General features: G+C 57.6%; 59 protein-coding genes (2 of these 59 running past the window's edge). 30 read left to right on the forward strand and 29 right to left on the reverse strand.

The window, feature by feature from the left end:
* Positions 1-322, reverse strand: the start of a protein-coding gene (locus FHT86_RS38540) for a LysR family transcriptional regulator (protein ID WP_312862620.1). 644 nt of this gene lie to the left of the window's left edge; only the first 322 of its 966 coding nucleotides appear in the window; its start codon is at positions 320-322; its stop codon lies off the left edge, out of view.
* 60 nt (positions 323-382) lie between these two features.
* Here FHT86_RS38540 and FHT86_RS33165 point away from each other — a divergent pair, with 60 nt between their 5' ends.
* Together FHT86_RS33165 and FHT86_RS33170 are read left to right on the forward strand one after the other, a co-directional pair.
* Entirely contained in the window at positions 383-1,390 is a 1,008-nt protein-coding gene (locus FHT86_RS33165; RefSeq protein WP_133711286.1) for a zinc-dependent alcohol dehydrogenase family protein, read from the forward strand.
* Positions 1,391-1,757: 367 nt separating this feature from the next.
* The gene (locus tag FHT86_RS33170) at positions 1,758-2,501 is read left to right on the forward strand and encodes an SDR family NAD(P)-dependent oxidoreductase (RefSeq protein ID WP_133711165.1); all 744 of its coding nucleotides are present in this window, start codon (positions 1,758-1,760) and stop codon (positions 2,499-2,501) included.
* 95 nt (positions 2,502-2,596) lie between these two features.
* On the opposite strand, the gene FHT86_RS33175 is transcribed toward FHT86_RS33170, so the two are convergent.
* Entirely contained in the window at positions 2,597-3,469 is an 873-nt protein-coding gene (locus FHT86_RS33175; RefSeq protein WP_166657004.1) for a LysR family transcriptional regulator, read from the reverse strand.
* Between the two features lie 97 nt (positions 3,470-3,566).
* On the opposite strand from FHT86_RS33175, the gene FHT86_RS33180 reads away from it, so the two are divergent.
* On the forward strand, positions 3,567-4,583 hold the full coding sequence (locus tag FHT86_RS33180; protein WP_133711167.1) for an NAD(P)-dependent alcohol dehydrogenase: 1,017 nt from the start codon (positions 3,567-3,569) through the stop codon (positions 4,581-4,583).
* A gap of 248 nt (positions 4,584-4,831) precedes the next feature.
* Here FHT86_RS33180 and FHT86_RS33185 read toward each other — a convergent pair whose 3' ends face one another.
* Positions 4,832-5,092 (reverse strand): hypothetical protein, encoded by a 261-nt coding sequence (locus FHT86_RS33185; protein ID WP_133711168.1) that lies wholly within the window; start codon positions 5,090-5,092, stop codon positions 4,832-4,834.
* A gap of 830 nt (positions 5,093-5,922) precedes the next feature.
* Between FHT86_RS33185 and FHT86_RS33190 the strand changes: the two genes are divergently transcribed.
* The 8 genes from FHT86_RS33190 to FHT86_RS33225 all read left to right on the forward strand — a co-directional run bounded on the left by FHT86_RS33190 (position 5,923) and on the right by FHT86_RS33225 (position 14,109).
* A complete protein-coding gene (locus FHT86_RS33190) occupies positions 5,923-6,618 on the forward strand; it encodes a FadR/GntR family transcriptional regulator (RefSeq protein WP_133711169.1) in 696 nt (231 codons plus the stop codon).
* Positions 6,615-7,781 (forward strand): PLP-dependent transferase, encoded by a 1,167-nt coding sequence (locus FHT86_RS33195; protein WP_133711170.1) that lies wholly within the window; start codon positions 6,615-6,617, stop codon positions 7,779-7,781. Before FHT86_RS33190 ends, FHT86_RS33195 begins: the two co-directional genes overlap by 4 nt.
* A gap of 42 nt (positions 7,782-7,823) precedes the next feature.
* Positions 7,824-9,083: a sugar ABC transporter substrate-binding protein gene (locus tag FHT86_RS33200; protein WP_133711171.1), complete on the forward strand. Its 1,260-nt coding sequence runs from the start codon at positions 7,824-7,826 to the stop codon at positions 9,081-9,083.
* Between the two features lie 90 nt (positions 9,084-9,173).
* On the forward strand, positions 9,174-10,109 hold the full coding sequence (locus FHT86_RS33205) for a carbohydrate ABC transporter permease (protein WP_133711172.1): 936 nt from the start codon (positions 9,174-9,176) through the stop codon (positions 10,107-10,109).
* A gap of 3 nt (positions 10,110-10,112) precedes the next feature.
* A complete protein-coding gene (locus FHT86_RS33210; RefSeq protein WP_133711173.1) occupies positions 10,113-10,943 on the forward strand; it encodes a carbohydrate ABC transporter permease in 831 nt (276 codons plus the stop codon).
* 4 nt (positions 10,944-10,947) lie between these two features.
* Entirely contained in the window at positions 10,948-12,006 is a 1,059-nt protein-coding gene (locus FHT86_RS33215; RefSeq protein ID WP_133711174.1) for an ABC transporter ATP-binding protein, read from the forward strand.
* Positions 12,007-12,083: 77 nt separating this feature from the next.
* Positions 12,084-12,500, forward strand: a complete 417-nt coding sequence (locus tag FHT86_RS33220) for a hypothetical protein (protein ID WP_133711175.1) — start codon at positions 12,084-12,086, stop codon at positions 12,498-12,500.
* Between the two features lie 235 nt (positions 12,501-12,735).
* Positions 12,736-14,109, forward strand: a complete 1,374-nt coding sequence (locus FHT86_RS33225; protein ID WP_133711176.1) for a PepSY-associated TM helix domain-containing protein — start codon at positions 12,736-12,738, stop codon at positions 14,107-14,109.
* A 103-nt stretch (positions 14,110-14,212) separates the two neighbouring features.
* On the opposite strand, the gene FHT86_RS33230 is transcribed toward FHT86_RS33225, so the two are convergent.
* The 21 genes from FHT86_RS33230 to FHT86_RS33330 form a co-directional block, all read right to left on the reverse strand.
* Positions 14,213-15,754, reverse strand: a complete 1,542-nt coding sequence (locus FHT86_RS33230; RefSeq protein ID WP_183869001.1) for a hypothetical protein — start codon at positions 15,752-15,754, stop codon at positions 14,213-14,215.
* Between the two features lie 493 nt (positions 15,755-16,247).
* Positions 16,248-16,508 (reverse strand): cell division topological specificity factor MinE, encoded by a 261-nt coding sequence (gene minE / locus FHT86_RS33235; RefSeq protein WP_133711178.1) that lies wholly within the window; start codon positions 16,506-16,508, stop codon positions 16,248-16,250.
* The gene (minD, locus tag FHT86_RS33240; protein ID WP_133711179.1) at positions 16,505-17,320 is read right to left on the reverse strand and encodes a septum site-determining protein MinD; all 816 of its coding nucleotides are present in this window, start codon (positions 17,318-17,320) and stop codon (positions 16,505-16,507) included. The genes minE and minD overlap by 4 nt, the downstream gene beginning before the upstream one ends.
* A gap of 32 nt (positions 17,321-17,352) precedes the next feature.
* On the reverse strand, positions 17,353-18,075 hold the full coding sequence (gene minC / locus FHT86_RS33245) for a septum site-determining protein MinC (protein ID WP_133711180.1): 723 nt from the start codon (positions 18,073-18,075) through the stop codon (positions 17,353-17,355).
* Between the two features lie 289 nt (positions 18,076-18,364).
* Positions 18,365-19,069 carry an EAL domain-containing protein gene (locus tag FHT86_RS33250; RefSeq protein ID WP_133711181.1) on the reverse strand — a complete coding sequence of 235 codons (705 nt, stop codon included), beginning with the start codon at positions 19,067-19,069 and terminating at the stop codon, positions 18,365-18,367.
* A 325-nt stretch (positions 19,070-19,394) separates the two neighbouring features.
* Positions 19,395-19,733 carry a slr1659 superfamily regulator gene (locus tag FHT86_RS33255; protein WP_133711182.1) on the reverse strand — a complete coding sequence of 113 codons (339 nt, stop codon included), beginning with the start codon at positions 19,731-19,733 and terminating at the stop codon, positions 19,395-19,397.
* 9 nt (positions 19,734-19,742) lie between these two features.
* Positions 19,743-20,309: a slr1658 superfamily regulator gene (locus FHT86_RS33260; protein ID WP_133711183.1), complete on the reverse strand. Its 567-nt coding sequence runs from the start codon at positions 20,307-20,309 to the stop codon at positions 19,743-19,745.
* 4 nt (positions 20,310-20,313) lie between these two features.
* Complete coding sequence (locus tag FHT86_RS33265) at positions 20,314-22,674, reverse strand: SpoIIE family protein phosphatase (protein WP_133711184.1); 2,361 nt, start codon at positions 22,672-22,674, stop codon at positions 20,314-20,316.
* On the reverse strand, positions 22,671-23,849 hold the full coding sequence (locus FHT86_RS33270; RefSeq protein ID WP_133711185.1) for a class I SAM-dependent methyltransferase: 1,179 nt from the start codon (positions 23,847-23,849) through the stop codon (positions 22,671-22,673). Before FHT86_RS33270 ends, FHT86_RS33265 begins: the two co-directional genes overlap by 4 nt.
* Positions 23,846-24,364: a ubiquinone biosynthesis methyltransferase UbiE gene (locus FHT86_RS33275; protein ID WP_246779778.1), complete on the reverse strand. Its 519-nt coding sequence runs from the start codon at positions 24,362-24,364 to the stop codon at positions 23,846-23,848. Before FHT86_RS33275 ends, FHT86_RS33270 begins: the two co-directional genes overlap by 4 nt.
* Positions 24,365-24,440: 76 nt before the next feature.
* Positions 24,441-26,111 (reverse strand): putative bifunctional diguanylate cyclase/phosphodiesterase, encoded by a 1,671-nt coding sequence (locus FHT86_RS33280; RefSeq protein ID WP_133711186.1) that lies wholly within the window; start codon positions 26,109-26,111, stop codon positions 24,441-24,443.
* A gap of 442 nt (positions 26,112-26,553) precedes the next feature.
* Positions 26,554-26,760: a KTSC domain-containing protein gene (locus tag FHT86_RS33285; RefSeq protein ID WP_133711187.1), complete on the reverse strand. Its 207-nt coding sequence runs from the start codon at positions 26,758-26,760 to the stop codon at positions 26,554-26,556.
* A gap of 246 nt (positions 26,761-27,006) precedes the next feature.
* Positions 27,007-27,645: a 3-oxo-tetronate 4-phosphate decarboxylase gene (otnC, locus tag FHT86_RS33290; protein ID WP_133711188.1), complete on the reverse strand. Its 639-nt coding sequence runs from the start codon at positions 27,643-27,645 to the stop codon at positions 27,007-27,009.
* Complete coding sequence (gene otnK / locus FHT86_RS33295) at positions 27,642-28,931, reverse strand: 3-oxo-tetronate kinase (RefSeq protein ID WP_133711189.1); 1,290 nt, start codon at positions 28,929-28,931, stop codon at positions 27,642-27,644. Before otnK ends, otnC begins: the two co-directional genes overlap by 4 nt.
* Before the next feature lie 524 nt (positions 28,932-29,455).
* Positions 29,456-30,385: an ABC transporter ATP-binding protein gene (locus FHT86_RS33300; protein ID WP_133711190.1), complete on the reverse strand. Its 930-nt coding sequence runs from the start codon at positions 30,383-30,385 to the stop codon at positions 29,456-29,458.
* A complete protein-coding gene (locus FHT86_RS33305; protein WP_133711191.1) occupies positions 30,382-31,023 on the reverse strand; it encodes an ABC transporter permease in 642 nt (213 codons plus the stop codon). Before FHT86_RS33305 ends, FHT86_RS33300 begins: the two co-directional genes overlap by 4 nt.
* A gap of 4 nt (positions 31,024-31,027) precedes the next feature.
* Positions 31,028-31,648, reverse strand: coding sequence for an ABC transporter permease (locus tag FHT86_RS33310; protein WP_246779779.1), 621 nt, complete (start codon positions 31,646-31,648; stop codon positions 31,028-31,030).
* A 37-nt stretch (positions 31,649-31,685) separates the two neighbouring features.
* Positions 31,686-32,525, reverse strand: coding sequence for a glycine betaine ABC transporter substrate-binding protein (locus FHT86_RS33315; RefSeq protein WP_246779780.1), 840 nt, complete (start codon positions 32,523-32,525; stop codon positions 31,686-31,688).
* A 149-nt stretch (positions 32,526-32,674) separates the two neighbouring features.
* Positions 32,675-33,622, reverse strand: coding sequence for a LysR family transcriptional regulator (locus FHT86_RS33320; RefSeq protein ID WP_166657005.1), 948 nt, complete (start codon positions 33,620-33,622; stop codon positions 32,675-32,677).
* A gap of 345 nt (positions 33,623-33,967) precedes the next feature.
* The gene (locus FHT86_RS33325) at positions 33,968-34,738 is read right to left on the reverse strand and encodes an SDR family oxidoreductase (RefSeq protein WP_133711194.1); all 771 of its coding nucleotides are present in this window, start codon (positions 34,736-34,738) and stop codon (positions 33,968-33,970) included.
* 62 nt (positions 34,739-34,800) lie between these two features.
* Entirely contained in the window at positions 34,801-35,661 is an 861-nt protein-coding gene (locus FHT86_RS33330; RefSeq protein WP_133711195.1) for an alpha/beta fold hydrolase, read from the reverse strand.
* 393 nt (positions 35,662-36,054) lie between these two features.
* Here FHT86_RS33330 and FHT86_RS33335 point away from each other — a divergent pair, with 393 nt between their 5' ends.
* From FHT86_RS33335 to FHT86_RS33350, 4 genes are all read left to right on the forward strand, one after another.
* On the forward strand, positions 36,055-37,683 hold the full coding sequence (locus FHT86_RS33335; RefSeq protein ID WP_312862622.1) for an MOSC and FAD-binding oxidoreductase domain-containing protein: 1,629 nt from the start codon (positions 36,055-36,057) through the stop codon (positions 37,681-37,683).
* Positions 37,684-37,810: 127 nt separating this feature from the next.
* Positions 37,811-38,461 carry a flavin reductase family protein gene (locus tag FHT86_RS33340; RefSeq protein ID WP_133711197.1) on the forward strand — a complete coding sequence of 217 codons (651 nt, stop codon included), beginning with the start codon at positions 37,811-37,813 and terminating at the stop codon, positions 38,459-38,461.
* A 350-nt stretch (positions 38,462-38,811) separates the two neighbouring features.
* Entirely contained in the window at positions 38,812-39,558 is a 747-nt protein-coding gene (locus FHT86_RS33345) for an SDR family oxidoreductase (RefSeq protein WP_133711198.1), read from the forward strand.
* A 42-nt stretch (positions 39,559-39,600) separates the two neighbouring features.
* Positions 39,601-40,635 (forward strand): RNA polymerase subunit sigma-70, encoded by a 1,035-nt coding sequence (locus FHT86_RS33350; RefSeq protein ID WP_133711199.1) that lies wholly within the window; start codon positions 39,601-39,603, stop codon positions 40,633-40,635.
* A 145-nt stretch (positions 40,636-40,780) separates the two neighbouring features.
* Here FHT86_RS33350 and FHT86_RS33355 read toward each other — a convergent pair whose 3' ends face one another.
* A complete protein-coding gene (locus tag FHT86_RS33355) occupies positions 40,781-41,401 on the reverse strand; it encodes a CGNR zinc finger domain-containing protein (protein ID WP_133711200.1) in 621 nt (206 codons plus the stop codon).
* Positions 41,402-41,600: 199 nt separating this feature from the next.
* On the opposite strand from FHT86_RS33355, the gene FHT86_RS33360 reads away from it, so the two are divergent.
* From FHT86_RS33360 to FHT86_RS33380, 5 genes are all read left to right on the forward strand, one after another.
* Entirely contained in the window at positions 41,601-42,185 is a 585-nt protein-coding gene (locus tag FHT86_RS33360; protein WP_133711201.1) for a TMEM175 family protein, read from the forward strand.
* A gap of 88 nt (positions 42,186-42,273) precedes the next feature.
* Positions 42,274-42,993 (forward strand): alpha/beta fold hydrolase, encoded by a 720-nt coding sequence (locus tag FHT86_RS33365; protein WP_133711202.1) that lies wholly within the window; start codon positions 42,274-42,276, stop codon positions 42,991-42,993.
* 124 nt (positions 42,994-43,117) lie between these two features.
* Positions 43,118-44,014, forward strand: a complete 897-nt coding sequence (locus FHT86_RS33370) for an alpha/beta fold hydrolase (protein WP_133711203.1) — start codon at positions 43,118-43,120, stop codon at positions 44,012-44,014.
* A 40-nt stretch (positions 44,015-44,054) separates the two neighbouring features.
* On the forward strand, positions 44,055-45,392 hold the full coding sequence (locus FHT86_RS33375; RefSeq protein WP_133711204.1) for an LLM class flavin-dependent oxidoreductase: 1,338 nt from the start codon (positions 44,055-44,057) through the stop codon (positions 45,390-45,392).
* Between the two features lie 302 nt (positions 45,393-45,694).
* Positions 45,695-46,261, forward strand: a complete 567-nt coding sequence (locus FHT86_RS33380) for a peroxiredoxin-like family protein (protein WP_183869003.1) — start codon at positions 45,695-45,697, stop codon at positions 46,259-46,261.
* A 35-nt stretch (positions 46,262-46,296) separates the two neighbouring features.
* Here the strand turns inward: FHT86_RS33380 and nthB are convergent, their stop codons facing one another.
* Both nthB and nthA read right to left on the reverse strand, forming a co-directional pair.
* A complete protein-coding gene (gene nthB / locus FHT86_RS33385) occupies positions 46,297-46,956 on the reverse strand; it encodes a nitrile hydratase subunit beta (RefSeq protein WP_133711206.1) in 660 nt (219 codons plus the stop codon).
* Entirely contained in the window at positions 46,953-47,585 is a 633-nt protein-coding gene (gene nthA / locus FHT86_RS33390) for a nitrile hydratase subunit alpha (RefSeq protein ID WP_133711289.1), read from the reverse strand. Before nthA ends, nthB begins: the two co-directional genes overlap by 4 nt.
* 277 nt (positions 47,586-47,862) lie before the next feature.
* Here nthA and FHT86_RS33395 point away from each other — a divergent pair, with 277 nt between their 5' ends.
* From FHT86_RS33395 to FHT86_RS33420, 6 genes are all read left to right on the forward strand, one after another.
* The gene (locus FHT86_RS33395; RefSeq protein WP_133711207.1) at positions 47,863-48,633 is read left to right on the forward strand and encodes an SDR family oxidoreductase; all 771 of its coding nucleotides are present in this window, start codon (positions 47,863-47,865) and stop codon (positions 48,631-48,633) included.
* 201 nt (positions 48,634-48,834) lie between these two features.
* Positions 48,835-49,020, forward strand: coding sequence for a hypothetical protein (locus FHT86_RS33400; protein WP_133711208.1), 186 nt, complete (start codon positions 48,835-48,837; stop codon positions 49,018-49,020).
* A gap of 721 nt (positions 49,021-49,741) precedes the next feature.
* Positions 49,742-49,894: a hypothetical protein gene (locus tag FHT86_RS33405; RefSeq protein WP_166657006.1), complete on the forward strand. Its 153-nt coding sequence runs from the start codon at positions 49,742-49,744 to the stop codon at positions 49,892-49,894.
* 41 nt (positions 49,895-49,935) lie between these two features.
* A complete protein-coding gene (gene rpsU, locus FHT86_RS33410) occupies positions 49,936-50,172 on the forward strand; it encodes a 30S ribosomal protein S21 (RefSeq protein ID WP_133711209.1) in 237 nt (78 codons plus the stop codon).
* A 65-nt stretch (positions 50,173-50,237) separates the two neighbouring features.
* Positions 50,238-50,429: a hypothetical protein gene (locus FHT86_RS33415; protein WP_133711210.1), complete on the forward strand. Its 192-nt coding sequence runs from the start codon at positions 50,238-50,240 to the stop codon at positions 50,427-50,429.
* Between the two features lie 63 nt (positions 50,430-50,492).
* Positions 50,493-50,726 carry a hypothetical protein gene (locus FHT86_RS33420; protein WP_183869005.1) on the forward strand — a complete coding sequence of 78 codons (234 nt, stop codon included), beginning with the start codon at positions 50,493-50,495 and terminating at the stop codon, positions 50,724-50,726.
* A gap of 41 nt (positions 50,727-50,767) precedes the next feature.
* Here FHT86_RS33420 and FHT86_RS33425 read toward each other — a convergent pair whose 3' ends face one another.
* Both FHT86_RS33425 and FHT86_RS33430 read right to left on the reverse strand, forming a co-directional pair.
* On the reverse strand, positions 50,768-51,262 hold the full coding sequence (locus FHT86_RS33425) for a hypothetical protein (RefSeq protein WP_246779781.1): 495 nt from the start codon (positions 51,260-51,262) through the stop codon (positions 50,768-50,770).
* A gap of 598 nt (positions 51,263-51,860) precedes the next feature.
* Positions 51,861-52,565, reverse strand: a complete 705-nt coding sequence (locus FHT86_RS33430; protein WP_133711211.1) for a transcriptional regulator NanR — start codon at positions 52,563-52,565, stop codon at positions 51,861-51,863.
* Positions 52,566-52,749: 184 nt separating this feature from the next.
* On the opposite strand from FHT86_RS33430, the gene oiaX reads away from it, so the two are divergent.
* From oiaX to FHT86_RS33450, 4 genes are all read left to right on the forward strand, one after another.
* Positions 52,750-54,009, forward strand: a complete 1,260-nt coding sequence (gene oiaX / locus FHT86_RS33435; RefSeq protein WP_133711212.1) for a 3-oxo-isoapionate-4-phosphate decarboxylase OiaX — start codon at positions 52,750-52,752, stop codon at positions 54,007-54,009.
* Positions 54,010-54,014: 5 nt separating this feature from the next.
* Positions 54,015-55,349: a four-carbon acid sugar kinase family protein gene (locus FHT86_RS33440; protein WP_133711213.1), complete on the forward strand. Its 1,335-nt coding sequence runs from the start codon at positions 54,015-54,017 to the stop codon at positions 55,347-55,349.
* A gap of 95 nt (positions 55,350-55,444) precedes the next feature.
* Entirely contained in the window at positions 55,445-56,272 is an 828-nt protein-coding gene (locus tag FHT86_RS33445) for a phosphogluconate dehydrogenase C-terminal domain-containing protein (protein WP_133711214.1), read from the forward strand.
* Positions 56,273-56,350: 78 nt separating this feature from the next.
* Positions 56,351-56,397 carry the 5' end (the start) of a D-ribose ABC transporter substrate-binding protein gene (locus FHT86_RS33450; protein ID WP_133711215.1) on the forward strand. The gene runs 895 nt beyond the window's last position, so only the first 47 of its 942 coding nucleotides appear in the window; its start codon is at positions 56,351-56,353; the stop codon falls past the right edge of the window.

Consider the following 56,397-nt stretch of genomic DNA (forward strand, 5'->3'; position numbering starts at 1 on the left):
GCTCTCCGTTTGAAAATCGTTCCGTTTCTTGGCCGGCGGTCATCAATCCCTGGAGCAAAGGTCGGATGCGCTGAAGATAGATTTCACCTGCTTCGGTCAGCGCGACACTGCGGGTGGAGCGCTCCAGAAGCCGAACGCCGAGTCTCTGCTCCAGGTTCTGGACGCGCCGGGATACGACAGTAGCGTCGCGGTGGAGCCGTCGGCCAGCTGCGTTGAAGGAGCCATCTTCGGCAACGGCGACGAAGGCAGTCAAACTTTCAATATCGGGCAGAGGAGACAATTGCTGCATAAATCGCAGATATACACTGCAATTTATCGCCATTCCACAAAATTACTGCAGCGATCACATTGCAAGCATTCAAACCTCCCGAAAGGAATGCACATGCAAGCAATTACGCTGAATGGACCTTCGCTGGATCTCCTGACCAGAGTTGAACTTCCCGATCCGCTGCCGCCAGGTCACGGTCAGGTCCTTGTACGAATGCACGCGGCCAGCCTCAATTTCATCGACCTCGCCGTCGCGTTCGGGAAATATCCCGGTATCAGCTTTCCGCTTGTGCCTATTGCCGACGGCGTTGGCGAGATAATTGCAATTGGCGACGATGTCTTAGACCTTGCAGTTGGCGACCGCGTTGCTTTGCATCCGAAGACGATCTGGTTTGCGGGACGTGGAACGATAGAGAAAGCGAACGCAACCCGCGGCGTGTCACGCCCAGGTTCCCTCATTGAAATCGCGACCGTCGATGCAGGCTCCGTTGTCAAGGTGGCGGAGCACCTATCCTGGGAAGCGGCTGCAACCGTACCGATCGCAGCGACGACCGCCTGGAACGCGCTTGTGTGCGCCGATGTCGGTCCTGGCTCGACTGTTGTTTTTCTTGGAACGGGCGGCGTTTCTATCTTTGGTCTGCAACTCGCCAAGGCAAGAGGGGCACGCGCAATTGTCACGTCTTCTTCAGACGAGAAACTCGAACTCGCCCGCAAACTGGGAGCGGATGAAACCATCAATTACAATGAATCTCCCGACTGGGACTTGCAGGTCCTCAAATTGACCAGCGGATTGGGTGCCGACCTCGTCCTGGACACTGTTGGAACGGCGACATTTACGCGCTCGCTGTCTGCAGCCCGGTATGGGGGTGTGATTTTCACAATCGGTTTCGTCACCGGGACGAACTTGCAGATCGATCTGATGCCGATCATCGTCAAGGCGCTGCGGATCCAAGGCAACAACACAGGATCAGCGGAGGATTTTGGTAAGGTCATGCAGGCCATAAAGGCTGCACGGATCGATCCCGTGGTGGCTGAGACATTCAGCGTGGGCGATGTTGCCGAAGCCTACCATGCCCAATCCAATGGGCCCGTTGGAAAACTCGCTGTCCGTCTCGATTGGTAGCTGCCGGGCACCCGAAAATGGCAGGGCTAAAGCCAGATCCGGGAGAAACACCGATCTGGCCGGTCCTTCGACACGGGCCGAGACTTTCTAGATATGCCTAGCCGCCGCTCGCGCCACAGGTTATCGAAGGCTTCATACCGAAGGCCCATGGCGCCTCCCTCGACATTCCCACGACCAGGACACCCGATGCCCAAGCGGATGTGCATCAGCATCTGAAACCGGCTTGCGCGTTTTCGGCCAGGTGTGGCCGCTCCCCAAAACCCCGCCAGACTTGTTACTCCCGCTCATTCGTCGCCAGATCCTAATCTCCGTCATGATCATCAGAGAACCACTCCTGATGGCATGGTCAGCGTAATAGGAGCACGTCTTGAATATCGAAAACAAAACGGTCTTGATCACCGGTGCCAACCGAGGCATCGGCCAGGCTCTCTTGAACGAAGTACTGCGGCGCGGCGCAAAGCGCGTTTATGCAGGATCACGCGGCGAACAGCATCATGACGATGAACGCGTCATCTTCGTCAAACTTGACATCACCGACGAGCATGACGTCCGACAGGCGGCCGAGGCCATAAAGAGCCTCGATATCCTCATCAACAACGCCGGTATCTTCATGCCTGACGATCTTAGCGATGTGGAAATCATCAATCGCCACCTGGCGGTCAACTTCTTTGGTCCGCTGAAGGTAACCCAAGCCCTTCTGCCGGCGTTGACGCGCTCCAGGGGTGCTATTGTGAACAACCTCTCTCTGTCGGCCCTGGTGCCGGTCGCGTCCACGCCAGCCTATTCGATTTCGAAAGCCGCGGCACATAATCTCATGCAGGCCTTCAGAGCGCTGCTGTCAGGCCGCGGGGTGGCGGTGCATAGCTGCTTCACGGGTCCGGTCGATACCGACATGACGCGCGGCTTCGACGTTCCGAAGTCGCCGCCCGGCCTGGTGGCAGCGGGAATACTCGACGGATTGGAAAAAGGTGAGGAAGATATCTTCCCCGACCCCTACTCGGAGCGAATTGCCGGTGGGTGGCGCGGCGGCGTCATAAAAGCGCTCGAGCAGGAATTCGCCGCTTTCGCTCCGCCAGTGCCTGCGGACGCTGGAGATTGTTGCCACCACTGACATTTCCCATTGCAAGCGAACGGCTCGGTAGTGCTTTTCGCTTGCAATTGATCGCGTATGAAGCGGCGCCCACCGGTCTTCCTCAGAGCGTGGGCCTAGCTGATAACGGGTTGCGTGCCAGTGATAAAACCGCGCGCAACGGTCGAAATCGCATCGGCGACCTTCGACATGGATCCGAGATGCGGAGAGCGCAGCATCACGACGTCCAGATGCAGATCCTGGTCGCTTATGTTGACCCTCTCGATGCCATGCGGCGACGAGCTTTCAAACAGGCGCCCGGGCATCAACCCGAGACCGAAGCCCCTGCGAACCAGCGCGAGCTGCATGCCTGCATCCTCGATTTCTGCTGCAATTGTCAGGGGTTGGCGCTGGCCGGCCAGCAACTCTGCGAGACAACGGCGGGCGTCGCAGGGTTCTGGGCTCAGTACCCACGCCCTGGTGTCAGGATCATCGGCGATGCTGGATCCGTTCGCGCCGACGACGATCAGTTTTTCGTCGCCGATATTCTCGGCTTGCGGGTAACGGGATCGCTCGGACAACAGGATGGCGGCATCGAGATGCCCCAATCGAAACTGCTCGGCAAGCTCATGGCTCCATTGCGATTTTAGCCGCATCGACACCCTGGGAAAACGTGCCGTTGCCGAGCCGAGTTCTCCGGCAAGACTGTCATGTGCTAGCCCCTTGGCCACACCAAGCCGGAACAAGCCGTTTGGTTCCGGCGCCGCTGCGACGGCCTTCATATTCTCGAAGGCAGCGAGGATATCGCGACTGCGGGCCAGCACTTCCTGTCCTGCCGGCGTCAGCACCGGTGGCTTCTGTCGGCGGTCAAGCAGCGTGATGCCGAGCGCCTGTTCAAACCGCTGGATCTGGCGGCTGACGGCGGGCTGGGTCAGCGGTAGACGTTGCGCGACCTTTTGCACCGATCCTTCATCGGCAAACAACACGAATGTCCGCATCTCGTCAAACATGTTCATTCCGCATAATTATTTTGCATATTATGAATTTGTATATCGTAGAGATCAAGTCCAGTCTCCCGGCATGGATACATCAGCCCGGAGAAATTTCATGAAAGCGATCGTCCTCAATGAGGCAGGCAACCTCGACAATCTGACACTGGAAGAGCGCCCGATGCCGCAGCCCGAGCGCCAGGAAATCTTGATCCGCGTCAAGGCAACGGCACTCAACTATCGGGATCTCGAAATTGCGCATGGACATTACCATACGGCATTCCGGCTGCCGCTCGTCCCTTTGTCGGACGGCGTCGGTGAGGTCATTGCCATCGGCGAAGACGTGACGCGTTTCAAGATCGGCGATAGGGTCTGCAGCACGTTCTGGCAGCGCTGGACTGGCGGCTCCTTCCGAATGGCCGAGCCTTCCTACCAACGCGGCGGCCCGCTCGACGGGCTTCTTTCGGAATATGCAATTCTCGATGAACAAGCAGCCGTTTTCGCACCGCGCAATCTGAGCGATATAGAAGCGTCGACCTTGCCTTGCGCCGCCGTCACCGCTTGGCAAGCCCTTGTGACCGAGGGGCACATCAGGGCCGGAGAAACCGTTCTTGTCCAGGGAACCGGGGGCGTATCGCTTTTTGCACTGCAGTTCGCCCGCGCGAGCGGCGCGCGTGTGATCGTCACCTCCAGCAGCGACGAAAAGCTGGAGCGCGCAAAGAGCCTCGGTGCGTTCGGCGGGATCAACTATCGGCGTACACCGGAATGGTCCGCCGCTGTTCTCGATATGACTGACGGGCGCGGTGTCGATCACGTCATCGAGGTCGGGGGGCCGCAGAGCTTCGAGCAGTCACTGAAGGCGGCATCCCGTCGGGGTCAGATCAACGTCATCGGTTATCTGGGCGGCTCAGAAGGTAACATCAATCCTCTCGATATCTTTCGAAAGCAAGTAGAGGTCCGCGGCATTCCCGTTGGATCGCGCGAATCGTTCGAGGCCATGAACCGTGCCATAGAAGCTCTCGACCTCAAACCGGTGATCGATCGCGTATTCGACTGGACAGACGTTGCAAACTCGATGCGCTATTTTGCAGCCGAGTCCCGCTTCGGAAAGGTCGTGCTGCAGCACGTCGGATGAAGCATACTGCGGACGATCTCGCTGAACCGCGCCCTGCACGGCGGCAGATTGGTGTCATAAGCGCCGTCAGCTACCCGCTATCCCGGATTGCGTCGTTTTCGCGCTCGCATTGGGATGGTTGCAAGGTTCCTTCGCGATTCCTGATTTGATCAGAAGGTGAGGACAGCATTGACGGGCAAGATCGCGGCGCCCTCGCGACCAACGGGCTTCGTATTGTACAACGTGAATTTGCTGGCGAACAAAGCCGCTCAATCATAAACCTCTCCGTGTCCAACTTGCAGATCCTTCACTGCGTCTACCGCGGGTCCGTCCGAGGGGTCTGGATCTTCCTCATAGGCGAGCCTCTGCTTATTCGCCGTTTCGACGATTGCATTGAGAACTTCCTTCGAACCCCATCCGGCCGCATTTGCATCCGCAACGAGTTCTCGGATGATAGCTTCCATCGCCGTCACCGCTTCGCGGGCACGGTCCATCGACGTCGTAGTGGTGAGCGGCGGAATTTTTGTCATATCATCTCCCTTCACCCAGACAGCAGCAGCGTGGGTCATTCCGTTGTACTCCTTCGCAACGTGTAGCGTCCATATTGCGTTTGGTTTGGGAGCAACGCTCGTAATGGCCAGCTTCGGAGCCGATCGCGGGAGTCTTTCAGCGGCGACAATGAAGGCCACGGCTGGCTTGATGTCCGGCAGTGGTCGTTTGCACTTGACTCTCCGCCCCAAAAAACAGAACATTTAGAGAACATTTGGGCTAAGAGAGTGCTCTCCAGGCAATGAGGCACCGCAAGGGTATAAATCTAATAGCACACAGCAGCACGGACCTTTGTGACGCAACCTTGCACACATTGCCGCAGTGGTTCACGTTGACAGGAGAATGCGCGAAATGCGGTCACGCGAGACCACTGGATCGCCATAATATTTCCAGGAAGCACGGAAAGCATCTTTCGCTTATCATACTGGCCGCATGTCTACAGTGCACTCGGTGCTCAAATAAAGGCGACAATCGCATCCTTATAGGAACGATCCCAAGAGATTAGCCGGGTGATGCTACCCACCCCGCGGTCTCAGTTCACCAGGGTTAGAAGAGCGCAGCAAGCGGACCAGCAGGCGGGGTTTCGCTTAAAAGGCGACAAACTTCCAATCTCAGCCCTTGGCTTGCCAGCACCGTTTTCAACTTTCTGCTTGCCAGAATGCCGGTTGGAAGAGGCTAACGGACATTTGGAAATTTCGCGTGCAACTGGGAAGATCCTACTGCGCCTCCTATGAGAAAAAAAGCTGATGACTGAGAAAAAGGATTGACCTGATGGCAGATGTCAGACCAATTTGCGCTCATGGCAAAAGCAATGCTTACACCTCTCCCGTCGATCGACCGGACGCAGCAAGTTATCGACGCGCTGTCCGATTTCATCGAGTCCTCCAAGCTCCAGGCGGGCGACCGGCTGCCGACCGAGCGTGAATTGGGGGCTGCCCTCTCAGTGGGGCGCTCGACAATCCGGGAAGTGATCACGCATTTCCAGGCCTTGGGCGTGATGGAAACCCGCAAGGGCAGCGGCACCTATCTGCTGAAGCCGGTTTCCAAGGCGACGATCCATATGCCGTTGTCGCTCGACACGGCGCATCTGCGCGATGCGTTGCTGCAGACCCTTGAGGTTCGGCGCGGCATCGAATGCGAGGCCGGAATGGTCGCAGCCAAGAAGCGCACCGCTAAGGATATCGCGATCATCGAGGAGAAGCTCGACGAGATGGAACGCGTCCACATCGCAAAGGGCACTTCCGGTCCGGAGGACCTTGCGTTTCATCTTGCCGTCTACGACGCTACCCATAATCCATTGTTCAAGCAGCTTCTCGAACAGATGCGCGGAACCTTCGAGCGCTTCTGGACCCATCCCTTCGACCGACAGGACTTTGCCCGGCGGTCCTTCCCCTATCACCGCACGCTATTCAACGCGATCGTCGCCCAGGATTCCGAGGCGGCACGCGCCGAAACATTGAAAATTCTCGACGTCGTCGAGGAAGACATCAAGGAAATGTCCAAATGACTGACGGGCTAGAGCCGTTCGATCTTGCTTCTCTCATCACGGCCCATGACGACGGCAATTTTGCCGAGGCCGTGGTGCCACCGATTTTCCAGACATCGCTTTTCACCTTTTCCAATTACGACGACATGATCGCCTCCTATCGCGGCGAGAAGGTACGGCCGATCTATACGCGCGGCCTCAACCCAACCGTGCGCATGTTCGAGGAAATGCTGGCGAAGCTCGAAGGTGCAGAGGATGCACTCGGCTTTGCGAGCGGCATGGCAGCGATCTCGTCTGCCGTATTGAGCTTCGTCGAGCCGGGTGATCGGATCGTCGCGGTCAAGCACGTCTATCCGGATGCCTTCCGCCTCTTCGGCACGATCCTGAAGCGCATGAAGGTCGAGGTAACCTATGTGGATGGCCGCGACGAGGAAGCCGTTGCCAAGGCGCTTCCGGGCGCCAAGGTGCTTTATCTGGAAAGCCCGACAAGCTGGGTGATGGAAGCCCACGACGTTGGCGCGCTCGCCGCGCTCGCCAAGCGACATGGTGTCGTTTCGATGATCGACAACAGTTGGGCCAGCCCCTATTTCCAACGGCCGTTGACGCTCGGCGTCGATCTCGTCATCCACTCCGCCTCCAAATATCTTGGCGGCCATAGCGATGTCGTTGCTGGCGTGGTCGCCGGCTCAAAACAGATGATTGCGCGCCTGAAGGCCGAGGCATACCCTTATCTCGGTGGTAAGCTTTCGCCGTTCGACGCCTGGCTTTTGATCCGCGGCCTTCGCACGCTGCCGATCCGCATGAGGGCGCATGAGGCGGCCGCAATGACGATCGCCAAGCGGCTGCAGGATCTCGACGTCGTTGAACAGGTCTGCCACCCGGGCCTTGCCAACCGTTTGCCCGCTGGCCTCAACGGCACGTCGGGCCTGTTTTCATTTATCTTCCGCGAAGGCGTCGATATCAGAGCCTTCGCTGACCACCTCAAGCTCTTCAAACTTGGAGTGAGCTGGGGTGGGCACGAAAGCCTGATCGTACCGGGCGAGGTCGTGCTGCAGCAGAAGGCACAGCCGAATTCCGCGCATACCTTTGGTATTCACCCGCGGTCCGTACGTCTCCATGTCGGTCTCGAAGGAACCGAGGCGTTGTGGAGAGATATCGAGGAAGCGATCGCCGCTGCCTCATAAAACCTTCAACCCGAGAGAAACACCTAAAAGGGGGAACTGAGCATGAAAACACTGATCACGGCAGCACTCTTCGCCACGATGATGGCGGGCACGGCTTTCGCCGATACCACGCTGAAACTCGTCGAAGTCATCACCAGCCCGGAACGCACCGAGACGCTCAAGTCGATCGTCGGCAAGTTCGAGGCGGCCAATCCGGGCACGAAGGTCGACATCATCTCCCTGCCCTGGAACGAAGCCTTCCAGAAGTTCGCGACCATGGTCTCGGCCGGCGACACGCCGGACGTGATGGAAATGCCCGATACCTGGCTGTCGCTCTATGGCAATAACGGCATGCTGGAGAGCCTTGAGCCCTATCTCGCCAAGTGGGAGCATACGAGCGAGCTGACGCCGAGAGCCCTCGAACTCGGCCGCGACGTGAAGAATACGGCCTATATGCTGCCTTATGGCTTCTATCTGCGCGCCATGTTCTACAACAAGAAGCTTCTGCAGCAGGCCGGCGTGAGCGAGCCGCCGAAGACGATGGACGATTTCGTCAAGGCATCCGAGGCGGTCTCCAAGCTGCCCGGCAAATACGGCTACTGCATGCGCGGCGGCCCCGGCGGCCTGAACGGCTGGATGATCTTCGCGGCCTCCATGGCCGGCGACAACAAATATTTCAAGGACGACGGCACTTCGACGATGAACAGCCCTGGCTGGGCCAAGGGCATCGAATGGATGGTCGATCTCTACAAGAAGGGATATGCCCCGAAGGACAGCGTCAATTGGGGCTTCAATGAAGTCGTCGCCGGCTTCTATTCCGGCACATGCGCTTTCCTCGACCAGGATCCGGATGCCTTGATCGCCATCGCCGAACGCATGAACAAGGACGATTTCGGCGTCATTCCGTTGCCGAAGGGTCCGGACGGCAAGTCCTTCCCGACGATCGGTTATGCCGGCTGGTCGATGTTCTCAACGAGCCAGAACAAGGATCTGTCCTGGAAGCTGATCGCTACCCTTGAAGGCAAGGAAGGCAATCTCGAATGGAACAAGAAGATCGGCGCCTTGCCGGCCTATACTTCGGCTGAGAAGGATCCCTTCTATGCCGGCGACCAGTTCAAGGGCTGGTTCGAGGAGCTGGCCGACAAGAACACGGTTCCGACCGTTATGCCGACCTATCTCGAGGAGTTTGCCTTCTTCAAGGATTCGCTCGCCATCAAGACGTCGCAACAGGCGCTGCTTGGCGATATCTCGGCGAAGGATCTCGCCGATCAATGGGCCGATTACCTGACCAAGGCGCAGCAGAAATTCCTCGCCAAGAAATAAGTTCGTCCCCCGGCGGCGGAGCAATCCGCCGCCGCTTTTTCGCACATGAAACAGACGGCGTCCGAACGCCGCGAACGGGAACATTGGCCGATGACCATGACCGCCGACATGCTCGACAGGCGTCACGACCGTAGGCCGTGGCTGAAGCGCCTTGCCGACGCCTCGGAGCCTTATCTCTACAGCGCCCCTGCGCTCATCCTTATTATCGCCGTCATGCTGGTGCCGCTGGTGATCGGTATTTCCTATGCGTTTCGAGATATCCAGCTGCTCAACCCGTTTTCCGGCGGCTTTATTGGCCTCGAACATTTTCGCGATCTTTCAAAGGACGCCGCCTTCTACGGCGCGCTGAAGAACACGCTCTGGTGGACCGGTGCCTCGGTCGTTTTGCAATTCATCTTTGGGCTGATCCTTGCTCTGCTGCTGGACAAGCCGTTTTGGGGCAGAGGGATCGTGCAGGCGTTGGTGTTTCTGCCTTGGGCTGTTCCGTCCTTCCTTGCTGGCCTCAACTGGGCATGGCTCTTCAATCCTGTGATCGGTCCCATCCCGCACTGGCTCTTCGCTCTCGGCCTGATGAAGGAGCCCGACAACATCCTGTCCGACCCGCAATATGCGATGTGGGGACCGATCGTCGCCAATGTCTGGTGGGGCATTCCCTTCTTTGCGATCACGCTGCTGGCAGCACTTCAGGCAATCCCGCGCGACCTCTATGAGGCGGCTTCGATCGACGGGGCCGGCTGGTTCCAGCGCTTCCGTTCGATCACGCTTCCCTTTCTCGCTCCGACAATCGCCATCACCGTATTGCTGCGGACGGTCTGGATCTCGAACTTCGCCGATTTGATCGTCGTCATGACGGGTGGCGGGCCGGCCGACCGTACTCAAATCGTCGCAAGCTACATCTTCACACAGGCATTCAAGCGGCTGGATTTCGGCTATGCCTCGGCCATCGCACTCGTCCTGCTCGTGTTGCTGCTTGCCTATTCCATGCTGATCATCCTGCTGCGGCAGACCTTGCTGAACAAGGATTGAGCCATGAGACGATCCATCATCCCAACCGTCGCGCATCGCCTGGCAATCCTTTGCTACGTGGTTTTTGCACTCTTCCCGCTCTTCTGGCTGCTGAAGGTTTCGGTCACGCCGAACGACCTGCTCTATACGGAAGGCGTGCGCATGTGGCCGTCGCGCACCACATGGGAGCATTACGCTTTCGTGCTGCAACACAGCGACTTTCCGACATTCTTTGAAAACAGCCTGATCGTCTCGGCATCGACGGCGATCGCAGTGACCGTTTGCGCATCTCTTTCCGGCTACGCGCTTTCGCGCTTCACCTTCCGTGCCAAATACTGGATCGTGGCTCTGATGCTGCTGACGCAGATGTTTCCGCTGGTCATGCTGGTTGCGCCGATCTTCAAGATCCTGTCGCCGCTGCATCTGACAAACAGCCTGACCGGGCTCGTCATCGTCTACACGGCTTTCAACGTGCCCTTTGCCACCTTCCTGATGCAATCCTTCTTCGATGGCATCCCGAAGGACCTGGAAGAAGCGGCGATGATCGACGGCGCGACGCAGTTCACGGCGTTCCGGCAGATCATCCTGCCGCTGACGCTGCCCGGCATCGCCGCGACGCTCGGTTTCGTCTTCACGGCCGCCTGGAGCGAGCTGCTGTTCGCCCTGATGCTCATCAACGGCAATCAGGCGGCGACCTTCCCGGTCGGCCTTCTCACCTTCGTTTCGAAATTCTCCGTGGATTTCGGGCAGATGATGGCCGCTGGCGTCATGGCGCTCATTCCGGCCGGTCTCTTCTTCCTGCTCATCCAGCGTTATCTCGTGCAGGGCCTGACGGCCGGCGCGGTCAAGGGTTAGTCAAATGGCATCGATCGATATCCAGAACGTCAAGAAAGCCTATGGCCACGTGCAGGTGCTGCACGACATCGACCTCAGGATTAAGGATGGCGAATTCGTCGTCCTCGTCGGCCCCTCCGGCTGCGGCAAGTCAACGCTGCTCCGCATGATTGCCGGTCTCGAAGACATCAGTGGCGGCGAGATCCGCATTGCGGACAACCGTGTCAACGAGCTGCATCCGAAGGACCGCGACATCGCCATGGTATTCCAGTCCTATGCGCTCTATCCGCATATGAACGTCGCAGGCAATATGAGCTACAGCCTCAAGCTTCGGAAGATGGCGAAGGACAAGATTGTAAGTGCCGTCGCGGCCGCAGCGTCGAAGCTCGGGCTCGACCCGCTCCTCGAGCGTCGCCCAAAGGCGCTTTCTGGCGGCCAGCGTCAGCGGGTCGCCATGGGCCGCGCCATCGTGCGCCAGCCGAAGGCCTTCCTCTTCGACGAGCCGCTATCGAACCTCGATGCGCGCCTGCGCGAACAGATGCGGGCCGAAATCAAAAAACTGCATGGTGACTTGAAGGCGACCTCGATCTACGTGACCCACGACCAGATCGAGGCGATGACGCTGGCGGATCGGATTGTTGCCATGCATGGCGGGGTGGTCCAGCAGGTCGGCAGCCCGCTTGAACTTTACGATCGCCCTGCCAATCTCTTCGTTGCCGGCTTCATCGGCTCGCCGGGAATGAATTTCCTGGACGCAACTTGCGAGGCCGGCGGTATGACGCTGAAGGACGGAACGATCGTCCCGCTCTCTGCATCGCCGAACCTGCCGGCCGGCGCCAAAGTGACACTCGGAATCCGGCCCGAGCACGTGGTTCTATCAACGGACGGCTCCGGCATCAGCGCTGACGCAGAGCTAATCGAGCCGACCGGTTTCGGCATCATTCTCCACCTTTCGCTCCACGGCTTGCCGTTCAAGGTCTTTACGCTCAATCGCGACGTGCTGAAGGCAGGACCCAAAGTAAACGTGATATTCCCGCCACAACATATGCATGTCTTCGACAGCGAGGGAAATCGAGCGGGATAGCAACGTCTCGGATGGCTGCAAAATGCCGCATTGAGCTTGTCCGCCCAACGTCGTAGGAGCTCCTTCTGCCAGGGGGAATGGGGAAGACGGTGGGGAAGAAGCACTTCGGGACAACGCAGTGGATGGTGCGCATCATATGCGCCCTCGCGCTGCTGTTTGTCGGCTTCGCCCATCAACCGCCGATTTCCAATGCCGATGAGCTCGGCCCTGCGGAGCTGGCGCAATACCAGCTCCCTGACGGGACCCTGCCGGTTCTGTGCGTCACCTACAAGGGGCCTGACGGCAAGGAACATAGCAAGTCGCATGCACCCGGATGCGAGGCATGCCGGATCGCTTCGGCGGCCCTGCTTCCCATGCCGCTGACGGAAATCTGCGAGCATCTCGCCTTTATCGGCCAGAATGTCCTCGCCCCCAAAACCGAAGCCTTCCATCGCCAGCTCTATCCGCCGAACACCGGCCCTCGCGCTCCTCCCATCCTCCAGATCACTGCCTGAGCCTGCGTCGGGGCGAAAGCCGTGATGCTTGTCGTCAACGGCGGCCGGACCATGCACGAGAGCTGATCGTGCCGGCTGCGGGCGGACTGCCTTTATGCTGGACATCGCGACGCGAAACGGGCTGCCTCGGCATCTCTGTCGCGTGTGCACATCCGCATGAGGCTGCGACCGGAATAGTTGCCCCTCCCGCAGACATGATTTCCCGCGCCGCCAGCCGATCTCCAGAGGATTCTCCATGTCTGCTTTCACTGCCGCCGAGCCTGCGGCCGCCACCTCCCACAACATGTCGCTCTACCGGGCGATCTGGCGCTGGCATTTCTTCGCCGGCCTGCTCGTCATCCCCTTCATGCTCAACCTGGCGATCACCGGTTCGCTCTATCTGTTCAAGGATCAGATCGCCGATACCTTCTACGCCCAACGCAATATCGTCGCCGACACCGGATCGATGCTGACGCCGCAGCAGATCGTCGACGCCGCGGCTGCCGCCATCCCCGGCTCCAAGCCGACATCCTATCGCGAGGCGCCATCCGGGAATCGTTCCGCGGTAGTCACCGTGTCGACGGACGGCCAGTCGACGATCGTCTATGTCAATCCGCACAACGGCGCGGTGCTCGGTTCGGTCGGCTCGAAGCAGGAATTCAGCTGGGTCGTCAAACGCATCCACAGCCTGGAATATTTCGGGGAATGGACCAATCGCATTGTCGAAATTATCGGCGGCTTCGCGCTCATGCTCGTCGTCACAGGCATCTATCTCTGGTGGCCGCGGCAGCAGACAGGCGGCGTCATCAGTGTCCGCGGCACACCGTCTCGCCGTGTCTTCTGGCGAGATCTCCATGCCGTTACCGGGGCGATTGCCGGCATCGCCATCTTCTTCCTCGCCTTCAGCGGCATGCCCTGGTCCGGCTACTGGGGCGCCAACGTCAATGCCTGGCTGACAGCTCATGATCTCGGCACGCCGGCCACGCTTTGGGACAATGTGCCGAAGTCGACGAAGGTGACGCAGAATATCGTCAGTCGGGCAGGCTGGGTTGTCGAGAACGCTCCCGTTCCGCTGTCGGACATCGCCGCTGCACGGTCGGCAAAACCGATTGGCGTGAACAAGGCCGTCGACGTTATGCACGGACTCGGCATGGTGCCGGGCTCCGACCTGGCAATCCCTTCCGATGAGACAGGTGTCTACACTGCCAGCCATTATTTCGGCGATCTCGGCGACGAACGCACCATCCATATCGACCAGTATTCCGGAAAGCCGCTCGTCGATCTCTCCTTCGACCAGTACCCCGCGCTCGGCCAAGCAATTGAATGGGGCATCAACGTCCATCAGGGCCAGGAGTGGGGCTTGTTCAACCAGCTCCTGATGCTGGCGACCTGCCTGGCGGTCGTCCTTTCCTGCGTGACGGCGGTCATCATGTGGTGGAAGCGCCGGCCGGCCGGGCGTCTTGGCGTGCCACCCATGCCGCAGCAGAAGTCCGTCTATATCGGCCTATGGCTGATCGTGATCGTCTTCGGCGCGGCCTTCCCGCTGACCGGCCTGGCCGTCGTCGCCATGCTGCTCTTCGACCAGATTGTGGTGCGCTTCGTACCGCCGCTCAGGCACTTCTTCTCGTGATGATAGTGAGCGGAGCAGATAACTCCGCTCACCACCGAAGTTTTCCTTCGAGAAAGGTATTGATCATGCTGAAACGCATTTCCGCAAACGGCTTCCGGATCGTTCACCGAGCCTTCGAACTCTGGTCGGCAGGAGCGTTGCGGCCATAGACGATAAACCGCTCATCCCTGGCAATGGGATGATATGCAGAAAGCAGCGCTGCAAAACGTGCTTGACCAAACACGTGATCGGTCCAAAGCGGCTCGTCCTGCTGGACGACGATCAGATCGTAGTTATGGCGGGCGAACTCGGCATATTTGGCGTCCAGATAAGCATCCGACTGATTCTGGTAACGCGCGGCATCCGCCGCTTCTCCCCTCGCTGCCGCCTCCTGGGCTAATACGAACGCAAGGGCGCCGAGCCAATCGCTGTTATTGGCGGACAAGAAGCGGGCCCCGACAATCCTGTCGAGCGGATGGGCTGCGGCGATGTCGCTACCGATGACGCCGAGCGTCGGCTCCCCCTTCGATGCCGCTTTAATCGCAGCGACAAAAGCTTCGGCCGGCTTCTGGGTCGGCAAAAAAGGCTGCGATGCAAACACGACGACAATTGCACAAAGAACGACGCGTCCGAGCGTTTCACGGTTGTAACGCCAGCCAGAAGACGCTGCTGTCCTGCAAAGTACAGCAGCAAAGGCGAGTGAGATCGCAGCGAAAGCATGGTAGCCCCAGCCCTTGCCCTGATAAATCAAGGGCGCGACGGCGGCGAGTGAAGCCAGTAATGTCACGGCACAAAGCGGTGTTACCGGCGCTTTGGGTGCAACCATCCGGAACAGAAGGATAATCATCAGGTAAATCGGCGCATAGCTTAGCGCGACCCTGAGCGGATCACGCGCCTTCATGTAGATATCCACCACTTGCGGAAAGAGGTCCCGCATAAATTCTGGCGTAAGCCAAAAGATGAGCGCGACATAGATGACACCGACAATGCCGATGATGCAATTCTCGGGCGCCAGAAGTAACCACAGGTTTCGTCGCCGCCAAGCCACATAAAGCGCGGGCACAATGTAAGCGACGACATAATAGGCTTTCACTAGAACAAGAATGCTGCCGCAGAGGCCGGCGCCGACGATCAGGGCGATACCCGGTTTAACACGACGTGTGGTGTTCGCCCGCAAGGCCATGATCGCCAGCAACGGCAGAAACAGCACCGTGCCCACGTGATCCCTCTCCGTGAAGGCGTTGCCGGGGAAAATCATGAAGAGCGCGACGAATAGCGGCAACAGCCGAAGCAGAGCGTGGTTTTCGGAGAAGCCCGCTCGCCGGACGATTAGTGCCGACAAACCCAGCCCTACGATCACTGCGAGGCAGGTGTAGAGATAGACGCCGATTTCCGGAGCGATCCCGGCCCATCTCGACAGTACGATCGCGGGCAGGAAAAGCCAGATCGAAAACGGCGGGTTGTTGTCGATGACATCGACGTAGAGTCGCTCTCCATCGAGCACCCGCTCCGCCTCACTAATGAGCCAGCTGGTGTCGACGATAGTTCCCCAACGCTGCTGCCATAGCGCTGCAACCACGAAGACCACGGCGCTCTGGATCAGAGCGACGCGCAGCACCGACGACGTAGTCAACCCAAAGCCAGGCGTGTCTATCGCGCTACTCATGTTCGGCTGCCCCGGTGATCGCCCTAGATAACGGCTGAGGTGTTGCCGTCAATGCACCATAACCCATGTAAAACGCACCAATCACCAAAGTTAGGACACGACTTTAGCGCGAACTTGCTAAACTTGGCGTTAAGGGCGGGCACAGTGGCAGGTATTGTCACATTGACTGTGCGGTAGCAAAATCGCGGCAGCAGCGCGACCATAAGTAAGAGTACCCGAGATGCGGTTCGACCAGATGAATTGGATGAGCCGATATCGCATGCGGGCAGCATAACCTTGGTAACCGCCCAGTGGGTCGCATCTCCGTGCACAGCTTAAGAACGAAGCTACTGCTCACTACAATCGTAACTAAACCCACTCACTCTGGGAACGCGGATGACGCCGTTATCTGATCCGCGTTCCGAGATAGGGGCTTCTCCGACGAAGTCTTACCAGCTAGCTCAATCGCTCGGTCCAAGACCGCCTGATTGAGTGCGCTTATCGAACGTCTCTTTTAAGCGGCTTGCACAACCGCGTTTAGCGGGATTTCGACGTCGATCTCCAGGGTCGAGACGTGCTCGTTGCAATCCATCTTGACCTGCACCTTGTCGCCGTCGAGCTGCACGTGTTTGGCTATCACAGCAAGGATTTCCTCCCGCAGCAGTGATACCAGATCAGACCCTACCGATGAGCGTTCGTGGGCGAGAAGCACCTGCAAGCGTTCTCGAGCCGCTGGTGCGGTTCTTTGTTTGCCGAAAAGACGAAAAATGTTCATGCCGCCCTCCGTCCGAATATCTTGCCGAGAAAGTTCCGCTTTTCTCCGGGAATTGTGATCGGTAAAACCTCACCAGCGAGCCGGCGAGCTGCATCGAAATACGCCATTGCGGGTGCACTGCGGCTATCGGCCAGCGTGACGGGCGCGCCAATATTGGAAGCGCGGAGAACATCCATGCTTTCGGGAATGATGCCGAGGAGCGGAATGGAGAGGATCTCCAGAACGTCGTCGACCTTGAGCATATCGCCCCGTTCGGCGCGGTTGGCGTCATACCGGGTCAGGAGCAGATGCTTTTCCATGCGCTCGCCGCGCTCGGCCTTGAGTGTCTTGGAGTCGAGCAGGCCGATGATGCGATCCGAATCACGTACTGAAGAGACTTCCGGATTGGTGACGACCACCGCCGTATCCGCGTGGCGCATGGCCAGGGTAGCACCGCGCTCGATCCCGGCGGGGCTGTCGCAGATGATCCAGTCGAAATGCTGCTTCAGCTCGTTTATGACGCGCTCGACACCTTCGGGCGTCAAATTGTCCTTGTCGCGGGTCTGCGATGCCGGCAGCAGAAACAGCGTCTCCAGCCGCTTGTCGCGGATCAGCGCCTGCGGAAGCTTGGCATCGCCCTGAATGACATTGACGAGATCGTAGACGACCCTTCGCTCGGCGCCCATCACAAGGTCGAGATTCCGCAGCCCGACGTCAAAATCGACGACGACGACTTTATCATTTCTCTGCGCCAGGGCCGCTCCGAGTGCGGCAGTCGAAGTCGTCTTGCCGACCCCGCCTTTGCCCGACGTGACTACGATGACTTTCCCCATCTTGCTCTCCTCTGTCCTGGCCGGCTGCCGGCTCAGATAAGTTTCTCTGCCATGATCGCGTCGCCTTCGAGCCAGAGCTGGACGGCCTGTCCACGAAGGTTAGGAGCCATGTCTTCTGCCATTTTGTAGATGCCGTCGATTGCCACCAGTTCAGCCTCAAGCTTCCGGCAGAAGATGCGCGCCGATGCGTTTCCGACCGACCCTGCCATGGCTCGGCCGCGCAAGCTGCCGTAGATATGAACCGATCCGCCGGCGATGATCTCGGCACCCGAAGCAACCGAACCGATAACGGTGACATCGCCTTCCGGGAAGATCACCGATTGACCCGAGCGTACCGGTTCCCGGATGACGATGGATTGTATTGCCGGACGAGTCTCGATCGCCGCTGGTCTGCTGCGCACTTCGACAGCCGGCTCCGCCACGGGAACCTCGAAATCGGAAACGGGTCGCCCGCCCTTGAGCGCAGGAGGCATGCCCGGCCCCAGGATTGAAGGACGTCCACCCTCGATGCCCATGATGCTCACATTGCGCCGGGCAAGTTCTCCGATCAGATCCTTCAACTGCGACCGGTCAATCGACAGATCCGTCAGGTCGAGCACGACCGGACGCCCCAAAAAGAAGCCCGCCGAACGCGCAGCGAGATCATCCAGCCTGATCAACCAATCATCGATGGGAAGATCCGGGGAAAGCATGACCGCCAGGAAAGAACGGCCTTTGATGCGGATCGAGCGAGCGTCTGTTAGCACTTTGGTCATCTATGTAAATAATTCGTTGACCATGTGTATCGCTGCTATGGTTAACAAAAAGTTAACGCGACCAAGGTGATATCCAGCATTGCATTGGCCCGCTGCCGATTTTATTGATGGAACTCAGGGGCTTGCGCCAATGATGCTCGATCGGGCCTCTATTAATGAATCCATTAAAAATTAGAACGAGCACGAGAACTCATCGCTTCCATTGCTGAGGTCATCGATACGGAAGCGCGGAAAGAGGCAAGTTGGTCGCTTGGGTCCAAAAGCCTGAGCAATCGTCTTCCGACTCAGCTCACCGACTTGGTAACGCGGCCGGTTTTCCGAACAGAAAACCTTGCATGTGAGTTGCGCCGGAAGCGCGTGCAGCCTCCAGGTGCTCCGTCTTTTCGATGCCTTCGGCAACGATGATCGGGGCAACGCAAGACGCAAATCCGACAAGATAGTGCAAGCTGCTCTGCCCCTTCTGAGACATCCGGACATTTCGCACTAGCGAAGCGTCGATCTTGATTATGTCGGCCGGGACTGTCAGCAGCCGCGCAGGCGTGGCCAAACCGGCGCCGAAGTTATCAATGGCCACCCGGCAGCCAAGCGCGCGAACGGTCCTCAGCCTCTCGATACCCTCGCCCACCAGAGGATAAGTTTCCGTTATTTCAAGAACAAGCCGCTGAGCGAGTTCTGAATGGCGCTCGATTTGGCGGAAAATCTGCTTCCAGCGGTCCGGGGCTGCCAAATTGGCGGCGGAAATGTTGCATCCGAGAACAAGACTTTGATCTTTGGCCAAATTCGACAGAATGAGGTCCAGCATACGCGCATCAAGATCGAAGGAAGCCATGGAGGATTCCAGATAGGGCGCAAAATCTCTCGCGCTGTGAACAACGCCGTGAGCATCCGAAATCCGCGCGAAGCACTCCAAATAGAGCACCTTCTCCGGAGCATCAATTTGGCTGACCTTTTGTGCGGCAAAACTCAGTCCGCGATCGGAAACAGCCTTGGACATAGTGAGAGACACCTCCAGTAATGCTGTTCTCAGTCATTGTTTCGACTGTGGGCGGGGCCGCCAAGCCATTTGTGGGAACTTCCAGACAACAGAAACGATACAACCGAACGGCGTTGTCGGGCTAATTGAATTTCATATGTTAGTAACTTATAAGTACATCGGAAGGGCTAATTGTGTCAAATCCTCAATCACTGCGAGATTTTATGCAACCCTGCTTTTACATCGAAGGCGGCACCTTGTCTTTTGCCGCAAGTAATATCCGTCGCCGAAAGGTTAGGCGATTCGGCCCGCTATGTCAGAGCCGAATGTTACAAACATTGCAAAATTAATTGAGTCGGAGGTCTAGATCGCGATAAAGCTTCTTCAAATTCGGAAGGGATTTTTGCTGCCACGAAATCTGTTTGGAACCACGCACCGTCATGCGCACGTCGGCTCGTTTGCGGGCCTCTATCGTCAGTTTCGCAAGCAGGTTTATGCCTGAAGAATTCAGAAACTGGAGCCCTGTGAGATCAAGTGTTAGCCGCTCAGGGCTTTTCTCGAGCAGATCCATAACCAACTGGAAGATCGGAGCGTAAGCATCTGATCCCGCCAAACGCATGGAACCGTCGAAGAACACGACGTATCCTTCGGTCCAAACGCGAAATGCCTCTCCTCTGATTTCCATAGTCAAAACTCAGCGATTTTGGACGGAAGGGACTGGCAAAGAAGCATAGGTCTCGAGATGCGTTCGACCGTTCGGCTGGTTCGCATCAAAAACCCACGCCAAGTCAGCGTCATAGTCACTCATCAGCGTCAGTAAGCCAAGGCCGGACTCCGTGCCGAACGTCAACGCGGCGTTCTTCTCAATTTGCCGAATGAGCAATTCCGAAGGGTCATCGGCGGTTAGCTGAGCAAGCAGATGCTGAAAACGCGTTGCATTTTCGTTGTCGATGAAATTCGAGACCTTCATCCGAAACCGTTCTCCTTCAATCGAAGCCGAAATATCAATCTCACCGGACACGCGAAACTTCACAGCGTTTTCGATAAGCTCATTGGCTACGTAGCCGATGTCATGACGCACCTGATGATAGACCTTACGCAAACTTCTGTAACGCAGAGCCGTTATTTCAGCGATAAAATCGGATGTCATCGAACAATGGGACCAACTTAGATCGAGTGGCCCATCCAGCAATCGGAGCAAAGTAGCGTCGCCTGCGCTGCTTGTTACAAGATCTTCCAGCCCAAACACGACTGTCGTCATGTTATCACCTATGTCTCATTACAACCAAGGTTATATCATCGTGAATCTTCTGCGACCCAATATAAGTCATGAGATTCTCTAGAATGCCGTTCATTACATCCTGGGCGCTACCTCCATAAAGATCGCGGGCCGATTCACAAAGCCGTTCAATTCCATACAACTCGCCCTGCCGGTTCTCGGCTTCCGTGACGCCGTCCGTGTGCAGAACGATGATGTCGCCACTTCCAAAGGTGACATCTTTGGTATCGACAAATTCGGAAATATCTGAATCGAGCCCGACAGGAAGCCCGAGGTCGCCGGTTTCGATCCGCTCCACCTCTCCACCTTGTCTCACGACAATCAGGTCCTCGTGTTGGCCGGAGAGCGTCATTCGTTCACCGTCATAGTCGAGAAAGGCAAGGGTCAAGTGTTTGTCGGTCTTCGTTCGCTCGATGTTTTTGTAAATCGTGCGGTTGAGGTCGTTCAGGAACTTTGCCGGATTGGTCTCCCCCGCCTCCTGCAATGCACGCGCCACGGACTGAACCATCAGCATGAGCACGCCGCTTTCAAGGCCATGGCCGGTAACATCCCCTATTCCGATCTTCAGCCTTTTTCCGTCTTGCAGGATATCATAGTAGTCACCGCCGACCTCATCGGCGGGGCGCATAAAGGCGGCAATCTCCAATTGCTCGATGGCGGCAAGCTCGTTCGCGCGCGGCAAGACCATGAGCTGTATCCGCTGAGCGACAGCCAGTTCGGCGCCAAGCCGAAGGTTCTCGCTCTTCAATTGCGTGTTCAGCACCGAGATTTCCTCTTTCGCCTCGGCGATTTCCTTGGTTCTTTCCTCTACAAGCGATTCGAGGTTTTCCGTGTGAAAACTTATGTCCTCGGCCATGCGGTTAAACGCAACGCCGGCCTCGCCGACCTCGTCGCGCGACGGAATATCGACCCTTACCGAATAGTCTTTTGCCTGAATGCGCCGCGCCGCGCTCGCGAGCGCGCTGATGCCGCTGGTAATCCGCTTCGAAACCGCAAACACCGCCGCGGTGACAATCATCAGCGATATCAAGATCGCAAGGATCTGATAGATAAGGATGCGGTTTGTCGCACGCGATATTTCTTCTTGCGCGGCAAAAAGAGAGGCATAGATCTCCCGCTCCGGCACGACGATTCCGAGCGACATTGCTTCCTTTTGAACCGGCCCGGAAACCCAAAGGTTCGTTGGCGCTATCTGTTTCACGACAACCAGGTAAGGGATCTTCTCTCCCTGCTCCTCAAGGGAGATATGCTGAATGACACCATCGCGATCCAAAGGTAGCGTTGCTAACGCCTTCTGAGTGCTGTTGTGGAACGAGCGGTCAAGGCCGGTCACGCCCTTGTCGCCGGTCTCGCTCGATGAGCGCAGGCCGATAATCTTTTCGCCTGCGGGATTGATGGCGACCACATTGCCATTCGACATCGTCAAGAAGCCAAAGCCGGTATTAGCAACCTTCACGCTTTCGACGATCCCGGCCAGTTGATCCAGCGTAATATCGGCTCCGGCAATGCCGGCAACCTCCCGGCGGTCGGGAGACCAGAGAGGATTGAAGAAGCTGACGATCAACTTGCCGGTAATCGCATCGGTATAGGGTGCGGTTTGCGTGATGTCGTCCGCGACAGGGCGCGTACCCGGATCACGGGCCCATTGCTGCCAGGATTCGTATAGGCCGGGAAAGAAAAAATCCCAGAAATTGGCCTCGTTGTGACCGGGATAAAGACGATCAAAGGTCTGCGCCTGATCGGTGTAAGGCACCGTCCTGAAGATCGGTCGCTCCTTGGGCCCGATATAATACATCTGCAGCTTGGAATAGCCGCTCTTCAACAAGTTCGGCGCAACGAGGTCGACAACCGTACTGGTCTCGATATCCTTTTGCACAGCGGGCAACGGCTGATGATTTTGGTCGAGCAAATAGCCCCAAACGCTGATCACGGAGGGCGAACCCGGAAGATTCTGGGCCCAATGACCTTTTGGATCGTAAGTAAGCTTGATGGCACCGGGCTCGGAACGTGCCAGCGCCTCGCCGATCGCATCGTTTCGGCTGGGATGATCTATCTGAGACTGAAGAACGCCTGCGAGCGTTTTGACATCCGAATGCACTTGATTGAGAAGCAGCCCGACACGAGCGGCCGTCGAGTCTGCGTAGGATCGGATATAATCCTGGCTCGCTCGTTCAAGGCCTTGGCCCACTTCGGAAGTGGCGTCGCGGGACAATCGCTGCACGTTCCATAGCGCCAATCCACCGCTGACGAGAAGGTCAAAAAGGACGGCGCCTCCCACTACGAGGACGAATTTCGCCCGAAACGACCGGATGCTGGGGATGACAAATCGACCAACTTTCCTGTTCATAGCGGCTTCCGCCCGGAGGCCGCCCATATAGGCCAGCCGGCATAACCTTTCGGATGAAGGGCGGCGAAGATGTGATCCTGGAAGCCCTGGCGGAAACGCTTGATGAATTCCGGCGTGTCGCCCCGGCGGACAGACATTTCGCCGGCGTAAACGTTCTCCCAGGCGGCGATGACATCCGCAAAATCTTGCGGATCACCGTCGAGGTTGCTGACCATGAAGCTTTCCATCTCGATGGCCTCGAAACCCGCCTCCAACAGGAGTCGGCGGCTTTTGGGGCCCATTTCGACATCCATGTCGAAATGACTGAACAGCGTCGCCACCTCGTTATACGTCCACTGTATGCTTGCCGCGCGTGGCTCGCCAAGGCAATGGGAATTCTTTTCGTTGGTTATGTAGACGCGTCCGCCGGGCTTGCAGATGCGGTAGAGTTCTCTGAGCAGAATGTCGGGCCGATTGAAGATTTGCAGCGAATGGCGACAGGTCACCAGATCAAACTGATTGTCTTCCAGAAGCATTTGCGATGCGTCGCCATAGGTATATTCGATATCGCGGATATCGAAATCGGCAGCGACCTTGCGTGCATATTCGAGGCTGCCCATCGAATGATCGAGCGCGACGATTCTTGCCGGCTTGAATTCCTTGTGGACCAATACGGCGAAATCACCGATCCCGCAGCAAATGTCCGCCATAGCAATGCCAGCGTGCATGCCGTGACGCGGTAGAATCTCGCGTTCATGGCGCCAGGTCATTTTCGTCTGAGTCCGCAAAATAGGAATGAAGCTCTGGTCTTCGACGAAGGTCTGGCCCGGATAAAACGCGGAATCATACGCCTCGACCGCAATCTTCGGTTCGATGGAATTCAGATGATGGAATGTTCTGGTCGCCCAGCCAACGACACTGGACGTCACGACGACAAAGCGAAGGTCTCGCCGTGACCTGCTGGCATTCACCAACAGGCGCGCCAAGGCGTGATACGCCGTCGCATTCATATGAATGAGACGTTTAACATTTATATAGAGCACGCCTTTAACTTGATTGATGCTCTTTTCGAGTAGGGCGATCGTCTCAGCGATCTCGAAAGGTGACAGCGGCCGCAGGATGCCTGAAAGCGAAAACTCCTGACTGTTTAAGTCGAACTGAGCCGAAAACAGCGGAACCGGTTCGTGCGAACTCAATTCAGTAATCCCTCCACTGGAATGTCCAAAACCACGGTAAGAGCCTGATCATCCACCTCCTGCAACGATAGCGATGCGTCATAGTTGACCGCTAAGCCAAGCAAAACGATGTCCTCCTGAGCGGAATTTTCGTCAGCGAGTGCCTCGAGGTATCTTTGCAGAGCGCCGCCACCCGAAGCGTGGGCAGTTGCATCACGGTAGAGGTGATGTTGCTCGGAAGCACAGGGAAACGTCAAAGCGATCCGCTCTAAGTTATCCCCGCGGGAAATATTGCAGTGAAGTCGCCCCGGAGCACAGCCCGAGCGAAATGAGATCTCAAAAAGCTCGTTTAGGGCGGATGAAAGAAGGTTGGCGTGCCGGACGGGATCGCTTCGGTCATGACTCACCATGCGCGCAACGTAGTTCGACAACTGATTGCAATGGAGCCAATCCGACATGAAAATTTCCATTTCCATTTCCAACTCCAGCATCGGATGAAATGGGAATGTGGTGCGGTCTGTGCTCTGCTCGCTCAAGGCCGATCCCCCTGAATTTCCAAATATTCGCGACTATCCAAGGGACTAGTTCGACTGGTCCCTCTAGTCCCACTGCTTATTTTTCCCGGCTGTGCCACCCGGTCGCATCGTTACGCTGGAGAAACTCTAGGATTGAAGACGCGGGCAGGGGTCGGCCAAGAAAATATCCCTGCAAACGATCACAGCCAGCAGCAACCAGCCAGGTGGCTTGAGCTTGATCTTCCACGCCTTCGGCAGTGACCTTCATTCCCAGCCCATGGGCCAGTGCAATGATAAAACGGACGATTGTTTGGCTTTTATCGTCGCTCGTCAGGTCCTTTATGAAATACTTGTCGATCTTGATCGAGTCGAAGGGAAAATTCTTCAAATAGCTCAAAGAAGAATATTCGGTGCCAAAGTCATCAAGCGAGATTTGAATACCGAGAACATTGAGGGTATTCAAAGTATCGAGATTATTGATCGTGCGTTCGAGCAAAACACCTTCGGTGATTTCGAGCTCAAGACGTTCGGCCGGAAGTCCGATCGTGTCCAGCGTCTGCGATACCCGGTCCGTGAAACCTCCGGTCAAGAATTCTGCAGGCGAGAGATTTACCGCCACCGTGCAGTGTGACGGCCACTTTATCGCCTGCCGACAAGCTTCTTCCAAGACCCACTGGCCGATTTCCGGCATCATTCCATCGGCCTCTGCCATTGGTATGAACGCGGAGGGTGGAATGGTACCCATGATCGGATGCTGCCATCGCAACAATGCTTCGAAGCCGATGACAGAAGCGGAAGAGTCCACCAGCGGCTGGTATTCAATAAAAAACTCCCCATGCTGAAGCGCGACACGCAGGCTTCGCCGTAGCAACTCCCTCTGTTCCAAAACCATCATCATGGCTGGCTCAAATGTTCGAGCGCGTCCTCTTCCCTCACTTTTCGCAGCATAAAGAGCGATATCGGCGGCACGCATCAGCTGGTCTTCCTCGTTGCCATCGCGCGGAGCAAGCGCTACGCCGATACTTGCGCCTGAAAACACTGCGATGCCATTCACCAGGAATGGCTTTTTGAAAGCGTTTACCAGCGAATCCGCCAGCCGCTCCGCCTCTGCCGGCTGGTCATTCTGGAGCTGAATTATGGCAAACTCATCGCCGGCCAGCCGGTATGCCGTTTCACCTGCTCCCAGAACGTTGCGAATACGCTCGGCGGTTTGCTGCAAGACGATATCACCCGCGGCATGGCCCAGAGTATCGTTGATCGGCTTGAACTCGTCGAGATCCAGCTGCATCAGCGCGACACCCCTCTGTCCGCCAGATAAGGCATCGCGTAGTCGTGTACCGAACTGTCGCCGGTTCGGTAGACCGGTCAAGGCATCGTGATTGGCTTCATGCAGCAGAAGCGCCCTGTCTGCCTCTTCGGACGACGGATCCTGCCGAATCGAGTTCCTTGTTTCAATAACCGCAAAACCATTGGCCGGTCGAAATAGAATAAGATCGGATAACCCCTCGCCTGCTCTCTGGAACTGTACATTCCGCGACCATCCAGCATTGCTCGTCTGCTCCGTGAATATATTCATACCCGGTTCCTGCAACTCCGGGTATATTCCAAACAGCGTGGCGTGAGAGGTCTTGTCGTCACCGTAGAGTGTCCTGAACCTCTCGGACGACATTATGAGGTTGAAATCACAGTCATAAAACGAAAAGAGCACTTCATGTGCGCTGCTGGCCGGCAGGGGTATATCGGACTTAAAAACGCTACTGGCTGCCATTCCGGTCTCCGTCTTATCCTGGGAACTTTCCGGCTTCGTAATCGCTTTCAATCTCCCCTCGCCCTAGGACTCAACGGGCCGATATCCCCGATGCTGACCGCACGGCAAGCATCAAATGGCTATTTCGAATATTATGTATAAATAATTTAATAAATGACGAACTCAAGCGGCTGCACCTGATCGATTCCGGGCGGCAATCCCACCATTAGCAACGCCAACTCAATGGGAATTTGCAAATTCTCATTTACATTATGCTAATGAAATTAGTGCTGTCAAACGTTCAACCTGTACTTGCGAAATGCGCCAAAGACAGGTGCTGGTTACGCATTTGCGTCGATTGACATGCTTTCGCCTTTGCTCGGCGAAATGAGCGCGCTCTTCGCGAAAATTCCCCATGGGAGAAATAGGCTACAGACGTGTAACCCACCCCAACGTCGAGCGCCTAAGCAACGCGCTCGAAGCGTGTACGGATATGTTCGATGTAGTGCTGGCCGGGGGAGGACGCCGCTACCATAGCCAAAGCAGCCTCTTCCGGAACGCCCGTAAAGAGACGTTCCTCGCCATTCCTGAAGCGAATATAAAGTCGGCCGTCGTCCGGGTGGAAAAAAACGGATTTGATAATCCGCGATGAAACCGGGAGTTCTTTCATGGTCACCTCGTCTTTGACGTGGTTGTCCCATGAAAATTACAATATCGAATGAAGTGACCTAGTTAAAAAAAAGTAGCGCCAACGCTATCAATCCTCAATATCTGATGAGAAATGAAGCCACTTGAAGCAGCGCCACACAATGGTCGGTCATGGCGATCCGGCGGTGCGTTGCGTTATCGCACTGCACTACCGCTCGCACCATTTACCGATAGCCGGCGAGAGCGATTTGTCATAGGTTTCGAGGAACTACTTGCCTTTCACGAAGGTGGCGAGCAGCTCTTCGATTTGGGCCGCGTTCAACGTGTTATGCGGAAGCTGGCGGACCATCATGATGAGTTTTGCGGTTTCTTCCAGCTCCTCGGCGGCAAAGACAGCGCCCCTGAGATCGGGACCCGCGACCACCGGCCCGTGATTGGCGAGAAGTACGGCTGTGACCTCGCCTTTCAGCGCCCGTATCATGTCGCCCATGGCTGGATCGCCTGGTCTGACATAGGGGAGAAGCTTCACTTGGCCGACGCGCATGACGACATAAGGCGTGATCGGCGCGATGCAATTATCCGGATCGACCTCGGAAAGGCATGACAAGGCCGTAGCACAGGTCGAATGCAGGTGTACAACCGCACCAGTCGCAGCACGCGTCTCATAGAAGGCTCGGTGCAGGAAGACCTCTTTCGACGGCTTGTCGCCGGAGATGTGGACACCATTGAGATCCAGTTTCGAGATCCTTGCCGGATCGAGAAATCCGAGGCAGGAATTCGTTGGAGTAATCAGGATCCCATCGTCCACGGCTACGCTGATATTGCCGGCCGATCCGACTGAATAACCGCGTTCGAACAGTGATTTCGAGAGGAGCACCAATTCCTCTCGAATTTTTGCTTCCGTCACGTAAGCCTCCCTCCCTCCGGCAGCTTGCCTTCCATGATGGCAAGAGCGCGTTCAAAAAAATCCTGCTGTCCGAAGTTGCCGGATTTCAGCGCCAGGGCGAGCGGCGCCTTGTTCGTCAGCACGGGTACACCAGGCGCAATCTCCGGCCCGATCGTCAACGCATCCAGATCAAGTGCTGAGACGACGGCGCCCGACGTCTCGCCGCCGGCGACAACCAGACGCCTGATGCCCCGACTTACAAGCTCCCGGGCAACTGCGGCAAACAGATTGTCCAGACGTCCTGCAACCGTCTCCCTGCCATAGCGGTCCTGCAGAGCCGCGACCTTCTCCGGTGTGTCGGAGGAATAGACGAGCGGTGCCCTCCCGCCGTGCGCGAGCACGAAATCGGTTACTGCATAGACATCGAGAGCACCGTCCATCACCGTTTCCACCGCGATCGGCATCACCGGATGGTATTGGGCATGATAGGCAATCTGCTGCAACGTAGCCTGTGAACAGCTGCCTGCAATGATCGCTTCCGGCCCCGCAATACCTTCAAAACCGCGACCCGCCGACCTTGCCGATCTGTCGGCGGCGAAGTTCCTTGCAAGCCCAAGGGCGATGCCCGAACCGCCGGTCAGCAACGGCACTCCAGCAGCCGCCTCGCCGATCTCCAAGAGGTCTTCATCCGAGATCGCGTCAACGACCACAAGGACCTCGCCCTGACGAGCGGCCTCGTCAAGAGCGTTGCGAATTGCGTTTCCGCCGTTGCGCACGACACGCCAGGGAACGAAGCCGACTGGCTCCTGGCTTTGAAGTCGCAGCCACCGTCGCAGATCGCTGTCCGTCATCGGATTCAATGGATGGGTGCGCAGGCTGGACTCATTGAGCGGGACGTCACCCACAAAGAGATTGCCCTGATAAAGCGTCCGACCTGCACCCGGAAAGGCCGGACAAACGATGACGCCTTTCGCTCCAAGAGCCGACGCCAACGCCTCCCCAACCGGGCCGATATTGCCTTCCGGCGTTGAATCAAAGGTGGAACAATATTTGAACACGATCTGCCGGCACCCCTGCTTTCGGAGCCACGATAAAGCCTGCAGGGATTGCGCGACAGCCTCCGCGGCGGGTATCGAGCGTGTTTTCAAAGCCACGACTCCGGCTTCACAATCGCCCGGCGCGGGCTCATTGGGAATGCCCAAGAACTGGGTCGTCGAAAGCCCCGCCGTTGTGCGGTACCCTTTCGCGATCGTGTTTGCTATATCGCTTGCGCCGGTAAAGTCGTCGGCAATCACGCCCAGGAGCATCGAAATTCCTCCGATAATTATGTGAGCTTAGGCCAAGCCAAGCACGTTGAAGTTCATCGCGCTGGTAAATCTCGACGATCGTCTCAAAGCTGTCGCCGGGGACGAAACCGAGATCGAGCGCTATGTTTATCCCTGTCACCTCCCACGCGGCGAATGCGAGATATAGACCCATTTTACCGATTCGCCTCGATATCGTTGATCAGGTTCATTCGCTCCTGCCGGAAGAGGCGCGCGTCCATCAATCGCAGATCGGTTGCCATGCTGGGCCTGAACGCTGTGTGCGAATATATGTGACGCTCCATATGTATGCCCGGCGCGATGTCGATGAGCTGGAGATTGTCGTCGACCACGCGGAAATCGGCGCGTCCCGTCACAACAAGCGCGATAGAATTCTCGATTGTGTCTGAAGGGTGAATCGTTTTGTGTTCAAACGAAGCCGCAGACATTTTGCTCGAAAAAGTATCCAGTTCACGAACGTTGCCTGAGCCCGATCATTGTCGTTGGTCTTCCAATCTTCCGACGTTTTATGCCGAAAATATCGTATCGCGCGTAATCGTACCGATGATCGAACCCGCACGGTCAACGACGGACAAGCAATCGACATTCAGCGAAATCATCATGGCAAGCGCTCTGTGGAGGGTTTGCCCCTCCTCGATCTCCGCCGTAGCTGACGTCCTTGACGGTCCACTCATGACGTCGCTGACTTTGAACAGCTCAAGGCGGCGGATCGCGTGATCCGCGCCAATGAAATCATTGACAAACGCATCGCTTGGTTGCTGAAGGACGACTTTCGGCGTGGCATGTTGGACGAGGCGCCCGTCGCGCATGATTGCCAGGGTGTCCCCGAGCTTCAGAGCTTCGTCGATGTCGTGGGTTACGAGGACAACGGTCTTTCGGACCTTTGCAAGGATATGTTTGAATTCGTCTTGAAGACGCGTTCGGGCGATCGGATCAATCGCGCCGAAGGGTTCGTCCATGAGCAGAATGGGCGGATCGGCCGCTAGTGCCCGCGCCACTCCAATGCGCTGGCGCTGTCCGCCCGATAGCTGCTTCGGATACCGTTGCAGAAGCTCATTGGCTTCGAGGCCAACGAGATGCAGAAGTTCCTCGGTGCGCTGCTTTATTTTCCAGTTGTCCCATCCAAGCAGGCGCGGAACGGCGGCGATATTCTCTTCAATGGTAAGATGCGGGAACAGCCCGATATTCTGAATGACGTAGCCAATGTGCCTGCGGAGGGAGACCGGATCGACGGTTGCCACGTCCTTGCCGTCGACGAGGATCCTTCCACTCGTCGGATCGAGCAGGCGATTGATCATCCGCAGGACCGTCGTCTTGCCGCAGCCCGAAGGTCCGATAAGTGCCGCAGTGGTGCCCTCCTTAATGTCGATCGTCAAATCTTCGACCGATGTACGCTCGGGACTGTAGCGCTTCGTCACATGTTCAAGCCTGATCATCGCCAAAGCTCCTCGGAAAACAGCCTGCGTTCGATGCGAGTCAATGAATATTCAGCGCCGAGCGCCAACAGCGCTATCGGGATTGCTCCGATGAGAAGTGTCGGTATGTCCAAAATGCCGATGCCCGTTACGATGTAATCGCCCAACCCTCCACCGCCGATGAACGGCGCCAAAGTCGCGCCCGAGATGACCTGGATCGTTGCCGTCTGACCTCCCGCGAAGATCGCCGGCGCCGCGAGCGGAAACCGGATCTGCAACAAGACCTGAAGCCTGTGCATCCCCATTCCAACGGCGGCTTCGACCGCATCGGGATCGGCATCCCTGAGGCCCACATGGGCGTTTAGGAGAATGGGAGGCAGGGCGAGGATTGTCAGCGCAATGATCGCAGGTGTCAGGCCGATCCCGAACAACGGGACGGTGATCGCCAAAACGGCAAGGCTCGGCAAGGTGCGCAGACCGGACACGATGTTGATTACGATGAAAGCAAGCCTCGCCCGATCGACGATTGCCGCGGCCAAAAACAGGCCAATGACCAGTGCCGCCGAGAGGGAAAGAAGCGACATCATGACATGCCGCCACAACGCCAGTAAGAATTCGGCGCAGTGCTGGTTCAGCCAGCCGACTACGGTTGCCAGCATCATGTCATCTCCAAGGCAGAAGAAAGCGCTCTGCCCAGAGCAGCAATGCATCGCAGATGAACGCGAGACCCGCCGTCGCCAATGATCCGACGAGGATTTTCTCCAAATGCTCTTGATTGACCCCGATCAGAATGATGGTTCCAAGACCGCCGCCGCCGATGAAGGCGGCAACCGTTGCAATCCCGATCGACATCACAAGGGCGAGGCGAGTCCCAGACAGGATGAGCGGCAACGCCAGTGGCAGCTCAATCCTGATCAGGCGCTGACGGCGGCTATAGCCCATCCCATCAGCGGCCTCGAGGACATCCGTTGGGGTGCTCCGTAACCCTGTCCAGACGTTTCGCAAGATGATCAGAAGGCAGTAGGCCGACAGACTGATGAAAGCCGGTGTGAATCCCAATCCTACCAGCGGGATCAGCAGTGCGAACATCGCAAGGCTTGGTATGACGAAGATCAGATTTGCGACCGTGATGGCAACCGAGTAGATGCGCGGCCGGCCGACGGACGCCAGCCCGATCAGCAGCGCAAGCAGCAGCCCAGTGGCGGCAGAAGATGCCGACAGAACCAAGTGCTGGCCGATTGCCAGCACAATATCCCAGACATGCTTTGGAGCCCAAATCATCATCGCCGACCTCCGCCCGCCTCATCTCAACCGGGAAAGATCAGAGGCCATGGGCGGCCAGGAATTCTTCAGCAACGTCAGCCGGCTCTTCCTTATCGCGGTCGACCTTTGCGTTGAGTTCGCGCATGTTCTCGTTCGTCAGCATTGGGCTGACCTTGTTCAATACATCCGCCAGCTTCGGATTCCCGGCAAGTGTGTCCTGGCGAACCACGGGCGTCAGAAAATACGGGGGCCACAGGTGCTTGTCGTCGTCCAGCACCACAAGCTTGTCGTCGGCAATCTGCCAGTCGGTTCCGAAACCGATCGAGACGTTGATGTTGTCATTCAACAATGCGCTGTATCGGAAATTCGGACTCGCAAAGTTCTTAAACTCCCGAAAGTCGATGCCGTAGACGTTTTTAAGTGCCGGGAGTCCATCGCCACGATCCTGAAATCCCGCTTCCGCGCCGAACACGAGGTCCTTTGATGCCGGCCCCAGGTCCGACAAGGTTTTCAGATTGTATTTCGTGGCGATCGCAGGTTTCACGATCATGGCATAGCCGTTGTTGATGTTCGTCGTTGCCAGCCAGGTGAGATGGAATTTGGACTCGTAGTAGTTTTTGACGTCGCTATAGATTTTGTCAGCGGAACCCGAAAGATCACCCTTCACCACCGCGGCCATCGCCGTCCCGGTGTATTCGGGGTAAAGGTCGATATCTCCATGTTCAAGCGCGGCTTGCGCAATGGCCGTCGCACCGAGGTTGAGGTGGCGCTCAACAGTGAAACCCGCTTTTTCAAGGGCCTGCGCATAGATCTCAGCGACAATGAATTGCTCTGTAAAATTCTTGCTGCCAACTTTGATAGTCGCGGCGTGTCCTTGACCGGCAAGGCCGATGAACATTGCCAAGCCGAGTGCCACTATGCCCTTGGACGACATGGTTTTTCCTTTTCAGGTTATCGATATTGTAAGACTAAGGATCGCGGGACCGGCTTATATGCCCCCTGTGGAAACGTAGGTTTCCCCGATCTGCAACGATGGCGGGGGCTTGGTTATCCTCCGCCTTCACCTTTTCGCGACGTGGTTGCGTAGGCCGTTATGATGTCTTGAGTAATCGCCTGGACAACCGGGAGATTTTTCGACTTCGTCCGAAAGACGACGTAGGTTGTGGTTTCGACGGCCGGGACGTTCAACAGGATCCGCACCATCCGTCCCAGTGACACCCATGGCTCGGCTATGTGTTCGGGCAAAACACCGACGAACTGACCGCTCAAGATAAGCTGAACAGCGGCCTCCAGATCATTGGCAATCGCAGTAGATCGCGAACTCCGCCCGATCAGCGACTGCTCCGTGCGCAGATAGGCTCGCGTAACGACGTCGAGCTCGCCAAGCTCGGCAATTGCATGTCCTTTCATCCCGGCTTGTGCCAGATTGTGTTCAGCCGAAGCATAAAGAGCCGATCTGTGCACGCTCACGGCCTTGTAGGTTAAGCCGGGCAAGCCGCTGTTCGAACAAGTCACAGCCACGTTGGCGCGCCGGGAGGACACCGCTTCCTCGGCCTCTTCGGGTCCCGCGGTGCTGACGTTCAAGGTTACGCAGCCAGACCTTTGAGCGAACGCCCTTAGCGCTTTCGCAACCGGGTTTGCGGGTTCCAGATGCAAATTGTCCATCAAGCACAGATCGATAGAGCCGGTCAGCTTTCCCTTTGCGGCCGATATCTGTGTGCGAAACTGATCAAGTGCATCGAGGAGCTCGATCGTTGCACGATAGACGGTCTCGCCATACGGGGTGATACTGAATCCCGATCGGCCACGCTCGCATAGGCGGACCTTCAGCCGTGCCTCCAAGTCTGATAAATGCTTGCTGATCGCGGAACGCCCGACACCGAGTGTGTATTCGGCAGCCGAAAGGCCTCCGCATTCGACGACCGACTTGAAGATGCGGAGAAGCCGGATATCCACATCGTGGATTGGGGGAATATTCTGTTTTTGAACATTCATAGCTAACTCCATGCAACGCTGGGCGTTGCCGTCCGCAGCCTGGCGACCGTGCGGCCCTTGCATGATGGGCAATTGCCCAGCACCCGCCGGCGAATGGACGAGTCCAGATGCGTCATTTCTGTCCGTCACGATCCGACAGGTGGAATAAAGCTGGCCACTGCCGTGTAAGGAAACTTAACCACAGCTTCGGCGCAGGTCCTGGCGATGTGTCGGAACGCCCACCCTCAACCGCGGGATCGCACAGCACCTCTGGCCCGGTCACCGGGACTACCATCATGCCCAGGTTGACACTCATTCCGTTCCATCTGCGCTTTCGCTGTTCCACGGCCTCTGGTGCTCTCTTCATCAGATTGACGTCACTTCGCCGCCATCCATGCGCAGTTGTGCGCCGGTCAGCCACCGCGCCGGCGGCGAGACGAGAAAAGCCATAAGCTCTGCTATCTCCTCCGGCTCGCCATACCTCGCAATGCCGGAATCCTGCAGGAATCGCCGGCCGGCATCTTCGACGCTCACATTGTGGATCGGTGCCCAGTGCTCGAGGTACGATTTCCGGCGACCCGTCATCACTGGGCCGGGCAGCACGCTGTTGACCTGCACTCCATCCCGAAGGCCCCGATCGGCAAAAGCCTTGGCCAACGCCACGATCGCAGCATTTATCGTCCCGACCGCGGCATAACCCGCCTTCGGAAACAAAGCCGAATTGCCGGAAGTAAGAACGACAGCACCTTTGCTTGCCTTCAAAGCCTCCCAACAGCGGATCGTCAACCGGCGCGCACCGTGCAGCTTCAAAGCCATGCCGGCTTCCCACTGCTCGTCCGTCATCTCGAAGAGGTCCACCTGCGGCACCGCGCCCGCAATGTTCAACAGGGCATCAATCCGGCCGAACTTACCCATTGCCTCCACTGCTATCTCGTCTGCTACCGCCGGCACGCTAAGATCGGCGTCGAGTACCAGCGGCTTTGCCCCAGCGCTGGTCACCTCGTCCGCCGTCTCCACCAGATTGCTCCGGTTGCGCGCTACAAGGACAATATTCTCGAAGTTCCGCGCCAACCGCACAGCAGTCGCCTTGCCGATACCCTGGCTTGCGCCCGTCACAATCGCTACGTTGCCTGTCATGATTTCCTCCTGTTGGTCAGTCGTTGGCGGGGCTCAATTGCCTGAGCCCCAATTTCCGGAACTCACTTGACGCCTACGAAGACATCCTTGATTGCGGCTGCGATTTCTTCGCAGTGCGTCTCAAGGGCGAAGTGGCCCGTGTCGAAGAACCGAATGTCCGCGTTCGGGATATCCCGCTTGAACGCTTCGGCACCCGGCGGAAGGAAGAACGGATCGTTCTTGCCCCAAACGGCCAGGAACCGCGGTTGGTGGTTTCGGAAATACGCCTGGAACTCCGGATAAAGAGCGACGTTGCTCTTGTAGTCGCCAAAGAGGTCGAGTTGAGCGTCGGTCGCCCCTTCGCGGGCGAGATAGTAGTTATCGAGCGAATAGCCGTCCGGCGAAACCAGCGTCGTATCCGTCACACCATGAGTATATTGCCACACTGTGGTTTCCGGCTTGAGGAATGCCATCAATGCATCGCGATTGGCAGGGGACGGATCGCTCCAGTACGCCCTGATCGGGTTCCAACCTTCGCTCAACCCTTCCTCATAGGCATTGCCGTTCTGCGAAATGATGCCGGTGATCCGATCCGGGTGCCAGGTCGCAAGCCTGAAGCCCGTCGGCGCGCCGTAGTCGAACACGTAAATCGCAAACCGCTTCAGCCCGACGACTTCCGTAAAGCGGTCAATCACCTTGGCGATGTTGTCGAAGGAGTAGGAGAACTCCGTGTGTGACGGCAGATCGGTCTGACCGAAGCCCGGCAGATCGGGCGCCACCAGATGAAAATCTGCCGCCAGAGCAGGGATCAGGTCGCGAAACATGTGACCGGAGCTCGGAAACCCGTGCAGCAGAAGAAGTGTCGGGTTCTTTCGGTCGCCCGCCTCCCTGTAATAGACGCCGAGACCATCCACATCCACTTTCCGATAGTGCACCTTTGTCATGGGATCATCCTTTCCTGTAACCTCTTTGTAAGCATCGAAAGGGTTACATGATATTGAGTAACCCGTCAAGCGCCATTAAGAAGGTTATATTAAGAAACCGTCCGCCAGCGCCGCGCAACATCGCAGACCGCCGCCGTGAAATCTGTTTCGATCTCGGAACTCTAAGTTCCTTGTTTGGAAATCGATGTTGCCGTTTTTGAACCGCAGCATTGTGCGCCATGTTGTAGTCTGTTGCATGCAGATCAACTCAATCGTCGATGATAGCGAGGTAGAGCGATGGCTCGTCTTCTCTCTGTGAACGTGGGTGTCCCCAAGGATATTGTTGTGAACGGCGCCGTGGTTCGAACGGCTATATGGAAGGAACCCGTGAAAGGCCGCGTCATGGCGAGGCGGATGAACCTTGACGGGGATGGGCAGGCCGATCTCATCGGGCACGGTGGCGAACAGCGCGCCGTCCTGGTCTATCAGTCTGCATCCTATCTATACTGGGAGCGCTTTCTCGGGCGCGCACCGATGCCGATGGGTCAATTCGGCGAAAACCTGACTGTCGAAGGCATGCCGGATAACGAAGTCTGTATCGGCGACCGTTACAGAATCGGGCGCGCCGTTTTCGAGGTTTCGCAGCCTCGGGTAACTTGTCACAAGCTTGCATTGCGGTTGGATCAACGCGACATGCCGTCATTGGTTGTGCGACACAGCCGACCCGGCTTCTATATGCGGGTGATCGAAGAAGGGGATGTCGGTGCGGGCGACGAGATCGAGAAGCTGGCATCAGGCCTGCACTCCATGAGTGTCGCTGCCATCGATATCCTTCTCTACGGCTCCCGCCATCCTGCCGATGAACTGCGCAAGGCGCTCGATATTCCGGCACTCAGCATGGGTTGGCGATCATCCTTCCAGGCATTGCTGGAGGCACAAGATAAGGGCAGCCTGAGCAATGCCGGCCTGACGTCGAACAATCTTGCGGCACCTGCTTGGTCCGGCTTTCGGCCGCTTCGGGTCATCGCGACCAAGAAAGAGAGCGCCGACGTTCGCACGATAGAACTGGCCTCGCCGGATGCCTCGCCCCTCCCTGCACCTGCGCCGGGGCAATATCTTGTCCTGCGCATACCTACTGGCCGAAATGCCTCGCCGATCATCCGATGCTATTCGCTGTCCGGAAATCCGGATGCCGGCACTTACCGGATCAGCGCAAAACGCGAACTCAATGGATTGGGCAGTGCCTACCTGCATGACCAACTGTCCGCGGGCGACATGCTGGAGGTCAGTTCCCCAAGGGGATCCTTTACATTGTCCGCGAATGTTGCCACTCCGCTGGTGCTCATCAGCGCCGGAATCGGCGCAACGCCAGTTCTGGCAATGCTCTATTCGGTGCTGAAAGGACCGCAGGGAAAGACACCGATCTGGTGGATCCACGGTGCTCGGGATGGCCTCCACCATTCATTCGCATCGGAGACGCGGGCGCTTCTGGATGCGGAGCCCGCCGTCCGCCGATGCATCGTCTACAGCCGGCCGCGTTCTGACGACGAAATTGGCCGTGATTTCGACGAGGTCGGACATGTCGACCTCAAGCTTCTCGAGAAGCTCAATGTGCTAAAAAACGCGAACTTCTATCTCTGCGGCCCGGTCGGGTTTCTGGCCTCGCTGCGCGAAGAACTTCGCGATTGGGGAGTAGCGGATCAGCTCATTCACATTGAGACATTCGGAACCGCATTGCAGAGCGGTCCGACGACAAGCCCCCACCCGCCATCCGATCAGCCAGATTCAGGCCCGTCCATTACGTTCGTGAACAGTAATCTGACGGTCCGATGGGATGACAGGTACGGCTCCTTGCTCGAATTGGCAGAACAATGCTCGGTGCCGGTTTCCTGGTCATGCCGCTCAGGGGTCTGCCATCGTTGTGAGACCGCCGTGATTGGTGGAAACATCCAATATGCTCCAGAGCCTATCGATCCACCGAGCCGGGATGCAGCGCTGATCTGTTGTGCAAGGCCGCTTGGCGACGTTCAACTTGATCTTTGACATCGACTTGAATCCGTGGACGGCGAATGTCGAGAGAAACCTCTCTACCCCATCTTGACCGGTTACAACGTTTGTGAAATAACCTCTCTAAAGTCACTTAACAGGTTACGTAGAGAGGAGAAGCGAGATGACCGTGAGCGTTGCGAATTTGAGCGGTGAGAAGATGCCTATCGGGAGTGTTCTTCCGATGGGATCGGCCGGCGACAATGAGCTGCGGAGAACTGAAGTCAGCGGCGCTCGGCGCAAGGAGACTGCGGTGGAATTCTGGATTCCCGGTTCGCTCGATGATGAGAAGGATGCTGAACCGGCCGCCTACAAGAATGCGATGCGCCTTTTAGGGGGCGGTGTCGTGGTCGTCACCCTCGGTGATGGCGCGGAAAGGGCCGGCTTTACGGCGACGTCCGTTGTCTCCTTGTCGGCAGAGCCGCCGCGTCTGATGTTCGGGATTAGCCAGGCTTCCTCGTCCTGGCAGGCCTTGCAGAAATACAAGACGTTCGCAGTCAATGTGCTTCGTGAGGAAGACATCGGCCTCGCCGACCGCTTCGCAGGGCGCGGTGGTGTCAAAGGCTCCGCTCGCTATGAGGGAGAGCAATGGGCTAGCCGTAAAACCGGTGCCCCGACGCTCGCGCGGGCAATCGCTGGATTCGATTGCGAAGTCGAAGAAATCCTGCTTCGCCATGACCACGCGATTGTGATTGGCCGGGTCAAGGACACGTGGCAAGGCCAAGCGGGGCGGCCCCTGCTCTACTGGGAAGGCGCCTACCAGTCGCTGCGATAAAAGACGCCGCAGCGCTCGGCCGGCAGTGTCAAAGATCGATATCTGAGCTGACGAGCCAGTCGAGTGATTTGGCTGCGGCTGCGGCGGGAGAGCGTTTTCACCCCATCCACGCTCTCCCGCTTCTTATTTGCTGGAGTGTTCGCTACTTGGGGTGAACCATATCGCCATGAGGCCGACACGCTGGCCGGAAGCGCCACCATCTGTCGCCTACACCCGATGGGTGCTTTGCGCAGGCCTGCCGGCATCCGAAAAATTTTTCTGCCCTCGCACCGATGATTTCCGCCCGCCCGCGCTGTCCTAATCAATGGGCGCGCATGGATGGTCCAGCGGCCCAGATAGCGAGGTGGTCTATGAAATCGTTACAAGGTCAAAATGTTGTCGTCGTGGGAGGAAGCCGAGGCGTCGGGCGTGCAATCGTAGAAGCCGCCCTGAATGAGGGAGCCACGGTGCTGGCCGTCGCGCGCGGGCAACAGAGTCTGGCGCAATTTGCCCAGGACATTCCGGGCCTGAAGACGCTTGCGGTCGATGCGACTGTAGACTCCGCCCCCGATAAGGTCTTCGCAGCGCTGGAACCGGACATCATGGTGATCTGCGCAGGCGCCCTCCCTCCCGCAGCACCCGTGCATCAACTGAGCTGGGAGGCGTTCTCCTCAAACTGGGAAACAGACGTCAAGGCGTCGTTCTTGTTTTGCAGAGCCGCGCTGCGGGGTCCGCTCAAGCCGGGGACCCGGATTGTTCTGATTTCCAGTGGTGCGGCTTTGAGCGGAGGGCCGCCGTTTTGCGGCGGCTATGCCGGCGCAAAACGCATGCAGATGTTCTTGGCCGGCTACAGTCAGAAGGAATCGGATCGGCTTGGACTGGGCTTACATTTCATGGATCTGGCGCCTATGCGCATCATGCCCGATACCGGCGTGGGCAAGGCCGGCGTCGATGGCTTTGCGGCCTATTCGGGCATCCAGCCCGCGGACTTCATCGCGGGTATGACCGACATGCAAACGCCGGCCGATGTCGGAAGGGCAGTTGTCGCGCTCGCAATAGGTAAATCGCGAGTCGGTTCCTTCGCGGTGAGCGGGAGCGGGCTTGCGCCGGCCGTCTGAGGCGCGCGTAATGGAAACCGGACTCAGAACGAGGAAATCCGCATGACAGACGCTCAGGCACCTCTCGAGCCAGCACGCCAGCAAGGCCAGCCGATCCTTGATCGGCTGGCCTTCGAGCAATTCACGGCGACCCATCGCCGGGAGCTCAAGCTCCACTGTTATCGCATGATGGGCTCGCTCCACGAGGCAGACGACCTCGTCCAGGATACATTTCTTCGCGCTTGGCGTGCGAGGTCGGAGTTCGATGGGCGGGGTTCGGTTCGCGGTTGGCTCTACACGATCGCGACCAACGGTTGCCTCAACGCCCTCAAGGCGAGGTCGAGGGCGGATCGCATTCTCCAGCAGCCCGGACAACCGCCCTCCCACGGGCATGCAACAGGCGGACCCGTCGCCGAGGTCGCCTGGCTGGAGCCTTACCCAGACGCGGAGCTTCCAGATCTCGTTGATGGCGACCCTGGTCCGGAAGCACGGTATGAAACCCGCGAAGCGGTACAGCTCGCCTTCGTTGCTGCGATTCAGGTTCTACCGCCCAGGCAGCGGGCCTCCCTGCTGCTTTCCGACGTCTTGGGGTGGTCGGCTGTCGAGACGGCACATTTGCTGGGCGGCTCGACCGCGTCGATCAACAGCGCGTTACAGCGGGCCCGCGCAACCCTAGCGGCGCGATATCCTCAGGGACGTCCCATGCGTCGGTCGCAGCCGAATCCCGAAGAAGGCCTGCTGCTCGAACGCTACATGCAGGCCTGGGAGGCCGCCAATCTCGACGGCTTCATCGAACTCCTGCGTAAGGACGCCACCTATCACATGCCGCCCTGGCGGGAATGGTACCAAGGACGCGAGGCGATCCGTGGTTTCTTCGATACCGTCTGGGCCAATTTTGGCGGCTTTCGCACGGTGGCAATCGGGGCCAACGCCCAGCCAGCGGTCGCAGTCTATGCCCGCAGCCACCACGACGCTACGTGGCGAGCCCATTCTCTGCACGTAATCGAGCCTGCCGAGGACGGAATCGCTTCTCTGACGGTTTATGTGGGGCCACTTGGCCCCCAATTGTTTCCAGCCTTCGGCCTGCCGCCAGCCTAGCCAGGCACCATCGCTGGGAAGGAATGCCCGGGAGAAACTGGGGATCATCGATCTGCGCGAGCAGACCTGCACCTTGAGAATTGACCCGTTCATATTCCGACATTCGGCGGCCAGGCATCATTGCGCTTGGCCACCATTTGTCGCGTCAGTTCGCACGGGCGCGGTGAGCGGCCTGCTTTGCGCGATTGCCACAAACCGCCATGCTGCACCACCGCCGCTTCTTGCCGCGCGTACGGTCGATGAAGAGGAGTGTGCAATTGTGACCTTCGCAGGCTTTGATATCCGAGAATTCCTCGGTGCAGACAAGCTCCCCCATCGCTTCCGCCACAGGAGACAAAAGGGCATCCGGCGATTTCCACTGGCGCTCCGTGCTCCAGCGTAATCCGGTCGCGCCTTTCTGCTCTTCCGCGGTCACGATTTGGCGGAATTGTTCGTCCCGCGCCAGCAGACGGTTTAACGGTTCGAGCTGCTCAAGCGCGCTTGTATCAAGAGGCTTTCCTTTGTGTTCCCTGACGAAACCGCGGAACCATTCGCGCAGCGAACGCGCCTGCGCCGCCAGCGAGTCAAGTTCCCCGGGCATAGCGTTCTTGGCGATAGACTGGAGTCTCCGCTCCGGAACGAGACCGGCCTCGCCAAGCCATTGGATGAGCCCTTCGCCGTCGTTAAGCCACTCGAAAGGCTCGTCGACCGGCGTCGCCAAGGAATTTAGAAAATCAAGACCAGCGGCATCCGCGACGAAGATTGCTGGAGGGTTATGTTCGGTCATATCGCACCTCAACTTGCACCTTTTTCATGCTATGATCGCCCTGCCCATCCTTCAGCGAAGCATCACCCCACCTTAGTTAATGCAATAACCTTTTAAAATCCAGTGGAATGGTTATTATTATTTTGCCGCCGATGCTGTTTCGCGCCGGCGCTTGTCCTTTTTGCCACATGGGCACTTTTGAATGATACGGAGGAAATTAATGGTAGAGCGAAAACCGACCGTCGAGCGGCTCAGTCTCTTTTCTGATGGCGTGTTTGCAATCATCATCACCATTCTCGTCCTGGAGCTTCGGCCGCCGCATGAAGCTAGTTTTGCTGCGTTAAGTGAACTCTGGCCGGAGGGTTTGAGCTATGCGGTCAGTTATTGGTTCCTGGCCGTGGTATGGATCAATCATCATCACCTGCTCCGCTTTGCCGAGATCGCAACTCCGCGGCTTATCTGGAGCAATTTCGCGCATCTATTCTCTGTCTCGCTCATCCCTTTCACGACTGCATGGATCGCCGACAGCAAACTCGGCTCCGCGCCGGTGACGCTTTACGCCCTAGTTTTCGTTGCCGTGAACGCGACATATCTTGCGCTGTGTTGGGAAGCCGTGGACCGCCCGTCAAATGAGAATTCGTCCGATCGTATCAGGCGGATGATGCGGATGCGTTCGCTTGCAACGATCATCCTGTTCCTGATCGCCGCATTGATCGCAGTCTGGTTTCCCGTGCTTGGCTTGGGCATTATTGTTTTTTGTCTGTTGCTGTACGTTCGACCCGATGTTTCCGAGGTGAGTACCTAACAAATTCACGGCTCGAGTAGCCTTATCATGGCGCCGAGGCGCTGGCCCAGAGACAGGGTCTTTACTGGAACCGCGTGAGGAACGGCCGATGACGACGACGGAAAAAAGGGCGACAATAATATTGGTACACGGGGCGTGGGCCGACGGCTCAAGCTGGGCAAATGTGATACCGCCTTTGCGCGACCTCGGCTTCGAGGTCTTGGCGGCGCCGATCCCAATGACTTCCCTTGGCGATGATGTGGCCGCGCTGACGAGATACCTCGACCGGGCTTCGGCGCCTGTTGTCCTCGCGGGACATGCCTATGCCGGTGCCGTCGTTTCGTCCATCGACGACAAGCGCGTCAGGTCAGTCGTTCTGGTGGCGGCTCTTGCTCCGGCGAAAGGCGAAACGGTAGCCGATGTGTTCTACCGGGAGGAGCCGCATCCGCAAGCGCCGCAGTTGGCACCCGATACCCACGGCTTCATATGGATGCCGGAGGAAGGGTTTCAGAACGCTTTTGCGCAGAATGCAAAGGCCGAAACAAAAAAGATCCTCTCGGCGATTCAGCGGCCGATTGCAGTGGCCTGCATTCAGGAAGCTGTCACCCACACCAACTGGAGCGACAAGCCAAGCTGGTATTTGCTGGCGGAAGAGGATCGGATGATAAAGCCTACGATCCAGCGCTTCATGGCAGAACGAATGGGCGCCCGGATCCGCTCTGTTGCGGCCGATCATACGCCATCGATCACCGAGCCGCGTGCGGTCGTGGAGATCATCGCGGAAGCGGTTACCCATCACGAGATTCCGAAGCACGGATCTTTAGCCTGACGGCTGCACATTGATTTATTCCATCTAGAGAAACGATCCATTTCGCAAAGCTCCCATTGTGACAATATAACCGTTAAGTTATTGTTAGAGCGGTTACTTAGCGGTCATTGAGAGGAGTGACGCCATGGCGAAGACGAGATACAAGTTTGCTGAAGTAGACGGCCTCGACATATTTTACCGGGAGGCGGGAGCGCAGGAGTCGCCGGCTATTCTGCTGCTTCATGGGTTTCCGAGCGGCAGCCATATGTTTCGCGACCTCATCCCACTCCTGGGGACTGATTTCCGGGTCGTCGCACCGGATTTGCCGGGATTCGGGCGTTCAGCAATGCCGGAACCGGGCGCGTTTACCTATACGTTCGAGAAGCTCGCGGAGGTGATCTCAGGATTTACCGAGGCAGTGGGGCTCAAGCGCTTCGCCATCTATGTTTTTGACTATGGCGCACCCGTGGGATTTCGCGTGGCTTTAAAACATCCCGACCGGGTCACGGCGATCATCTCTCAAAACGGCAATGCCTATGACGAGGGCCTCAGCAGCGGCTGGGATTCGATGCGCGCCTACTGGCAAGCGCCGACACCCGAGTTTCGCGAGTCGCTGCGCGCGGCCTTCACACCGTCCGCGACCCGCTACCAGTATGAACACGGTGTCGACGATCCGTCCCTGGTCAGCCCCGACGGGCAGAACCTGGATAATTTCTATCTTGCGCGGCCGGGCGCCGAAGAGCCCCAATTGGACTATTTTACCGACTATGGCAGCAATGTCGCCTTGTACCCTGAGATCCAGCGATATCTTCGGGAGCATCAACCACCGCTCTTGGTGGTATGGGGCGAGAGGGACCCTTATTTCCTACCGGCGGGGGCGCTGGCTTTCCGGCGCGACCTGCCGGATGCACGTGTGACGTTCTTCCCAACGGGCCACTTCGCGCTCGAGACCCATGCCGATGAGATTGCCGCCGAGATCATGGAATTCCTGACAGGAAAGGCAGGCATTGCGACGCGCGGCGCCGGCATCGCAGCAACCTGATTGCCATGGATCAATCTCTACACTTGAAAGGACAGATCAAATGACAAACCGACGTATGATTTTGAGCGGCTTCTTTTTCAATCCGCAGGGCGACCATCGGATGTCATGGCGCCATCCGGCCGCGCCGGGTCGGGACATCTTCGGTCTCCAATATTTTCGGGAACTTGCAGACGCAGCAGAACGTGCCAAGCTGGACGCGATTTTCCTGGCGGATCACGTCGCAATCTGGGACAGCTACGAAAGCAACGTTGCCCACTATGCCAATGCGCGCCTGGAACCGTTGACGCTCCTGTCGGCACTTGCTGCCGTAACCAAAGACATAGGGCTGATTGCAACAGCATCGGCGTCCTACACCGAACCTTACAACCTTGCTCGAACCTTCGCTTCACTCGACTATATCAGCAATGGCCGTGCGGCTTGGAACGTGGTCACATCGGGGATGAACGAGGAGGCGATGAATTTCGGCCGCGACGGCAACATCGAGCATGCGTTCCGTTATGAAAGAGCTGCCGAATTCCTTGAGACGGCAAAGGCGCTTTGGGACAGCATCGAAGATGAAGCTCTCCTTTTCGACAAGCAATCGGGGTTCTTTGCCAACCCGGCTTTGGTGCACCGGATTGATCATCAAGGCAAACATTTCAAGGTGCGCGGTCCGCTCAACGTGCCCCGACCGCCGCAGGGGTATCCGGTCATCGTGCAGGCCGGCTCATCGAGGGACGGCAAGGATCTCGCTGCCAGGCATGCAGAGATCAATTTCTCCCTGGCGCGGTCGATCGAGGAAGGCAAGAAGAACCGGGCTGAATTCGACGATCGGCTGGCTCAATACGGCAGAACACCAGACAGTCTCAAGATTCTGCCGGGAATCCTGCCCATCGTGGCCGCATCGCTTTCCGAAGCCGAGGAGAAGCGCGACTTCTTGGAAAGCCTGACGCCACCTCGGCTGGCGATCGACCTGGTTTCGAGCTGGGTCGGCATGGATCTCTCCGGCTATCCGGTCGACGGACCTGTTCCGGAACTGCCAGACGAAAGCACGTTCGACGGGCAGCGAACAAACCTCGTGCGGGTCAAGACGATGGCGGCGCAGGGAATGACGATCCGGCAAATTGCAAGTCAAGTCGCCAAGGCTGGAACGGCTCCGATGATGTCCGGCACGCCGAAGCAGATTGCAGATGAGATGGAAGCCTGGTTCACCGAAGGTGCTGCGGACGGCTTCAACCTGATGTTCCCGGTCCTGCCCGAGGATTGGACGAACTTTTGCCGGGACGTGGTTCCCGAGCTGCAAGGCCGCGGTCTGGTGCAGACGGAATACAAGCCGGGGACGTTGCGAGACAAGTTGGGCCTGAAGCGCCCGTTGAATTCCCTCTCACGAAGCGCATGACTGGCGTGACCGCGCGTCATCACAATGTTAGGCCGGGGTCGAGCTAGACCCCGACCATTTGCGATAGAGGGAATGGAAAACAGGCGGCGCCTGAAAATGCACAAGCCACTGCGCGCACGCCTTGGATCCCCCGCCGAGCTGTGATCCTTCGTTCTTGGAACGTAGATCGTTGCGCTGCACCGCAATAAAAGCAAACACTTTGTTGACTTGTTTGGGAACGATCGGACGCGGTGAGCCTGCTAAAGCGTTGGGAAACCGAGACCGTGAACAAGGATTGCAACATGGACGCAAACGGAGAATGGTTGCGGACGCTGATCCAGAATAGCGATATTTTAGGCCAGGGCTCCATCGCACCCGATTTTACATTACCGGATGTTTTCGGCGCAAACGTCTCGCTTTACGACCGTTTGAAAGGCGGAGCGGTCGTTCTGATGTTCCATCGCGGCACTTTCAGCAGCCCGTATAGTCATCTTCAGCTTGCCGCATACCAAGAGGCGTTGCCGGAGATCACCCTCGCGGGCGGTCAGATCGTGGCAGTTTCGCAGCAATTGCCGGATCGGAATATCAAGGTCATGGAGCACCACGGACTGACGTTCGACTTGCTCAGCGATGCCGGCAATGAAGTCGCGCGCAATTTCGGCTTGCTTTACAGCGCCCAGGATGATTTTCGACGCAGGGTGGGAACGCCAGCCGCAGATTTAACGTCCTCGGACAGGAACAATGCCGGCGAGTTTCCGATAGCGGCGACCTTCGTAATCAGCCCGACAAAAACGATAACTGCATCATTCATCGAGGCTGATATCAGAAAGTGCCCGAGCCCTAAGCAGATTGTCTCAGCGTTAGAGGCCGCTTACGAGTTGATGCCCTAACCATAGGCCCGGACGCTGAGGAGAATGCGGCTTTCTTAGACCGGTTCAAGGTAGCTCTCCCACGCGTCGATCGATACGGACAACGACGGATCTGCGTCGTCGCCCCAAAGTTCCTGTCCGGAGAATACCACTGTGTAGACCCATTGCGGGTTGGCGCCGCGACCATGGGCGTTGTCATCCGGGAACGCATAAGCCCCTTGAATGGCCTGAACTACCCCACGCTTCGCGCGCGCATACCGTGGGAGCCTGGTATGCCCGAGCGGATTGATGTTTCGTGTTCGAACCTTATCGCCAACCTGATAGACGGCGGGAGACGACACCGGTAGCTCGCTCGGCCCTGCGAATAGCATGTCGTCAACCGATGAAGGCCGCAGGATGTCTCCGATCGGCCTCCTGCCGCCGTGTTCCAACGCTCCATGGAAAAGTTCCGCCTCGGTCGCAAAACCTTCGCGCGCCAGCAAGAAATCAAGACCTCGGATCCAGATCTCGTAGTAGCTCGCGCTTAGATAATCCGGTGGCGGTATGAGTTCGTAGGCGTGCCGATTTTCATCCAGCGTCCAGGCGCCGAGACAGGCCGCACATAGCGACACACCCAAGGCCCGCTTCTCCCACTCGGCGTGGAAGACAGGCTCGTCCGGTTCAGGCTTGATAGGACCAAAACCCATCAGACCCCCGAGATCGTGTGGACCGTTCATCGAATCTGCTCCGGCAGACGCACGATTGCGGTTCCAATCATTGCATCGCGGCTGACAAGAGCAGCGAGCGCCTCCTCGGATAAACCTTCAGTTCCAGCCGGCCGCTCCGGTATGACCAGATACCGCAGTTCTGCGGTTGAATCCCATACCCGTATCTTCTTTTCGGCGGGGAGGTCGACGCCGAATTCAGCAAGGACCGATCTCGGATCGATCACCGCCCGGGACCGATAGGCCGGCGATTTATACCAGACAGGCGGGAGCCCGAGCACCGCCCAGGGGTAACAGGAGCACAGCGTGCAGACCACCAGATTGTGAACCTCCGGCGTGTTGAAAATGGCGCGCATGCGCGTACCGTGTCGCTCGCCAAACCCCAGGCTTACGATTGCATGCGTTGCGTCTCGCGCGAGCCATTCGGCATACGTCGGATCTATCCACGCCCGGGCGACGACAGCAGCTCCGTTCCTTGGACCGACTTTTGTCTCGTAGGTATCAATGATCCTGTCGACGGCAGCTGGGTCAATCAGACCTTTGCGGGTGAGGAGAGTCTCGAGGGCGCGCACCCTCGCCTGCATGTCCGAATAGTGGCTGTCATGTTCGTGATGGAGGTGATCGTCGTGGTCGTGATCCATCGCGTCCAAATCCTCTCCGCTGTCTGAATATTCTGCGAACGAGGATTGTGCTGCTGGTTGCCGGCGCCCGCAAGTCTCCTATGCGGAGACGTTTGTTGACGAGATTCATATCGATCCAGCTGCGATCTCGCCATACCAGCGTTGAAGGCGCGAAGATGTCTGCAACCAATCTTTGAGACTAGCCGCTCGTGCGATCCCGTTGCTCTAAGGCCAGCGGCCAGATGTCGGAACGATCTCACGCGGAACTCAAATGCCAAATCGTATAGGGACGTTCGGGATGACAAACTCAGTCGCAATCGTAACAGGGGCAAGCTCGGGCATCGGCGAGGCGACGGCAATCAGGCTCGCACAGGACTTCTCGGCTGTTGTTATCGCCGCGCGTGGTGGCGAAAACCTGAAGAGGGTCGCCGAAGAGATTCGTGCTGCTGGCGCAGAAGCCTTACCACTTGAATTGGATCTCGCAGAAGCGGCAGCCGCCGATACCGCGGTCAACGAGACGCTGAAGACGTTCGGACAGATCGATGCTCTGCTAAACATCGCCGGCGCGGTACCCGGCATTGATCTCTTCCAATTGTCCGATCAACAATGGAATACGGCACTCGAGCTCAAATTCCATGGCGCAAGGCGCCTGACCCTTCGGGCATGGGACGCACTGAAGGCGTCAAAAGGGGCCGTCGTCTTCACGTCCGGCACGGGTGCCGAACAGCCGAATGCAGCGACCGCTGCGATCGGCACCATTAATGCGGCGATCGAAGCCCTTGCAAAAGCTTTTTCCGAACGAGGCCTCAAGGATGGCGTTCAGGTAAACAGCGTTTCCCCCGGTCCGGTCATGACCATTCGGCGCCAGGGACTGATCGAGAAAGCGGCGGCGGCCAATGGTATCTCGGTAGATGCGGCCAAAGCTAAATTCCTGGAGCAGGCCGGGATTGCCCGATTTGGCGAAGCTGAGGAAATTGCGGAGCTTCTGGCCTTCGTCGTTTCGCCAAAAGCACGTTGGTTGACGGGCACCATCCTGCGGATGGACGGAGGGGAGATCAAGACCGTCTGATGGGAAATCTTTCGAAGGCGCATGATGCACCAGTCGGAGGATCGCCCTGCCGCGGAACGCCGCGGCAGGGCAGTTCAACTCTGCCCTGCAGCACGAGATCACTCGTGTAGACCATGATGATATGGTGAGGTATGTTTATTTAGAAGTGCCTTATGAACAATGAGCATCCCGGCAGCGTTTCTTTATCAGGAGGAATGTCCAATGAAGAATTTGCAAAACCGACAGGTCAAACAGCCAGGCCCGCGCGAGCTGGACGTGGAACAGCATTGCAAAAAACACGGTGTTGACGCCGCCGAAGCCAAGAAGCTGGTCAAGCTTTTAGGTCGGCACGCTCCGCTTCACGAGCTACATGCTAACGCACCGCCGAAACAACCTCGTTGGCGGTAGTATTTTCCCGAGCTATCGATGGCCGAACGTGATCACGGTTCAAAGATCGACCTTGGCGTTTCGCCCGTGTCCGGCTTTGCGCTTGAGACATAATCGCGGCCTCAAAACACTGCGTAGTCCAGCGTCCAATCCTCACCTGCTCGTCACGCTTCGTTCGCACTTCCTCCCTCAGCGGAAGGCGAATTGACGAACCGGATGCACTAGCATCCGCCGAGGTGTACAATCATGCATGGATAAGCAACTCGTAGAGCAATATCTGAAACTAGCGAAGCAGCATGTGGCCCAAGGCCGCAGACATATTACGCGGCAAAAGCAAATCATTTTCGTACTTACGCGTGGCCAACAGGACACCTCGCAAGCCCGTGGGCTCCTATCGACCTTTGAGGAATTGCAACTGATGCATGTTGCCGAACGGAACCGTCTCCAAAAGGAGTTGGAGTGGATGAGGAGGCATGATCGGGTGACGGAGCGCTATGAACAGACGGAGACCGAGGCGGGATAGGGCTTCGTCTCCACCTTGCAAAGACCTGGCCTGCTACCCATTTAATGCCGTGAAGGCTGCGAGACCGGCGAATTTGTATCGCATCGAAGCCGACGCTTCGCTGGAACGACGGCAAGAGCGTCAGTCTGCAGCCATTGTGCCCGCAGCTTATTTGCATGATGGGCATTCCCGCCATTTCTTATCGTTTACGCTGACCAAACGGTCGGCGAAGGATTTCTATTGAGCAAACCAAACATCGCTGCCGCGCCCGCGGCGGTGAAGCCGCGCGAGCGCGATGAGGCCGTAAACCGGCCAGACAAAAACTGGAAACCGTATCCCTGCCTTCTCACACGCCGAGAACTGCAGGAATTGATCGCCGAGCAGCTCGGCTGATCGGCAACCACTTTAGCAATAGCAACAACAAGGAGAACAGAATGCAAGTTCTGGTTAGAGACAATAATGTCGAGCAGGCAATCAGGGCGCTGAAAAAAAAGATGCAGCGCGAAGGGCTGTTCCGAGAGTTGAAGGCGCGACGAGCTTACGAGAAGCCCTCAGAACGCCGCATCCGGGAAAAAGCACAGGCAATCAGCAGACATCGCAAGGCTGCTCGGAAGAAGATGCAGCGAGAGGGCCTTATTGCCACTTCTAAACGAAGATCATCGGCACGATAAAGAAACACCGCCGGTGCCGCCCTTCAATGTGGCGGCCCACGGTTGAAGGAAGGGTTGAATGATGGATGAGTTTGTATAGCGTGACGGTTTCCGAAGAACGGCTTGAGGATTGCCGTGATGTCATTGAGCCTGACTTGCAAGACTTGATTGAACGAACGATCGGCTCCGGCTTCTCCCGTGAAGAGGTATTGATCGCGATCAGCGAATTGACGGCCGAGGATTTTGCCGCGGTCGCGAAGCTTCCGAGCGTCCACTAGGGCGTCGGACCCGGGAATGCGGCAGTCGCAGCGGACGCCGGCATATCCAAGGATCTCGTCACCATGACGCCGGGCAACCGGCCTGACATTCCGCCGATCGATCATCTTGGCTTCCTCGACGCGCTGACAGGAATTTTCTTCAATGAGCAGCAGCGCACCGCCTATGCCGAGGCGCTCGTGCGTGGTGGAACGCTGGTAACAGTGCAGGACATGAACCAGGCGCAACACGATGCCGCCTTGGAAATCCTCACTGAGAAAGGCCAAATCGATCTGGACGAAAAGGACCGCCATGGTTGACGGTCAACCTGATCGCAGCGCATCCGCCTCGTGAACTGCAGCTACCATTTGATGCGATAATCCACTCGTACATCGCCCGCCGGGATCAACGTCAGGGGATCGCTGAGCGAAGCGGTAAGATTGAGATTGGGCGCGATCGGCTGCTTGAACGCTAACGTGCTGGAAAAGGCGCCATTGAGGTCCGTCACCGCGCCGCTCGCCGAGATCGATGTTCCCGTCCAAGGAAAAATCATCGTCACCGCCTGCGAAGCGGTGACGGAAGCCGGCGCGGCCTGCGTCGTCACATAGCTCACGTTCAGCGAACGCAACGTCTGCATGTCGAGATTTTCCGAAAGGATCCAGTTTCGCGAGCGGCCAAGATATAAAGTTCCGCTGCCCTTCAGCGTGTCCAGCCGCACCGCGACCTCTCGCCGCGATTCGCTCGCAAAATTGCTATGATCGTCGACCGCTTTTCCCCATAGCGTGGCGAGTTCGGAACCGGTTAGGATCTTTCCTCCGGTCGCGCTTCCAAGACCGATATCGGCGCCAGCGCTCATTTCCCAGGCCATAGGCAGTCGAAAGCCGATTGTTGTCTGGTAGGTCCGCGGAGCTACCTTTGCCGGTGACCAGATCACGAGATCGCTCGCACCAGCCGTCTGGAAAAGCGATGCCGTGCATATAAGAACACAAAGAAAAGTGCGCGCTAGAACGAATATCATCACGAAACCCAATTGTGCTTAGTCAGCGACACGTGAGAGCGCTGCATCGACAGCCGAACACAATGCGAAAATCGCATTTCGGCTTCGGATTGATTTGGTTGATAAGCGCCCATCAGGGATGCGCAGCCTGCCTTTTTGGCATTTTGCACCGCCGCCGCGCGAGACAAATTTCTGCGCGCATCAAGCAACTCACAGGTATAACCGTCCCATTCAAGGAATGGCTTGTAAACCCCATCGACTCAAGTTTTTTGCTGCGATGCACATTTGCCGCACTTGGCTCCTCTTGGCGAGGCATCACGGTTGAGCGGTCCCTATCTCCTGCCCTCCGGGCCATCGCCGAGGTAGGCATCGCTAGCTAATCCTGCGCAGGAACACGTTCGACAAGTCAGGATTCTGCTTCCGAAGTGACAAATCTGGGCGGAAACCCGATCGCTCTCTATTTGCTGTAAAGGGCTCTCGACCTCTCCAGGTGCTTCAGCACCGCTGCTTCCGCGCCGTCGGCATCGTGGACGGACAGCCGCTCCAATATTTCTTCATGTTCGACAAGCGTGAACTTTTCCTTGCCCGTCCAGATGAGCATCTCCGTATGGTAGGTCTTTAGCCACGCCAGCATTGCCTCGCTGACGGCAACGAAGATCGGATTTCCGGAAATCTGAGCGATCCGCGTATGAAACTGCATATCAGCCGAAATGAAGTCTTCGGCATGCCCCAGAGATTTGCGCTGACGCTCGATAATATCTCTGAGATCAGCAATATCTTTCTGGGTTGCACGCGGTGCAGCCTCTCGAGCCATACCGCGCTCGAAGAATATGCGCGCGCTCTTCAGATGTTCGAGAGAGTCTGAAGACTGGGACAGCATGATCTTCGCGGTCAAATCAACCTGCCGGAAAATCGATTTCGCAGTCAGTTGAAGGACCTTTGCGCGCTCACCATGCGAGATGCTGACCAATCCCATGCTGGCGAGGGATTGCATCGCTTCGCGTATCGCCGGGCGCCCTACACCGAAGCGCTCCATGAGAACACGCTCTGACGGCATCTCGTCGCCTGGCTTGAGTTCTCCCGACGTGATCAACCGCTCTAACCGGTCGAATACTTCGTCAGAGAGCTTCCGACGTACAATCTGTTCGATTGGCTGGCTCATGACATCTCGCTGGCTCAAAGCTTTTCTCCCTTATGCAATTTCGAATAGCGCTGAGAAAGCCCGTTCAGAACGACTGAGGGCCTCCTGAACAAAAAAATCGTTGCACAAGTTGGAATACTCATTATACCAGATCACGAGTTGACGCCACGACAAAATCGCCGGCGAGAGGAGCAACCTGCTGCTTATGAACATTACCATCACCTACCGAATCGAAACGCCCGGCCAGATCGAGGCGATGGCTGACAAGATCGCCAGCGATCAGTCGACGGGCACGTTTGTGCCGGTTCCAGGCGAGACGGAAGAGCTGAAATCGCGGGTGGCTGCGCGGGTCCTGGACATTCGCCGGCTCGAGGATGCGGAACGGCCGACATGGCCGGAAGTTGCCGCGGACCATGGTCCCCTTCGTCGCGCCCACGTCGATATCGCCTTTCCGCTCGATGCCATCGGCACCGATCTTTCAGCCCTGATGACGATTGCGATCGGCGGCGTCTACTCGATCAAAGGCATGACGGGCATCCGTATCGTCGACATGAAGCTGCCGGAGGCCTTTCGCGGCGCTCATCCAGGTCCGCAATTCGGTGTTGCCGGCAGCAAGCGCCTGACGGGCGTCGATGGACGTCCCATCATCGGCACGATCGTCAAGCCGGCGCTCGGTCTTCGCCCTGCCGAGACGGCCGAACTGGTCGGCGAGCTCGTCACCTCCGGCGTCGATTTCATCAAGGACGACGAAAAGCTGATGAGCCCTTCCTACTCGCCTCTTAAGGAGCGTGTCGAGGCGATCATGCCGCTGATCCTCGATCACGAACAGAAGACCGGGAAAAAGGTAATGTATGCCTTCGGCATTTCCCACGCCGATCCCGACGAGATGATGCGCAACCACGACCTGGTCTTGAAGGCCGGCGGCAATTGCGCCGTCGTCAACATCAATTCCATCGGTTTTGGTGGCATGAGCTTCCTTCGCAAGCGCTCGGGACTGGTGCTGCACGCCCATCGCAACGGCTGGGATGTGCTTACGCGCCATCCCGGCGCCGGCATGGATTTCAAGGTCTATCAGCAATTCTGGCGGCTGCTCGGCGTCGACCAGTTCCAGATCAACGGCATCCGGGTCAAATATTGGGAACCGGACGAAAGCTTCGTCGAGTCCTTCAAGGCGATCAGCACGCCGCTGTTCGATCCGTCCGATTGCCCGCTTCCTGTTGCAGGCTCGGGTCAATGGGGTGGCCAGGCCCCGGAAACCTATCAGCGGACTGGCCGGACCACCGATTTGCTCTACCTCTGCGGTGGCGGCATCGTCAGCCATCCCTTCGGACCGGCCGCCGGCGTTCGCGCGGTTCAGCAGGCGTGGCAGGCGGCGGTCGCGGACATCCCGCTCGAAGACTATGCCAAGGACCATCCGGAGCTCGCCGCTTCGATCGCGAAATTCAGCGATGGCAAGGGCGCGTAACGGCGATGAACGATCTTCTCATCAGCTATTACGGCGACGACTTCACCGGTTCTACCGATGTGATGGAGGCCTTGGCATCGAACGGTGTTCCGACGGTTCTTTTTCTCGGTATCCCCGATGCCGCGCTGTTGGGGCGTTTTAGCCAATGTCGAGCCATCGGCATTGCCGGAACAAGCCGTAGCGAGACCCCGGAATGGATGCAGCAGCATCTGACTCCGGCATTGCAATGGCTTAAGGGGCTTGGAGCGAAGATATGCCACTATAAGGTCTGCTCTACCTTCGATTCCAGCCCTCGGATCGGCAATATCGGCAAGGCGATCGAAATCGGCAGGGAGCTTTTTGCCCAGTCCTCCGTGCCGGTCGTCGTCGGCGCGCCGCAGCTCAAACGCTACACCGCCTTCGGCCACCTCTTTGCCGCCTATCAGGGCAAGGTCTATCGCATTGATCGGCATCCGGTGATGAGCCGCCATCCGGTCACGCCGATGGACGAAGCCGATCTGGCACTGCATCTCGGGAGGCAGACTTCCCTTCCCGTCAGCCTCGTTGATCTGGTGAGCTTGACAGCTACGGATGCGGACCAGCGGGTCGACGAACGCGCGGCCGACGACGCCGGCATCATGCTGATCGACGTCGACAGCGCCGAAACGCAGGCCGCTGCCGGAAAACAGCTTTGGCGGCGCGCAATGAAAGACGGTCCATTCGTTGCCGGCTCTTCCGGCGTCGAATACGCGCTTCTCAATACCTGGCGCAACGAAGGTCTAATCGGGGAACGCCCCGATTTTGCCTTGCCGGGAAAGGTCGAACGCCTCGCGGTGGTTTCCGGTAGCGTTTCACCGACAACCGAACGGCAAATACGCAAGGCCATGACCGACGGTTTCGACGGTGTCGATGTCGATCCTCTGGCGATCATTGGCGAAAGCGCTGACCAGGCGATCGAAGATGCGATCAATGCCGGCATTGCCAGCCTGAAGGCGGGCCGCAGCGTCATCCTGCACACGGCGCTTGGTCCTTCGGCCGATCGCGGCGGCGCTATCGACCGTGTTCCCGGCGCCCGGCATCGGCTCGGACAAGCCCTTGGCATCATTCTGCGTCGCATCGTCGAAAGTGAAAAGCTCAGCCGTGCGGTCATTGCCGGTGGCGATACGTCGAGCCACGCACTGAAGGAACTGCGGGTGGAAGCACTGACCACATTGCTTCCCCTTCCTCAGACGCCCGGCTCGCCGCTCTGCGTGGCCCATGGCAGCTACGCACCGACCAATGGACTGCAGATCGCGCTGAAGGGCGGACAGGTCGGGACCGACGAGTATTTCTCGCAGATCCGGGATGGAAGAAGCGCTTAGAAAATGAGCGTGATGCCACTCAAGATGATGGCGTGCTCATTGACTCATCATACCACTTGCGATACCACAATTTGAAAATCGACGAGGTAGAAAACATGACTGCAATTGCTCTTTTCGGTGCCGGCGGAAAAATGGGGTACCGGCTTTCCAAAAATCTGAAGGGTTCGCGCTTCGATGTCCGTCATGTCGAAGTGAGCGATGCCGGCAAGGCCCGCCTGAAGAACGATCTCGGTGTGTCATGCGTGCCTGTGGACGACGCCCTTAACGGTGCCGAGGTGGTCATTCTCGCCGTTCCGGACACGGCTATCGGCAAGGTTGCCGCCGCGATCGTCGACAAGCTGAAGCCGGGGACAATGGTAATCGCCCTTGACGCCGCGGCCCCCTTTGCGGGCCATCTGCCGAAGCGTGACGACCTGACCTATTTCGTCACCCATCCCTGCCATCCGCCGATCTTCAACGACGAAACCGATATGCAGGCGAAGAACGACCACTTCGGCGGTCTGTTCGCCAAGCAGCACATCGTGTCCGCGCTGATGCAGGGGCCGGAAGGTGCCTATGCGCTCGGGGAGGAGATCGCCAAGGTCATCTGGGCGCCGGTCATGCGCTCGCACCGGGTCACCGTCGAGCAGATGGCGATGCTCGAACCGGGGCTGTCAGAAACTGTCTGCGCATCGCTGCTTGTCGTGATGCGGCAAGCCATGGACGAGTGTGTAGCGCGCGGCGTACCGGAACAGGCCGCTCGCGATTTCCTGCTCGGCCACATGAACGTCCTCGGCGCTGTGATCTTCAACGAGGTCGAGGGTGTGTTTTCAGATGCCTGCAACAAGGCGATCGAATTCGGCATCCCCGCGCTGATGCGCGACGATTGGAAGAATGTCTTCGAGCCCCAGGAGATCGCAGACAGCATCCGTCGCATCACCTGAGCGAAATCCCGGGAGGGCCGGCCCCTCCCTTCTTCGCCCTACCGGGAATAGGGCCTGTTTCATAATCGGGAGGAAACCATGAAACTGACACGCAGACTGACGCTTGTCGCCTTTGCCGGCGCTCT

Origin of the sequence: Rhizobium sp. BK313 (assembly GCF_014193655.1) — a bacterium.
In the GTDB taxonomy this organism is placed as follows: Bacteria; Pseudomonadota; Alphaproteobacteria; order Rhizobiales; family Rhizobiaceae; genus Rhizobium.

Bases quoted from the DNA above. Each gene is read 5' to 3' on its own strand.
- FHT86_RS33165 (WP_133711286.1), top strand. From the start codon at position 383: ATGCAAGCAATTACGCTGAATGGACCTTCGCTGGATCTCCTGACCAGA.
- FHT86_RS33175 (WP_166657004.1), bottom strand. From the start codon at position 3,469: ATGTTTGACGAGATGCGGACATTCGTGTTGTTTGCCGATGAAGGATCG.
- FHT86_RS33180 (WP_133711167.1), top strand. From the start codon at position 3,567: ATGAAAGCGATCGTCCTCAATGAGGCAGGCAACCTCGACAATCTGACA.
- FHT86_RS33185 (WP_133711168.1), bottom strand. From the start codon at position 5,092: ATGACAAAAATTCCGCCGCTCACCACTACGACGTCGATGGACCGTGCC.
- FHT86_RS33190 (WP_133711169.1), top strand. From the start codon at position 5,923: ATGCTTACACCTCTCCCGTCGATCGACCGGACGCAGCAAGTTATCGAC.
- FHT86_RS33195 (WP_133711170.1), top strand. From the start codon at position 6,615: ATGACTGACGGGCTAGAGCCGTTCGATCTTGCTTCTCTCATCACGGCC.
- FHT86_RS33200 (WP_133711171.1), top strand. From the start codon at position 7,824: ATGAAAACACTGATCACGGCAGCACTCTTCGCCACGATGATGGCGGGC.
- FHT86_RS33205 (WP_133711172.1), top strand. From the start codon at position 9,174: ATGACCATGACCGCCGACATGCTCGACAGGCGTCACGACCGTAGGCCG.
- FHT86_RS33210 (WP_133711173.1), top strand. From the start codon at position 10,113: ATGAGACGATCCATCATCCCAACCGTCGCGCATCGCCTGGCAATCCTT.
- FHT86_RS33215 (WP_133711174.1), top strand. From the start codon at position 10,948: ATGGCATCGATCGATATCCAGAACGTCAAGAAAGCCTATGGCCACGTG.
- FHT86_RS33220 (WP_133711175.1), top strand. From the start codon at position 12,084: ATGGGGAAGACGGTGGGGAAGAAGCACTTCGGGACAACGCAGTGGATG.
- FHT86_RS33225 (WP_133711176.1), top strand. From the start codon at position 12,736: ATGTCTGCTTTCACTGCCGCCGAGCCTGCGGCCGCCACCTCCCACAAC.
- FHT86_RS33230 (WP_183869001.1), bottom strand. From the start codon at position 15,754: ATGAGTAGCGCGATAGACACGCCTGGCTTTGGGTTGACTACGTCGTCG.
- minE (WP_133711178.1), bottom strand. From the start codon at position 16,508: ATGAACATTTTTCGTCTTTTCGGCAAACAAAGAACCGCACCAGCGGCT.
- minD (WP_133711179.1), bottom strand. From the start codon at position 17,320: ATGGGGAAAGTCATCGTAGTCACGTCGGGCAAAGGCGGGGTCGGCAAG.
- minC (WP_133711180.1), bottom strand. From the start codon at position 18,075: ATGACCAAAGTGCTAACAGACGCTCGCTCGATCCGCATCAAAGGCCGT.
- FHT86_RS33250 (WP_133711181.1), bottom strand. From the start codon at position 19,069: ATGTCCAAGGCTGTTTCCGATCGCGGACTGAGTTTTGCCGCACAAAAG.
- FHT86_RS33255 (WP_133711182.1), bottom strand. From the start codon at position 19,733: ATGGAAATCAGAGGAGAGGCATTTCGCGTTTGGACCGAAGGATACGTC.
- FHT86_RS33260 (WP_133711183.1), bottom strand. From the start codon at position 20,309: ATGACGACAGTCGTGTTTGGGCTGGAAGATCTTGTAACAAGCAGCGCA.
- FHT86_RS33265 (WP_133711184.1), bottom strand. From the start codon at position 22,674: ATGAACAGGAAAGTTGGTCGATTTGTCATCCCCAGCATCCGGTCGTTT.
- FHT86_RS33280 (WP_133711186.1), bottom strand. From the start codon at position 26,111: ATGGCAGCCAGTAGCGTTTTTAAGTCCGATATACCCCTGCCGGCCAGC.
- FHT86_RS33285 (WP_133711187.1), bottom strand. From the start codon at position 26,760: ATGAAAGAACTCCCGGTTTCATCGCGGATTATCAAATCCGTTTTTTTC.
- otnK (WP_133711189.1), bottom strand. From the start codon at position 28,931: ATGCTCCTGGGCGTGATTGCCGACGACTTTACCGGCGCAAGCGATATA.
- FHT86_RS33300 (WP_133711190.1), bottom strand. From the start codon at position 30,385: ATGATCAGGCTTGAACATGTGACGAAGCGCTACAGTCCCGAGCGTACA.
- FHT86_RS33305 (WP_133711191.1), bottom strand. From the start codon at position 31,023: ATGCTGGCAACCGTAGTCGGCTGGCTGAACCAGCACTGCGCCGAATTC.
- FHT86_RS33310 (WP_246779779.1), bottom strand. From the start codon at position 31,648: ATGATGATTTGGGCTCCAAAGCATGTCTGGGATATTGTGCTGGCAATC.
- FHT86_RS33315 (WP_246779780.1), bottom strand. From the start codon at position 32,525: ATGTTCATCGGCCTTGCCGGTCAAGGACACGCCGCGACTATCAAAGTT.
- FHT86_RS33320 (WP_166657005.1), bottom strand. From the start codon at position 33,622: ATGAATGTTCAAAAACAGAATATTCCCCCAATCCACGATGTGGATATC.
- FHT86_RS33325 (WP_133711194.1), bottom strand. From the start codon at position 34,738: ATGACAGGCAACGTAGCGATTGTGACGGGCGCAAGCCAGGGTATCGGC.
- FHT86_RS33330 (WP_133711195.1), bottom strand. From the start codon at position 35,661: ATGACAAAGGTGCACTATCGGAAAGTGGATGTGGATGGTCTCGGCGTC.
- FHT86_RS33335 (WP_312862622.1), top strand. From the start codon at position 36,055: ATGAACCTTGACGGGGATGGGCAGGCCGATCTCATCGGGCACGGTGGC.
- FHT86_RS33340 (WP_133711197.1), top strand. From the start codon at position 37,811: ATGACCGTGAGCGTTGCGAATTTGAGCGGTGAGAAGATGCCTATCGGG.
- FHT86_RS33345 (WP_133711198.1), top strand. From the start codon at position 38,812: ATGAAATCGTTACAAGGTCAAAATGTTGTCGTCGTGGGAGGAAGCCGA.
- FHT86_RS33350 (WP_133711199.1), top strand. From the start codon at position 39,601: ATGACAGACGCTCAGGCACCTCTCGAGCCAGCACGCCAGCAAGGCCAG.
- FHT86_RS33355 (WP_133711200.1), bottom strand. From the start codon at position 41,401: ATGACCGAACATAACCCTCCAGCAATCTTCGTCGCGGATGCCGCTGGT.
- FHT86_RS33360 (WP_133711201.1), top strand. From the start codon at position 41,601: ATGGTAGAGCGAAAACCGACCGTCGAGCGGCTCAGTCTCTTTTCTGAT.
- FHT86_RS33365 (WP_133711202.1), top strand. From the start codon at position 42,274: ATGACGACGACGGAAAAAAGGGCGACAATAATATTGGTACACGGGGCG.
- FHT86_RS33370 (WP_133711203.1), top strand. From the start codon at position 43,118: ATGGCGAAGACGAGATACAAGTTTGCTGAAGTAGACGGCCTCGACATA.
- FHT86_RS33375 (WP_133711204.1), top strand. From the start codon at position 44,055: ATGACAAACCGACGTATGATTTTGAGCGGCTTCTTTTTCAATCCGCAG.
- nthB (WP_133711206.1), bottom strand. From the start codon at position 46,956: ATGAACGGTCCACACGATCTCGGGGGTCTGATGGGTTTTGGTCCTATC.
- nthA (WP_133711289.1), bottom strand. From the start codon at position 47,585: ATGGATCACGACCACGACGATCACCTCCATCACGAACATGACAGCCAC.
- FHT86_RS33395 (WP_133711207.1), top strand. From the start codon at position 47,863: ATGACAAACTCAGTCGCAATCGTAACAGGGGCAAGCTCGGGCATCGGC.
- FHT86_RS33400 (WP_133711208.1), top strand. From the start codon at position 48,835: ATGAAGAATTTGCAAAACCGACAGGTCAAACAGCCAGGCCCGCGCGAG.
- rpsU (WP_133711209.1), top strand. From the start codon at position 49,936: ATGCAAGTTCTGGTTAGAGACAATAATGTCGAGCAGGCAATCAGGGCG.
- FHT86_RS33415 (WP_133711210.1), top strand. From the start codon at position 50,238: ATGAGTTTGTATAGCGTGACGGTTTCCGAAGAACGGCTTGAGGATTGC.
- FHT86_RS33420 (WP_183869005.1), top strand. From the start codon at position 50,493: ATGACGCCGGGCAACCGGCCTGACATTCCGCCGATCGATCATCTTGGC.
- FHT86_RS33425 (WP_246779781.1), bottom strand. From the start codon at position 51,262: ATGAGCGCTGGCGCCGATATCGGTCTTGGAAGCGCGACCGGAGGAAAG.
- FHT86_RS33430 (WP_133711211.1), bottom strand. From the start codon at position 52,565: ATGAGCCAGCCAATCGAACAGATTGTACGTCGGAAGCTCTCTGACGAA.
- oiaX (WP_133711212.1), top strand. From the start codon at position 52,750: ATGAACATTACCATCACCTACCGAATCGAAACGCCCGGCCAGATCGAG.
- FHT86_RS33440 (WP_133711213.1), top strand. From the start codon at position 54,015: ATGAACGATCTTCTCATCAGCTATTACGGCGACGACTTCACCGGTTCT.
- FHT86_RS33445 (WP_133711214.1), top strand. From the start codon at position 55,445: ATGACTGCAATTGCTCTTTTCGGTGCCGGCGGAAAAATGGGGTACCGG.